This is a genomic window from Streptomyces sp. NPDC031670, from assembly GCF_055580545.1.
On sequence record NZ_JBVILC010000002.1, the window covers coordinates 56639 to 111626 of the forward strand.

A 54988-nucleotide genomic window follows, 5' to 3' on the forward strand; every position below is an offset into this window, starting at 1 on the left:
CGCCGCCGGCGGCGACGCCCTGCGGGGCTGAGCCGGACGCCCGCCCCCCGGCCGGGTCCCGCAGGACCCCGGCCACCGTCAGCAGGAGGGTGAGGCCCACCCCGGCCAGGATCGCCGTGGACGGGGCCACCCAGCGCAGCAGGACACCGGAGAGGGTGCCGGTGGCCGCGTACCCGGCGCCGACGGCCGCGTACATCACCGAGTACCCGGCGGCCAGCGCGCTCGGCGGGAGCACCTCGCGCAGCAGCAGGTTGCGGGTGAGCATCGCCCCGGCCTGGAGGACACCCGCGAGCAGCAGGAGCACACCGAGCCAGGCCGCGCCCGGCACCAGCGCGGCGAGCGCCACGCACCCCGAGACGGCGAGCAGCAGCACCAGGCTCTGCACCCGCAGGGCGCCGGGCCAGGTGCGCAGCCCGTACACGAAGGCGCCCGCCGCCGAACCGGCGGAGAACCCGGCCAGCAGCGGGCCCGCCCAGCCGAGCGGGATGCCGCGCTGCTCCAGCAGGGCGGGCAGGACGAGTTCGGCGAGCGCCAGCAGGGAGAGGCCGGCCGCGCCCGTCACATACACCGGCCAGGCCCGCCACAGCACCCGGCGCATCGGCTCGCCGCCCCGGTCGGCGGTGTCGGCCCGCCACCCCTCGGGCAGCGCCCACAGTCCGGCGACGGCGGCGGCCATCAGCGCCGCAGCGAGCAGCGGCGGCAGATAGGGGCGTACGCCCAGCGCCAGCCAGGTAGTGACGGCGGGGGTCACCGACCAGATGCCGAAGATCAGCATCGATTCGGCGCTGACCGCCTGGGCGACAGCGCGTTCCGGCACCATCCCGGCGAGCATGGCGCGCAGTCCCCCGGAGGTGGCGGCGGGCGCCGCCCCGGCGAGGAACGCGGCGGCGCAGAGCACCACCGGATGCGCCTCGTGCGCGAGGCCGAGCGCGGCGAACCCCAGCGCGCCGCCCGCGAGTCCGAGCGCCAGGTGCGGGCGGGCCCGCTCGGGGCGCAGCCGTGTGCCGAGGAGGGGGGCGCCGACGATCTCACCGAGGACGTAGACGGCGGCGAGCACGGCGCCGAGGGTGTAGCCGCCGGGCCGGTCGCGGACCATGAAGACGACCGCCAGCGGCGCCATGGCGACCGGAGCGCGCGCCCCGACCGCGACAAGTGCCCAGGTCAGGACGGGGCGCGTGGCCAGGTCGCGATAGCTCATGGGGGTGAAGATAGCCCGGGGGCACCCGGCGGCCTCAACCGGTTTACCGGGCCGCCGGCCGCCTCCCGCGAGGCCCGCACGGCCCCTCGGCTCCCGCTCGCCCGGCGCCCGTCAGAACGTCAGCACCCCGCGCGCCACCCTCCCATGACGCGTGTCCTCCACCGCCTTGGCGAAGTCCTCCACCGGATACGTCGCGGTCACCAGCTCGTCGAGGAGGAGGGCGCCGGTGCGGTACAGCTCCGCGTAGCGGGGGATGTCGTGCTGAGGCCGCGAACTGCCGTACCGGCAGCCGAGGATGGACTTGTCCAGGAACATCGCGGCGGGCGCGAACGTCGCCTCCGCGGTCGGCGCGGGCATCCCCAGCAGGACCGCCTGGCCGTGCCGGTCGAGGAGGTCGACGGCCTGCCGGACGAGCCCGACGTGGCCGACGCACTCGAAGACATGGTCGGCGCCGGTCGCCAGGATCTCCCGTACGCCGTCCACCGAGGTCAGGAAGTGGGTGGCGCCGAACTGCCGGGCGGCAGCCTCCTTGGCCGGGTTGCTGTCGACGGCGACGACCGTGCGCGCGCCCGCGATGCGGGCGCCCTGGAGGACGTTGAGGCCGATGCCGCCGGCCCCGATGACGACGACGCTCTCGCCCTGGCCGACGCGGGCGCGGTTCAGTACGGCGCCGACCCCGGTCAGGACCGCGCACCCGATGAGGGCGGCGGAGGTGAGCGGCAGCCCGGCGGGGATCCGCACCGCCTGGACGGCCTTGACCACCGTACGTTCGGCGAAGGCGGAGTTGGCGGCGAACTGGTGGACGGGCGCGCCGCCGCGCGAGAACGGCCGTCCGGGCCGTCCGATCGCCTCGCGGCACATGGTGGGCCGCCCCCGGTCGCAGTCGGCGCACGCCCCGCAGTTGGCGAGGGTGGAGAGCGCCACGTGATCACCGGGGGCGACATGGGTGACCCCGGCCCCGACGGCCTCGACCACACCCGCGCCCTCGTGGCCGAGCACCACGGGCACGGGGAAGGGGATGGTCCCGTCGATGACGGAGAGGTCGGAGTGGCACAGGCCCGCGGCGGCGATCGCCACCCGCACCTCGCCGGGCCCCGGGTCGCGTACCTCCAGGTCGTCGACCACCCGCGCGTGCGTACCGTCGAACAGAACACCTCTCACTGGCCCCGGGCCTCCCTCGGCAGGCCGAGCACGCGCTCGGCGATGATGGTGCGCTGGATCTCGTCCGAGCCGCCGTAGACGGTGTCGGCGCGGGAGAAGAGGAACATGCGCTGGAGCGCGTCGAGTCGGTACGGCCGCTGCTCGCTCCACTCCTCGGGCCCGGCGGTGCCGGCCGCGCCCCGTACGGCCATGGCGAGTTCGCCGAGGCGCTGGTGCCAGCCGCCCCACAGGAGCTTGGCGACGCTGGGGGCGGCGGGGTCCGAGCCGCCGAGGGTGCGCAGGGCGTTCCAGCGCATGGTGCGCAGCTCGGCCCACTGACGGACGAGCCGGTCCCGCAGGAGCGGATCACGGGCCGCCGAGGGCGTCCGGGCCCACTGCCGTACGACCTCCGCCAACTCCTCCTCGAAGCCGATCTGCTGGGCGAGGGTGGACACTCCGCGCTCGGCGGCGAGCAGGTCCATGGCGACGCGCCAGCCGTTGCCCTCGCCGCCGACGAGGTGGCCGGGGTGGGCGCGGGCGCCGTCGAAGAACACCTCGTTGAACTCACTGGTCCCCGTCAGCTGCCGGATCGGCCGGACCTCGACGCGGCCGTCCGGCTGGTCCATGGGGAGGAGGAGGAAGGAGAGGCCGTGGTGGCGGTGCGAGCCGGGTTCGGTACGGGCCAGCACGAAGCACCAGTCGGCCTCGTGGGCGTGCGAGGTCCAGATCTTCTGCCCGGTGACGCGGTACGCGCCGGTCGGGTCGCCGGGGTCGCGGACGGCGGTGGTGCGCACGGCCGCGAGGTCGGATCCGGCGCCGGGTTCGCTGTAGCCCTGGCACCAGATCTCCTCGCCCCGGGCGACCGTGGGCAGGAAGCGGTCCCGCTGGGCCGGGGTGCCGTGGGCGAGGAGGGTGGGGGCGAGGAGGTTCTCCCCGATGTGCCCGAGCCGGGGCGGGGCGCCGGGGTGCCGGGCGTACTCCTCGGCCCAGACGACCTGCTGGCCGAGGGTCGCCCGGCGGTTCCCGTACGGCGTGTCCCCCCAGCCGAGCCCGATCCACCCCCCGGCCCCGAGCTCGCGCTCCCACTGACGGGGGGTGCCACGGGCCGGGTGAGCGTCGAGCCAGGCGCGGGCGCGGTGCCGGAAGGATTCGTCGGCGGGGGAGGGGGTGAAGTCCATGGGGGGCCTTTCTGGGGGGGTGTGCGGGCCGGGGGTTCGTGTGCGGGTTGGTGGGTGGCTGGTCGCGCAGTTCCCCGCGCCCCTTAACGGCCGGGAGTTCGTGTGCGGGCCGGTGGGGGGTTGCTCGCGCAGTTCCCCGCGCCCCCTAACGGGCCGGTACTTCGTGTGGCGGTCCGTGGGGGTTGCTCGCGCAGTTCCCCGCGCCCCTTGAAGGGCCGGTGGTTCGTGTGCGGTCGGTGGGGTGCCTCAGGGGCGCGGGGAACTGCGCGACCAGCCACAGGCGGCCCGCACACGAACCCCCGGCCCGCACACCCCCCCGGAGGGCCCCTCACGCGTTGGGCCGCGCCCCCGCCCCCGCCGCCCGCCCCATCTCCCCCACCCGCTCCAGCAAGGGCATGGGATCCACCCCCACACCCCCCGGCAGGAACTCCGCGATCCGCTCCGGCGTCCACGCGCCCCCCGTGACATACCCCGCCCGCAGCTCCCTCGGCTGCGCCCAGACCGCGATCTTGGGTCCGGCGACCGTGTAGACCTGCCCGGTGACCCCCGCCTCGCGGGCCCGCTCGCTGAGGAGGTAGACCACGAACGCCGCCACGTCCTCCGGCTCGCCGATCTCCGTCAGCTCCATGGGCACGTTGGCCGACATCCGCGTACGCGCCACGGGCGCGACCGCGTTGGCAGTGACGCCGTACTTGTGCAGACCGAGCGCCGCGCTGCGGACCAGGGAGATCACACCGCCCTTGGCCGCGCTGTAGTTGGCCTGCGCCACACTGCCCTGGTGGTTGCCGCTGGTGAAGCCGATCAGTGTGCCCGTGCCCTGCCGGCGCATCACCGCCGAGGCCGCCCGGAACACCGTGAAGGTGCCCTTGAGGTGGGTGGCCACCACCGGGTCCCACTCCTCCTCCGTCATGTTGAAGAGCATCCGCTCGCGCAGGATGCCCGCCACGCACACCACCCCGTCCACCCGGCCCCAGCGGGTGAGCGCGGTGTCGACGATCCGCCGGCCGCCCTCCATGGTCGAGACGTCGTCGGCGACGGCCACCGCCTCACCGCCGGCCGCCTCGATCTCCTTGACCACCGCGTCCGCGATCCCGCTGCTGGGCGAGGCGCCGTCGATGGAGACGCCGTAGTCGTTGACGACGACTTTGGCGCCCTGGGCCGCCGCCGCGAGCGCCACGGCCCGGCCGATCCCGCGCCCCGCACCGGTCACGGCGACCACCTTGCCTGCCAAGAAGTTCCCCACGCCCGGCCCCTTCCCGCGGTTTCTGACGGACCGTTAGATTTTATGGCCCCGCGGCCACCGGAAGACAAGACCCAGGGAGGGCCCACATGTCCGCGACGTCAGCCACGCACGCCGGCTCCGCGCTGCCGCCCGAGTTCCACGAGATCGCCAAACGCGTGAACAACTGGGGCCGTTGGGGCCCGGACGACGAGATCGGGACGCTCAACCTCGTGACGGACGAGGTCGTACGGGAGGCCGCCGCCACCGTCCGCACCGGCCACCGCGTCCCCCTCGCCCTGCCCCTGGAGCAGAACGGCGTCCAGACCGGCCTGATCCCCGGCCGGGTCAACCCGCTGCACACCATGGTGCAGATCAACCAGGAGATCTTCGGTCCGGGCACCGTCGCCACCAGCGACGACACCGTGACCTTCGGGCTCCAGGCCGCCACCCACTGGGACGCGCTGACCCATGTCTCGCACTCCGGCCGCATCTACAACGGCCGCCCCTCCACCACCATCACCGCCCACGGCGGCGCCGAGTTCAGCGGCATCGACAAGTCACGCCACCTCGTCTCGCGCGGGGTGCTGCTGGACGTGGCCCGCGTCCACGGCGTGGACCGGCTGCCCGGCGGGCACGCGGTCACCCCCGAGGACCTGTCGGCCGCCGAGGAGCTGGGCCGGGTCACGGTCCGCGCGGGCGACATCGTGCTCGTACGGACGGGGCAGATGCGGCTCTGCCTGGGCGGCGACCGGCACGCGTACGGCTTCCCCTCGCCGGGCCTGTCGCTGCGCACGCCCGAGTGGTTCCACGCGCGCGATGTCGCGGCCGTCGCCAATGACACGCTGACCTTCGAGATCTTCCCGCCGGAGATCGAGAACCTGTGGCTGGCGGTGCACGCGCTGGATCTGGTCGAGATGGGGATGCTCCAGGGGCAGAACTGGAATCTGGAGGAGTTGTCCACAGCCTGTGCGCAAGAGCGGCGGTACGCGTTCTGGCTGTCGGCGATGCCCGAGCCGTTCGTGGGCGCCACGGGGACCCCGGTCGCGCCGGTCGCCGTGCTGTAGGGGCGTGTCACACGCCGCTCCACGCCGGGACGCACGAGGAGTCCGCGCCCCGGATCCGCCCACTCCGTCCACTCCGTCCGCTCCGTCCGAGGGTGGCGGCGCGTCATGCGCACCCCGAGCACGGCACGGCGGGCCGCCACCCGGCTACGGCGTGCTCGCCCCACTCCCCACGCCCTGGAGGAGCCTTGCCCTGGGCCCACGCCGAGCCACGACCCGCACTCGCCGAGGAGAACCAGGACCGGCTCCGGAACGGACCGGGGGCCGGCCCGCGCCCTCGGCGTCCCCTCGCGACGAATCGCTCATCCAAGGGTGATCAGGCGGCCACGGCGCGTCAACACCTAGTGAAAGCTTTGCCTTTTATGCCCGATTTGTGACAGCGCACGACGGCTCATACGCGCCCGGCTCGAACGCTCCGCCCGTACGCTCCGGCGCGCCCCCGTCGCAGCAGCGGTCCACCTCGCACCAGATCGACTTGCCCGCGCCCTCGGCCTGCCAGCCCCAGCGGTCGGCGAGGCCGTCGACCAGCTCCAGGCCCCGACCGTTGGTGTCGTCCCCGTCCGCGTGGCGCGGCCTGGGGGCGCACGCACTGGTGTCGGCCACCTCGACCCGGACCGTACCGCCGTCGGCCGGCCCGTCGACGGGGCCGAAGAGCATCCGGAGCACGGCGGGGCAGCCGGTGTGCACCACCGCGTTGGTGACGAGCTCGGAGATCAGCAGGATCAGGGTCTCGGCGAGCGGCTCGTCCAGCCGTATCCCGCACCCGGCCAGCCGTGAGCGGGCCCATCTGCGAGCGCGTCCCACCTCGGCGGGGTCGGCTCCGACCTCCAACTGAACCTGAAGCACCTGCACCGCTCACACCATCCGAACCGGCGGACACATCGCCTCGCGCCTCGACAAGCTCACGGAACGTGATTTCCTTACGAGACAGCATGGTTGACGTACAGTCACCGCAACAAGCGCTTCAGGCATATTCCAGCGCGAAGGAGTACGCGTGGTGCATACTGTGCGACGCACATTGCGGGGGGTCGAACAGGGGCGCGCGGGATACCTGAGGGATCGCACCCCACGGAGGGTACCCGAGGGTGGCCCCGACTCCGGGGTGTGACGAGTCTCGGGAAGGACACAACCCGGTATCGACGCACAGTGACGCTTCATCACGCTCCGGCCAACGCCTCGCCGCCGCGCCCGGCCGGCCCCGCCGGGGCCCGCCTCACATCGCCTCCGCCAGCGCCGCCGCCTGGAGCTCCCGCGCCTGCCGCGCGGTCGGCCACCGCGCGCACCGCAGCCACGCGCGCTTCAGATGGAGGTGGACCTCCGCCTCCCAGGTGAAGCCCATCCCGCCGTGGACCTGGAGGCAGTCCCGGGCGCACCGCACCGCCGCCTCGTCGGCCAGCAGCTTGGCGCCCGTGATCTCCACCGGGTCGCCGGTGACGGCCGCCGCGTAGACGGCGGCGCGGGCCACCTCCGTGTGGACCAGCATCTCCGCGCACAGGTGCTTCACCGCCTGGAAGGCCCCGATGGGCTGCCCGAACTGCTCGCGCGTCCGGGCATGTTGGACCGCCAGCGCCGTGCTGCGGCCCGCGCTGCCCACCTGCTCGGCGGCGCTCAGCAGCGCCCGCTCCGGCGTCCCGGTGCCCCCGGCGTCCCCGGCGCCCGGGACGCGGTGCAGCGGGGTGAGCGGGTCGGCCGAGTGGACGGGCTCGGCGCCGGTGACGTCTCCGCGGACCACGTCGGCCTCCGCCAGCCACTCCACCAGGCCGCCGTCGGGCCCGGTCACCACGGCCGTGCCCTCGGCCGCCCCCGCCACCAGGCCCGCCGCCAGCTGCGTGGCGATCAGCGGACCGGGCAGCAGCGCCCGCCCCGCCTCCTCGAAGAGCAGCACCGCCTCGGGCAGTCCGAGCCCGGCCCCGCCCGCCTCCGGCGGCAGCCGCAACGCGAAGAACCCGGCCTCCCCGAGCGCCCGCCACAGCTTCCGGTCCAGTCCTCCCCCGTCGGCGGCGCCGCGCAGCGCGGCGGCGTCGAAGCGCCGGGCGAGGACCTCCCGTACGCCCGTCCGCAGCGCCCGCTGGTCCTCGCTGAGCCGGAAGTCCATCAGCGGCCCCCCTTCGGCAGGCCGAGGATCCGCTCGGCGACGATGTTCCGCTGGATCTGGGAGGTGCCGGCCGCGATGGTGTACGAGAGCGAGGAGAGCCGGTCCCGGCTCCATTCGCGGCCGAGGTCCAGGGCGTCGGGGCCGAGGACCGCGGCGGCGGCGTCGTACAGCTCCTGGCGGGCGTGCGAGTAGCGCAGCTTGAAGACCGAGCCGCCGGTCCCGGGAACGCCGCCGCTGTGTTCCGACTCGCTCACGTTCCACTGGATGAGCCGCCACAGGGCCGTGAACTCCGCGTGCAGGGCGCCCAGCCGCCGCCGGATCCCGTCGTCGTCCCAGCTCCCGTTGGCGTGGGCGGCGCGGGCGATCTCCACCAGGACGCGGCGGCACGCGACCACCTCGCCGACGAAGGCCGTGCCCCGCTCGTACGACAGGGTCACCATGGTCACGCGCCAGCCGTCGTTCTCGGCGCCCACCCGATGGGTCACCGGGACGCGCACCTCGTCCAGGAAGAGCTGGGCGAACTCCTCGGTCCCGGCGAGCGTGCGCAGCGGCCGTACCGTGATGCCGGGCGCGTCCATGGGCATCGCCAGCCAGGTGATGCCCCGGTGCCTGGGGGCGTCCGGGTCGGTGCGCACCAGCAGCTCGCACCAGTCGGCGACCTGCGCGTGCGAGGTCCAGATCTTGGCGCCGCTCACCACGTACGCGTCCCCGTCCCGTACCGCCCGGGTCCGCAGCGCCGCCAGGTCCGAGCCCGCCCCGGGCTCGGAGAACCCCTGGCACCACACCTCGTCGCCGCGCAGCACCGGCTCCAGCCACCGTGCGCGCTGCTCCTCGGTGCCCTCGGCCGCGATGGTGGGGCCCGCGTGCAGCAGTCCCACGAAGTTCGCGCCGACATAGGGCGCCCCGGCCCGCTCGGTCTCCTCCAGGAGGATCAGGCGGCGGGTGGCGGAGGTGTCCCAGTGCACGCGCGCGTACCCGGCGTCGTACAGCATCCGCTGCCAGCCGGTGTCGTAGGCGCGCCGCCCCGGCCAGTCCAGCGGGTCGGGCCTCGGCGGCAGCCCCGGCAGCACGGCCGCCAGCCACTGCCGCAGCCGGGCCCGGAACCCTTCCTCCTCCTCGGTGTACGTGAGGTCCACTACCAGCGGCCCTTGTCCAGCTCCAGACCGAGCATGCGGATCGCGTTGCCGCGCATCAGCTTGTACACCGTCTCGTCGTCGAGGCCCTTGACGTGGTCCAGGGCGACCTCCTTGGTGTGCGGGAAGGTGGAGTCGACGTGCGGGTAGTCGGTCTCGAAGGTCGCGTTGTCCCGTCCCACCACGTCGAGCGACGCCACCCCGTGCTTGTCGCGGAAGAAGCAGCAGAAGATCTGCCGGTAGTAGTACGTGGACGGCGGATCGGGGATCAGGTCGCGGACCCCGCCCCAGGCGCGGTGCTCCTCCCACACGTCGTCGGCGCGTTCCAGGGCGTACGGGATCCAGCCCATCTGCCCCTCGGAGTACGCGAGCTTCAGGCGCGGGAACTTCACCAGGACCCCGCTGAACAGGAAGTCCATCATCGACGCCATGGCGTTGTTGAAGCTCAGCGAGGCCTGCACGGCGGGCGGGGCGTCGGGGCTCGCGGCGGGCATCTGGCTGCTGCTGCCGATGTGCATGTTCACGACCGTTCCGGTCTCCTGGCAGACCGCGAAGAACGGGTCCCAGTAGCCGGAGTGGATCGACGGAAGGCCGAGGTGGGTGGGGATCTCGGAGAAGGTCACCGCCCGTACCCCGCGGGCGGCGTTGCGGCGGATCTCGGCGACGGCGAGCTCGATGTCCCACAGGGGGATGAGGCAGAGCGGGATCAGCCGGCCGCCGCTGTCGCCGCACCACTCCTCCACCATCCAGTCGTTGTAGGCCCGTACGCAGGCCAGCGCCACCTCCTTGTCGTGCGCCTCCGCGAAGGTCTGCCCGCAGAACCGGGGGAAGGTCGGGAAGCAGAGCGAGGCCTCGACGTGGTTGAGGTCCATGTCGGCCAGCCGCGCCTTCGGGTCCCAGCAGCCGCGCCGCATCTCCTCGCGGGTGATGCCCTCGAGGGTCATCTCGTCGCGGTCGAAGCCGACGGCGGCGATGTTGCGCTTGTACGGGAACTTCAGGTCCTCGTAGATCCACCAGTCCGTCGGCGGCCCGTCCGGGTCCATGGTGATCTGGTACCTGCCGCCCACGTAGGCCAGTTCCCCGATGCCGGCGGTCAGCGGGCGCGGCCCCCGCTCGCGGTACTTCGCCGGGAGCCAGGTCTCGAAGAGGTGGGCCGGTTCGATCACATGGTCGTCGACGCTGACGACGCGCGGCAGTTCGGTCATGCGTGGCCTCCACCCGGCGGGCAAATCTGATGGACCGTCAGAACGCAGGCTAGCCCCGCACCCCTGGACCGACAAGGCGGTCGCCCCTACGCTCCTGCCCACGATCTGACTAGCCGTCAGCTACCGCTGTTCCCTGGGGGTCGACGTGAACGACACCGCACACGCGCTGGGCGCCTCGCACACCCTGTGGGAACTGGTCGCCCGGCGCGCCGCCCTCACCCCCGGCCGGCCCGTCCTGCTCCAGCACGACCGGGCCCTGACCTTCGGCGAGCTCCACGACCGCGCCGAACGGGTGGCGGCGGGCCTGTACGGCATGGGCGTGCGCCCCGGCACCGTGGTCGCCTGGCAGCTGCCCACCCGGATCGAGACCGCGCTCCTCTCCTTCGCCCTCGCCCGCCTCGGAGCCGTCCAGTCGCCCGTCATCCCCTTCTACCGCGACCGCGAAGTGGGCTTCGCACTACGGGAGTCGGGCGCGGAGTTCTTCGCCGTGCCCGGGCTCCGGCGCGGCTTCGACCACGGCGCGATGGCGGCCCGGCTCGGCGCGCGGGGCGTCTTCGAGGCGTACGGGACGCTCCCGGACGGCGATCCGGCCGTCCTGCCGCCCCCGCCCTCCGACGGCACCGCCGTCCGCTGGATCTACTGGACCTCGGGCACCACCTCCGACCCCAAGGGCGTCCTGCACACCGACCGCTCACTGATCGCGGGCGGCTCCTGCCTGGCGCACGCGCTGCGCCTGACGGCCGACGACGTGGGCTCGATGGCGTTCCCGTACGCCCATATCGCCGGGCCCGACTACACGGTGATGCTGCTCCTGTACGGCTTCCCCGCGGTGATGTTCGAGCACTTCGCACTGCCGCGCGCGCTGGAGGCGTACCGCCGGCACGGTGTGACCGTGGCGGGCGGGTCGACCGCCTTCTACTCGATGTTCCTGGCCGAGCAGCGCAAACGGCCGGGCGAGAAGGTCATCCCCTCGCTGCGGCTGCTCGCGGGCGGCGGGGCGCCCAAGCCGCCGGAGCTCTACCACTCGGTCGTCCGCGAGATGGGGGTGCGGCTCACCCACGGCTACGGCATGACCGAGGTCCCGATGATCACCATGGGCTCGCCGGACGACACCGACGAGAACCTGGCCACCACCGAGGGACGGCCGCCCGAGGGGATGGAGATACGGATCGTGGACGGGGAGGTGCGGCTGCGCGGGGAGGCCGTGTGCCGGGGGTATCTGGACCCCGCTCAGAACGCCGAGGCGTTCGACGAGGACGGGTTCCTGCGCACCGGCGACCTCGGCCGCCTCACCGAGGACGGCTATCTGGTCCTCACCGGCCGGCTCAAGGACATCATCATCCGCAAGGGCGAGAACATCTCCCCGAAGGAGATCGAGGACCTGCTGCACCGCCATCCCGGGGTGGGTGACGCGGCGGTGATCGGGCTGCCGGACGCGGAGCGCGGGGAGCTGGTGTGCGCGGTGGTCGAACAGCCGCCGGGGGCGGGCGTGTTGACCCTGCCCGAGGTCACCGCGCATCTGCGCGCGCAGGGCCTGTCCGTGCACAAGCTGCCGGAGCGGCTGGAGGTGGTGGAGGCGCTGCCGCGCAACGAGACGCTGCGGAAGGTACTGAAGTACCGGCTGCGGGAGAGGTTCGGGGGCGGCGCCTGACGTCGCTCGGGTGCGGACCGTGCCGGGCCCTCGCGCAATCCCCCGCGCCCCTGGGGGGTGGGGGCCAGCCGCGCCGTCGCACCGGGGTGGGCGGCCGGGGCGTGTTGAGAAGGTCCCGCCCGCCCCGCGACGCCCGGTACGCGCTAGGCGGAGAGTGGCTGCTCGTTCTCCCGTGCGGCCGTCGCCACGTCCGCGTACACGTCGAACAGGCGGCGCACGCCCAGAGCCGCCAGCACCCGGTTGACATGGGAGCCGTCCTCCGCGCCCCGGGCCGGGAGGATCAGACGGAGCCTGCCCTGACAGGAACGGATCAGACGGCGGCTGGCGATCAGCACGCCCACGCCGCTGGAGTCGCAGAAGAGCACACCGGACAGATCGAGCACCAGATCGTGCCGGCCGGCCGCCACCGCCTCGTGGACCACATGCCTGACCTGCGGCGACGTCACCAGGTCCAGTTCCCCGCGGACGCGGACCACGGCCCATCCGCCCTGCTCGGCCTCGTTCACGATCAGCGTCACGCGTCCGGTACCTCTCTGTGCCGTCGGCCCCTGCCCGTGCCCGGCGCCTGCCCGGCCCACACCGCGCGAAACCACCTCCCTCTACCACGACCTGCCCCTTCGGGGGCGCACTTGCCGTAAACGAGCGCTCCTCCTGGGCCGGGCGCACTACATTCGAGGAGACACGAGTACACAGGGGTCTGGACAAAAGCCACAAACAACCCACGACGGTACACGCGCAGACGGTTGGGGAGCCGCATGGCGAAGGACGCACCACCTCGCTGGGACCGCAGGATGCAGCAGCGCCTGGCGCGCGGGGAGGCAGCCGCCCTCGGTGAGTTGTACGACCGGTTCGCCTCGCTCGTGCACAGCCTCGCCCACCGCGTGCTCGGCGAGGACTCCGCCGCCGACCAGATCACCCGCGAGGTGTTCGGCTACGTCTGGGAGAACCCGGACGCGTACGACCCCAAGCAGGGCTCCATGCGCTCCTGGGTCGCCAAGCTCGCCCAGCGCCAGGCGGTGCTGCGGCTGCGCCAGTCCGAGGCGGCGCAGTACGCGCGGGACGGCGGCTCCACCGAGGAGCTGGAGGCCAAGGTGCTGCGCGCCACGGCCGCCGCCCGCGCCGACTACATCGTGACGTCGATGCCCGCGCCGCTGCGGCAGGCACTGGAACTGGCGTACCACCAGCGCCGCGACTACCGGCAGGCCGCCGCCGACCTCTCCATCAGCGAGGACGAGGCGCGGCGCCGGCTGCGGCTCGGTCTCCAGCTGCTGTCCACGGCGAACACCCGCCCGGCGGAGGGCTCCTCGCCGCCCGGTTACGGACGTGCCCTGTGAACGGGCCCGCGGAGCAGGGGCCCGCGCTGCCCGACGACGAGAACGGCACGCCGCGCATACCGCCACCGCGGCGGGCGGCGGACGACATCGCACACCTGCCGGCGCCGGTCCCGGCCGCCGAACCCGCGCCCGAGCCCGTGGTCCGCTCGCACGCCGTACTGAAGTCGCTGCTCGGGGCGTGGGCGCTGACCGCGTGTTCGGCGGAGGAGACCGAGGCCGTGGAGGCGCATCTCACCGAGTGCGCGCCCTGCGCCGACGAGGCGCTGCGGCTGCGGGACGCGGTGGGGCTGCTGCACACCGACCGCAGCCTGGACCTGGACCCGCTGCTGCGGTCCCGGGTCCTGGAGAACTGCCTGGGCCGTCGCCCCGCCCGCATCCCCGTGCCGGACTGGGCGTCCGCGTACGACGCGGAGGCCGCCCGGCTGGACGCGCTGCTCAATGACTTCGGCGACGCGGAGTGGCACGCTCCGGTGCGGCTGAAGTGGTTCGAGCGGGAGCGGCAGATGAACCGCAGGACCACGGTGGCGGGCGTGATCGGCCATCTGCTGGCGGTGGACGGGCTGGTGGCCGCCGCCCTGGGTCTGGAGGACCCGGCGGGCGCGGGCCTCCCGGCGGGGCCGACGGCCCGTACGGAGGCGTTCTGGACCTCGACGCGGTATCCGCTGACGCGGGCGGTACGGGAGCCGTGGCGCGAGCAGACGCACACGCTGATCCGTACGGTGTCGTTCGCGGGGCGGGGCGCGGCCGAACTCGCCGTCCCTTACGGCGACTTCGCGCTTCCGCTCCGGGACGCGCTGCTCGACCGGGCCTTCGAGTGCTGGATCCACGCCGGGGACATCGCGGACGCGGTCGACTATCCGTATGAGCCGCCGTCGGGCGCCCATCTCCACCGGATGATAGACCTCGCGGCACGGATCCTCCCCGACGCGCTGGCGGCCCGGCGGCGCGCGGGTCTCGCGCCGCCACCGGCCCGCCTCGTCACGGCGGGCTCGCCCGGCCGGTCGCTCCGGCTGGAGATCGAGGGGGCGGGCGGCGGTGACTGGTACATCGCGCTGGACTCCCCGGCGGCGCTCGGCTCCCCCGACCACGAGGTGGCCCATATCGCCCTGGACGGCGTGGAGTTCTGCCGGCTGGCGGCGGGGCATGTGCCGCCGGAGGACGCGGCGGCGGGGCGGATGGGGGACCGCGACGCGATCAGAGACGTCCTCCTGGCGACGGCGTCCCTGAGCCGCCTCTAGCCCCCCCGGGGGCGGGCGCGGCGGCTGCCGGGGGTTCGTCTGCGGCGGGCGGGTGGCCGGTCGCGCAGTTCCCCGCGCCCCTGAGGTGCTGCGCCGCAGCCGGAGGACCCAGCTCGGCCCGCTGCATCCTTCTTTCGCCTGCGGACCGTGGCGGGTCGCTCGCGCAGTTCCCCGCGCCCCCTAGGCACTCCGCCCGCAGCCGGAGAACCCAGCTCGGCCCGAGACATTGAGGGGCGCGGGGAACTGCGCGCTCAGCCGCCCGCCGGGCCGCAGACGAACACCGGGCCCTGAAGCCCCCACGGGGCACAGGGGGGCCGGGGGTGCGCCCCCGGATGGCGTTACGCGAAGACCACCGTGCGGCGGCCGTTCAGCAGAATCCTCCGCTCCGCATGCCACTTCACCGCCCGCGCCAACGCCTGGCACTCCACGTCCCGCCCGACCGCCACCAGCTGGTCCGGCGTGACCTCGTGCCCCACGCGTTCGACCTCCTGCTCGATGATCGGCCCCTCGTCGAGGTCCGCCGTCACATAGTGCGCGGTCGCCCCGATCAGCTTCACGCCCCGGGCGTGCGCCTGGTGGTACGGCTTCGCGCCCTTGAAGCTCGGCAGGAACGAGTGGTGGATGTTGATGATCCGGCCGCTCAGCTGCTTGCACAGGTCGTCGGAGAGCACCTGCATATAGCGGGCGAGCACGACGAGCTCGACGCCCTCCTCCCGCACCAGCGTCAGCAGCTCCGCCTCCGCCGCCGCCTTCGTCTCCTTCGTCACGGGGATGTGCCGGAAGGGGATGCCGTACGAGGCGACCAGCTCCGCGAAGTCCGTGTGGTTGGAGACCACCGCCGCGATCTCCACCGGCAGCGCGCCGATCTTCGAGCGGAAGAGCAGGTCGTTGAGGCAGTGGCCGAACTTCGACACCATGAGCACGATCCGCATGCGCTCGTCCGCGCGGTGGATCTGCCAGTCCATCTGGAAGGAGTCGCCCACGGCGGCGAAGCCGGCCCGCAGCTTCTCCACCGTCACCGGCGCCTCGGCCGAGAAGTGGACCCGCATGAAGAAGAGACCGGTGTCACGGTCCCCGAACTGCTGACTGTCCTCGATATTGCAGCCGGTGATGAAGAGATAGCTCGACACGGCGTGCACGATGCCCTGTTTGTCCGGGCAGGAGAGCGTGAGGACGTACTGGTCAGTCATCCAGGCAGGATGCCACAAACCGACCCGGCCCCCGGGCCCGGCCCAGGATGCGGACCCCCGCGCCCCCACGCTCCTCCGACGGCTACGCCGAGCGCGTCAGGATCCGCAGGACCTCCAGGGAGCGCGGCTGCGCGTCCGGATCGTCCCCGTCGTTCGTCGCCAGCCGTACGTGCGCCTCGCGCGCCGCCCGTACCGCCTCCGGCCACCCGTGGTGCGCGAGGAACGCCGAGACCGGGGCGTCCGCGCCGACCTGGTGCATGATCCGCAGCACCCGCAGCACGGCGACGTCCACCAGCGCGGCCTCACCGGAGTCCCGGAAGACCGTGCCGACGTACTTCTCGGCCGACCAGTTGTCCAGCCAGGTGTCCTCCACCAGCCGGTAGACGGCGTCGGTGATGTCCCCGTACCCCTCCCGCCCGGCCAGCCACACCTCCTGCTGGAAGGCGTCGTCGGAGAGCATGTGCAGCGCGGACCGCACGTTCGCGCGCCAGCGCCACCAGGGCATGTCATTCAACGGCATGCCGCCCATGGTGGAGGAGCGACGGCCGCGACGGGAAGAGCTGGCTGAACCTTGCTGCACGCGGTCGATCGTACGTTCATCTCTTCCCGGCCTTCTCCGGGCCCCCGCCCGGACCCGTGCGGACCCGTACGGACCCCGTACGGACCCCGGGCGGACCCCGGGCGGACCTCGGGCGCCCGGGTAATTCACCAGCACGTCACCCTGCGTTGAGAAACGCTCACTCCGCCGTTACCCATGAGGCGGAATTGTGCAGGGACATGACCGGATGGCGCAGCTCCTCCTCCCCCCGCCCCTTCCACTCCGCGATGACCGCCCTGGTCGCCGCGTGTACGGCGGTCGGAGCCTCGCTGGTGACCGGCTGTGGCGCGCTCCCTGGGACCACGGGGGGATCCAGGGAGCCCGTCACGGTCATGACCTGGGCGCCGGACCACACCCGTGCGACCAATATGCCCGGAATGCCGTCCATGGCGCAGGCGTACGCCCGCTGGGTCAACGCGCACGGCGGCATCGACGGCCACAAGCTCCAGGTCCTCACCTGCGACGAGCACAACACCGCCGTCGGCGCCGCCGAGTGCGCCCGTCGGGCGGTCAAGGAGAACGCGGTGGCCGTCGTCGGCTCCTACAGCCAGCACGGCCGCGCCTTCATGGCCCCCCTGGAGGCCGCCGGCATCCCGTACATAGGCGGGTACGGCGTCTCCGACGAGGAGTTCACCAGCGCGCTCTCCTATCCCGTCAACGGCGGCCAGGCCACCCTGCTCGCCGGCACCGGCAAGCAGCTCGCGGTGTGGTGCGAGAAGGTCGCGCTGGTACGGCCGGACACCGTCTCCGGTGACATCCTGCCCGTCCTGCTCAACTCCGGGCTGACCGCCGGCCGCCGCAGGCCGTCCGCCGACATCCGCACCGCCGAGGACGCGGGCGACTACACCCCGCAGGCCCAGGAGGCGCTCGTACGGGCCGGGGCGGACCCGGGGCTGCCGGGGAGGATCGGCGCGAAGGCGGCGGCCGAGCGGGCCCGCAAGGGGTGCGTCACCGCCGTCCTGGGCGCCCGGACCGAGACGTTCTTCGACTCCTTCCGGCGCGTCGAGAACGACGGCCAGAAGGTGCAGATCGCCTCGGTGCTCGGCTCGGTCGGGCAGCCGCTGGTCGACCGCACCGGCGGCGCGGACGGCCCGTTCGAGGGCGCGTACATCACCGGCTGGTACCCGGAGGCGGCCGATCCGCGCTGGGACCCGATGAAGCGGGTCATCCGGGAACAGGCGTTCCGGGACGAGTCCGTCGACGCGGCGGACGCGGGGGTGCAGACGACCTGGATCGCGTACACCGTCCTGAAGAGGGCCGTCGAGTCGCTCGACGAGAACGACGTGGCCGCGCACGACCTCGTCCGCGCCCTCAACCGGGGCGTCAGCGTGGAGACCGGCGGGCTGACGCCGACGCTGCGGTGGAAGTTCGAGGACATGCTCGCGGCGCCGGACTTCCCCCGGATCGTCAACCGGGACGTGACGTTCCAGGTGGTGAAGGCGGGGCGGCTCACGGCGGCGCAGCGCGGGTTCACGGACGTGAGCCGGACGCTGGAGGACGCGTCGGCCCTGGGCTGACGCACCCCGGGCCCCGGGCCCCGCCGGTACCGGTTCCGGTGCCGGTACCGGCCGGGGGCGGGGCCGGGGCCGGTCAGAGCTGGGTCGAGGACCGCTTGGTCAGGCCGTACTTGCCCGCGATGGCGTTCCACAGCCCCGCCGCCTGCTTCTTGGCGAGGGTGGCCTCGCCGCTGGCGCGGTCGCCCTGGGCGGCCTCGGGCGTACGGCGGGCGTGGCCGTGCTTGCAGCCTTTGTCCTTGCCGGTCTGGTCGGCCCAGGCCGCGTAGTGGTTGTCGGCGGACGCCGACGCCTGCCACGCCTTGGTGAGTTCGGCGGTCAGCCTGGCGTTGTCGGGCAGCTTGTCCACGGCGATCTTCTGGAGCCGGGTGACCAGCTCGCCGCGCTGGCGGGCCGCGTCGCGCAGGGTCGAGGCGGCGGTGTCCAGCTTGTCGCAGCCGCGGATCCCGGCGACGGCGCCGATGACGGCGTCCCGGCTGTTGTTGCTGTCCGCGAGCAGCTTGTCGAGCTCGACGGCCTGCGCCTTGGCGGGGTCGGGGTCGGCGTCGGCCTTGCCGTCATCGCCGCCGGTGGTCGGGGTGGTCGCGGCGATGGGCGCGTTGTCGTCCTTCTTCGCGCCGTCACCGCCGCCGATGCCGCTGATCAGATACCCGGCGCCGAGACCCACGACCGCGAGGCCGACGCCGACGGCGGCGATCACGCCGAGGCGGGAGCGGCGGCGGGGCTCTTCGTCGTACGAGTCGTAGGCGTCGTACGCGGCGGCCCGGCCGGGCGGGGGCGGTGCCTGCGGGGTCTGCAACTGGACCTGTACGGGCGGGGCCGGGGCGAACCGGGGCAACTGCTGGCCGCCGGCCGTGTGCTGGCCCTGCGGCGCCGCGTCGTTCCTGAAGAGACTGTCGAACTCGGCGGGCGGCTGCCGCTCCTCGGCCCCGGCCGGGCGTATGCCGTACGGCGCGTCCTGCGGCACGTCCTGCGGCGCGGCCGGGACCGGCGGCAGGTACTGGGTGGCCTCGGCGCCGCCGCCCGGGGTCTCCGGGGGGAGCGCGCCCGGCGGGCCCGGGGGCACGGGGGCGATGTACTGGGTGGCGTCGGAGGCGCCGGGGGGTGCCGGGGGGACGGGAGCGATGTACTGCGTGGCGTCCGAGGCGTTCGCCGGGGGCGGCGTGAGGTACTGCGTCTCCTCGGCGCCCGCGGGTACGGGGGCGATGTACTGGGTGGCGTCACCGCTCTCCGGGGGCAGCGGCTGCGCCCACCCGTCCTGCCGGGCCTCCCACGGCCGGCCGCCGGGCGGCCAGGGGGCGGACCCGTCGGCGGGCAGCACGACGCCCTCGTGTGCGGGCCGTGCAGCGGGCTGCTGCGGCTCGTCACCCTGTCGGCTCTGCGTCACCGGGACTCCTACGCGTGGGACTACGGAATCGTCGAGTCACGCTACCGGGTCTGTGGGGCGGGGTGCCACGCCGCCTGGTGGGCGGTCCGCACGGCTGGGACGCCCGTTGCCGGCCGGGGGTTCGTGCGCGGCCCGGTGGGTGGTTGCTCGCGCAGTTCCCCGCGCCCCTGTACTGCCGGGGATTCGTCTGCCGGTCGGTGGTGGGCTGGTCGCGCAGTTCCCCGCGCCCCTTCAGGGCCCGGTGGTCGTCTGCGGGTTGTCTGTGGCTGAGCGCGCAGTTCCCCGCGCCCCTAGGTAGTTAGGGGCGCGGGGAACTGCGCGAGCGGCCCACCACTGTCCGCAGACGAAAGCGGAGTTGGGGGCGAGCCCCGTACGGGGGGGGCTCAGGCTGCCTGGAGTTCCAGGCGTGCCCCGAACTCCCGTACCGACGGCTCGTCCGCATACGGCTCCAACCGCTGCTGGAGATCGTCCAGATAGTCCGCCCCCCGGTTCGTCCGCAACGTGGACAACAGCTCCACCGCCCGCGTCCCCGTCGCGCACGCCAGCTCCACCTCCCGCTGCTGCACCTGCGCCGTGGCCAGCAGGACCAGTCCGATCGCCCGGCGCCGCGCCCGTGTCTCGGGGTGGCCCGCGAGGGACTCCTCCGCGCGCCGCGCCGCCGCCTCGGGCTGCCCCAGGTCCCGGTGGCAGTGCGCGAGTTCGTCGGAGAGGTAGGCGTGGTCGAAGTGCGCGATCCACGACGGGTCGTCCCCGGAGTCCGGCGACGAGGACGCCGCCTCCATCGCGGCCAGCGCCCGCCCCGCCACCGTCTGGCAGGTACGCGCGTCCCCGAGCAGCGCGTGCCCGCGCGCCTCCGCCGCGAAGAACATCGCCTCCGCGCGCGGGGTGACCCGGCCCCGGGCCCCCTCCTGCGCCGCCCGCGCCAGTTGCGCGATCTCGCGCGGATTGCCGAGCTGGGCGGCGAGGTGGCTCATGGAGGCGGCCAGGACGTATCCGCCGTACCCCCGGTCCCCGGCCGCCTGGGCGAGCCGCAGCGCCTGGATGTAGTAGCGCTGGGCCAGACCGGGCTGGCCGGTGTCGACCGCCATGTACCCCGCCAGCTCCGTCAGCCGCGCCACCGCCGCGAACAGCTGGCGCCCGACCGTCTCCCGGTACGAACCCGCCAGCAGCCCGGACACCACGCTGTTGAGGTAGTGGACGACCACCGGCCGTACGTGCCCGGAGCCGAACCGGTGGTCGAGATCGACCAGCGCGTCCGTCATCGCCCGCACCGCGTCGACGTCCGCGATCCCGACCCGCTGCCCGGCGTGCCGCGCGACCTGCGCGTCCGCCCCGGTGATCAGCCAGTCGCGGCTGGGCTCGACCAGCGCGGAGGCGGCGACCGTGGAGCCGGTGAGGAAGTCGCGGCGGCCCACGTCGCTGCGCCACAGCTCGCAGACCTGCTCGATCGCGCCGAGGACGGTGGGCGAGAACTGCAGGCCCACCCCCGACGCCAGGTTCTTGCCGTTCGCCATGCCGATCTCGTCGATCGTCACCGTGCGCCCGAGCTTGCGTCCCAGCGCCTCCGCGATGATGCCCGGCGCCCGTCCCCGGGGCTGCTGGCCGCGGAGCCAGCGCGCCACCGATGTCTTGTCGTACCGGAGGTCGAGCCCGCGCTCGGCGCCGACCATGTTGACGCGCCGGGCGAGACCCGCGTTGGAGCACCCGGCTTCCTGGATGAGCGCCTGCAGCCGTTCATTGGGCTGGCGGGCGACTAGCGGCCTGGCTGCCATGTGAACCCCCTGATGCGGCAGTTGATCACTGCTGTGATCACTGCCCTGCGAAAAGGCAGAGAATGCGAAGGAAGCGGAGGGAACGTGGAAAAGTGCAGGAAACGCAGGAAGCGCAAGAAACACAGCATGTGCCGTCAATCGGATGAATGACGGTCACGGGTGATGTCGAACGAACGCGCGCATTGTCCGGTTCCGCTGAGCCCCCCGCTTCTGGTTACCCGCCACGAGAGGCGCAGCCGCACGCGCGCCCCCGTCCATGCACCCATGCGCCCCGGATGCAGGATCGATGCTCCTGCGCCGCCTGTCGCGCGCCCGTAACCCGCGGTGACGGGGGGAGTTGAGTCCTGCGTGGAAGAGACCATCACAGGCACGGAAGCCGCACAGATCCCCAAGCAGCGCGGTGACCAGCTCCTCGACAGCGCGGTGCGGTACGCGGAAGAGCGGCACTGGGACGTGTTCCCCGGCACCTGGCTGGAGGCGGCCGAGGGCGTGGAGCACTGCTCCTGCGGCGACGCCGCCTGCCCCGCGCCGGGGGCGCACCCGTCCCGGCCGGACTGGGCGAGCCAGGCCACGGGCAGCGCGGTGGCCGCCCGCCGTCTGTGGTCGAAGCAGCCGAAGGCGTCGATCCTGCTCCCCACCGGCCGCACCTTCGACGCGATCGACGTCCCCGAGTCGGCCGGCTTCCTGGCGCTCGCCCGCATGGAGCGCATGGAGCTCACGCTCGGCCCGGTGACCTGCACCCCGGACCGCCGGATGCTGTTCTTCGTGCTGCCCGGAGCCTGCGCGAAGGTCCCCGACCTGGTGCGCCGGCTGGGCTGGACGGCGTCCTCGATCGACCTGGTCACCCGCGGCGAGGGGGAGTACGTGGCGGCGCCCCCGACCCGGGTCGGGGGCCGTGGCGCGGTGCAGTGGGCCCGCCGCCCCACCCCCGCCAACCGCTGGCTGCCCGACGCGGAGGAGCTGATCAGCCCCGTCGCGTACGCCTGCGGACGCGAGGCCGCCGCCGCCCGGGGCCGCCGCTCGTAGGCTGTTCCCGAGGCCGTACGGACGTACGGACGGGGACGAAAGGCGCACCACCATGCCGGACCAGGCATTCGACGGCGGCTCCGCTGCGGCGGAACCGGCACCCGCGGGGCAGTTGCCGCCCGCCGTCCGGGTCAGCGATCTGTGGAAGCGCTTCGGCGACCAGATCGCCGTCGCCGGGATCGATCTGGAGCTGCCGGCGGGCAAGTTCATCGGTCTGGTCGGGCCGAACGGGGCGGGCAAGACCACCACCCTGTCGATGGTGACCGGCCTGCTCCGCCCCGACCGGGGCACCGTCGAGATCGGCGGGCACGAGGTGTGGCGCGACCCGGTCGCGGTGAAGTCCCGGATCGGCGTGCTGCCCGAGGGGCTGCGGCTCTTCGAGCGCCTCACCGGCCGCGAACTGCTGGGCTACACCGGCCGGCTGCGCGGACTGCCGGGCGCCGAGGTCGACAAGCGGGCCACCCAGCTCCTGGACGTGCTGGACCTGGCGGGCTCCCAGCACAAGCTCGTCGTGGACTACTCCACGGGGATGCGCAAGAAGATCGGGCTCGCGGCGGCGCTGCTGCACAACCCCGAAGTGCTCTTCCTCGACGAGCCGTTCGAGGGCGTCGACCCGGTGTCGGCGGCCACCATCCGCCGCGTCCTGGAGCGCTACACCGCCTCCGGCGCGACCGTCGTCTTCTCCAGCCATGTCATGGAGCTCGTGGAGTCGCTGTGCGACTGGGTCGCGGTGATGGCGGCGGGGCGCATCCGCGCGCAGGGCACGCTCGCGGAGGTGCGGGGCAGCGCCAGCTCGCTCCAGAGCGCCTTCCTCGAACTCGTGGGCGCCCACGGCCGCGACACCGGTGACACCCTCGACTGGCTCGGCGGCGGTGCGGCCCGATGAGCACCGCGCACACGGCACCGACGGCGCCCGCGTCCCCGGGCGCGCCCTTGCTCGTCCCGCTCTTCGTGCGGCTGAAGCTGTCACTGCTCAGGAACGGCCTGCGGCAGTCCGGCGGGCGCCGCGCCGCCTACATCACCTCCGTCGTCCTCGCCCTGCTCTTCGCCGCCCTCCAGCTCCTCGGTCTGGTGGCGCTGCGCGGCGACGCGCACGCGGGCACGGTGGCCGTCATGGTCGCCGCCGTCCTCGCGCTCGCCTGGGCGGTGATGCCGCTCTTCTTCCCCAGCGGTGACGAGACGCTGGACGCGACCCGGCTGGTGATGCTGCCGCTGCGCCCGCGCCCCCTGATCGTGGCGCTGCTGGCGGCCTCCCTGGTCGGTATCGGGCCGCTGTTCACGCTCTGCCTCACGCTGGGCGCGGCGCTCGCGGTGGCCCGGAGCGGGGCGGCGGCCGGGGTCGCGGTCGTCGCCGTACCGCTGACGATCCTGGTGTGCGTGGCGCTCGCGCGGACGGTGGCGACGGCCAACACCCGTCTGCTGACCTCCCGCAAGGGCCGCGACCTCGCCGTCCTGAGCGGTCTGGTGATCGCCATCGGCTTCCAGTTCGTCAACTTCGGCGTGCAGAAGCTCGGCGACTCCGGCGGCCTCTCCGCCCTCGACCCGGTCGCGGACGTGCTGCGCTGGCTGCCGCCCGCCGCCGCGATCGGCGCGGTCGAGGCGACGGGCGACGGCGCGTACGGACGGGCCGCCGCGCAACTCCTGCTGACGGCGGTGGCCCTGGCGGCCCTGCTGTACGCCTGGCAGCGCTCGCTGGTGCGGCTGATGACGAGCCCGGACAGCTCGACCCTGCGCCCCGCCGACTCCGCCCGCGAGCGGGCCGGACGGCCCGGCCCGGCCGCCCTGCTGCCCGAGGGCCGCACCGGCACCGTGATGCTGCGCACCCTGCGCTACGCCTGGCGCGACCCCAAGACCAAGGCGGCGTGGATCACCTCGCTCGCCCTGGGTCTGATCGTCCCGGTCGTCAACGCCCTCCAGGGCAACGGCACGGTGTACTTCGCCTCGTTCGGCGCGTTCATGCTGGGCGCCCAGATGTCCAACCAGTTCGGGCAGGACACCTCGGCGTTCTGGATGGTCGTCCAGACGGTCTCCTCCTCCCGGGACGCCTTCCTGGAGCTGCGCGCCCGCGCCCTGGCCATCGCGCTGGTGACGGTGCCGGACACCGTCCTGGTCGCGGTGGTCACGGCCTCGCTGGTCGGCAACTGGGGCGCCTTCCCGCAGGCGTTGGGGCTCTCGCTGGGGCTGCTCGGGGCGATGCTCGGTACGGGCGCGGTCGCCTCGGCGCTGTTCCCGTACTCGATCCCGCAGGACAGCCGCAAGAACGTGGCGCCGGGCCAGGGCGGGATCGCGTCCCTGGCGATCCTCGGCGGGATGCTCACCAGCGCGCTGCTCTGCGCGCCGCTGATCGCCCTGACGGTCTGGCTGCACGTCTCGGACCGGCACGGCGCGCTGTGGCTGCTGCTGCCGCTGGGGGCGGTGTACGCGGTGCTCGTCGCGTACACCGGGCTGCGGGCGGCGGCCCCGCGCACCGCGAGGCGGCTGCCGGAGATCCTCGCGGCGGTCAGCCGGGGCTGATTCAGGGCTCCGACGGGACCGGATGCTCGGCCGTCTCCCGGAGGAACGGCTCGACCGCCGCGCGCCAGGCCTCCGGCTGGTCGTAGTGGACGAGGTGGCCGGCGCCGTCCACCTCCGCGTACCTCCCCCGGGGCAGGACGCGGACCATCTCCTGGGCCTCGGCGCGGCCGAGCTCGCCGTCGAGGCCCCGGACCACCAGCGCCGGGCAGCGGACCTGCGCCAGCTCCTCCCAGTGGGCGTCGAACACCCAGGTCTCGCGGGACTTCAGCATCTGGCGGCGGGAGAAGACGGGACGCCAGCCGTCGGCGCGCTCGGCCATCACCTCGGCGAAGAAGTCACCGCGCGAGGGGCTGGGGCGCTCGACCCACGGGTCGTCCTCGCCGAACCACTTCCGTACGTCCGCGAGCGTCGCGAAGGGCACCGGCCAGGACTTGAACCAGTCCTCCCACTCGCGCTGCGAGGCCGTGCCGAGCGCCGAGGCGCGCATGTCGCAGATGACCAGCGCCCGGACCAGGTCGGGGCGGCGGGCGGCGAGCTGCCAGGCGGTGAGGGCGCCCATGGAGTGGCCGACGAGGGCGACCGGGGCGAGGCCGAGCTGCTCGATCGCCGCCTCGGCGTCCGCCACATAGGCCTCGCGGGTGAAGGGGCCGTCGGCGGGCTTGTCGCTGCGGCCGTGGCCGCGCTGGTCGAGGGCGACCGGGCGGTGCTTCTCGCCGAGCCAGCGGGCGGTGGGCGCCCAGTGGGCGGCGCGGCCCATCAGTCCGTGGAGCAGTAACACCCCGGGTGCGGCCCGGTCGCTGTCCCCGCGGTCCTTGGGCGGGTCCGCGAACTCCCAGGCAGCGAGGCGTACGCCATCGGATCCCGTCACGTCGCTGCGTCGCGCCATCTGTCAGGCACCCCCTTCAGCCCCCGAAGCCCTGGGCCGGTCTGGAGTCAGTTCACCGCAGGGTATCGAACCTCTATTCGAAAACTCGCGTCTCTCCCGCAACACCCCTCGTTCGAGTGACCGGTCTCAAGGATTGACGGGCCGCCCCGAGGGGAGATCTTCTGCGGGAGGCGGGCGGCCACGCTGGGACAGAACGGCCGGCCCGAGGGAGCTGACCCCGAGAGCTCGGGGCTCCGGGTCAGCAGCGGGGAGGGCAGGCCCCGGCGCCGCAGGGCGCCGGGGCCCTCTGCTGCTCCACGGGACGGGGCCGTACGGAAGGAAGCCGTACGGGTCGCGGGCTCACCGCGAACGGCGCGGAGGGGCGTGACGTTACGGCGCGTGGCGCCGCGGGGCGTGGCTTCCGGCATGGTCTCCACTCTCCCCTCCCTCGCGGGCCGTACGCCCTCCGGCTCCCCCGGGCCCGGCTCCAGGCCCGGCTTCGGGCCCTTCAGGTCATATGCCTCACCCGACAGCGTGGCACGCGAACCGCCCGTCCGCTGCCGATCCGACGGGAAAAGAACGGGCGGGGACGGCGCCCGGCCCGCTCTCCCAACTCCCTTGTGCCCCAACGGAACGGGGGCGATGCCGCACACCCTCGCGACTTCGCCCCCGGCTCCGTGAAGTCCGCCCTACCGCTTGGCCACGAAGACATGCGAGGCCACGTCCGCGCCCAGCTCGGCCGCCTCGCCGCTGCTGCCGACCAGGACGCCGCCCGGGGAGGACGTCACGCTGACGACCGCGCCGGGCTGCACACCCGCGCGCCGCAGCGTGTACATCAGCTGGGCGTCGGTCTGGATGGGCTCGCCGATGCGGCGCACCACGACCGTCATGCCGTCGTCCGTCGGCTGCAGCTCGTTGAGGCTGATGATGCCGTCCTCCAGGAAGGCGTCGGCCTCGGCCTTCTCGCCCAGCTCCTCAAGGCCCGGGATCGGGTTCCCGTACGGCGACTCGGTCGGGTGGCGCAGCAGCTCCAGCACACGGCGCTCCACCGCCTCGCTCATCACGTGCTCCCAGCGGCAGGCCTCGGCGTGCACCTGCTCCCACTCCAGGCCGATCACGTCGACGAGCAGGCACTCCGCGAGCCGGTGCTTGCGCATGACGCGGGTGGCCAGGCGGCGGCCCTCCTCGGTGAGCTCCAGGTGCCGGTCGCCCGCGACCTGGACCAGGCCGTCGCGCTCCATGCGGGCGACCGTCTGGCTCACGGTCGGCCCACTCTGGTCGAGTCGCTCCGCGATCCGGGCGCGCATGGGGACCACACCCTCTTCCTCAAGTTCGAGGATGGTGCGGAGATACATCTCCGTCGTGTCGATCAGTCCGGACATACGTGCCCCTCGATGCTGTGAATGTCGAAAACACTCGTGCGCTGGCCCTGGCTCAATTCTGACGCATGGCACTGACAACCGTGCCCCGGCCGCGAACGGCCCGTGCGGCGGGCCGCGACCGGGCGGATGCCGGGCGTATTGACACGGCAATGGTCCAGACCGCAACGTGTGCGGCGGCACGGACTATTCCCATTCCCCCAGCATTCCCCCGGAAAGGGCCCAGGCGATGAGCGAGAGCAAACTGGCCGGTCAGTTCTTCGACGCCGCCATCGGGCTGCTCCAGCGGGTACGGGACGAGGAGGGCGGGAACGTCGCCGCCGCCGGTACCGCCATCGCGGACACCGTGGCGGCGGGCGGCCGTCTGTTCGCCTTCGGCGCCGGGCACTCCTCGCTGGCCGCGCAGGACGTGGTCTACCGGGCCGGGGGGCTCGCCCTGATGAACCTCCTCGCGGTGCCGGGCACGGTCGGGGTGGACGTGACGCCCGCGACGCTGGGCTCCGCGCTGGAGCGGGTGGACGGGCTGGCGGGCGCGGTCCTGGACTCCAGCCCCGCGAAGCCCGGCGACGTCCTGGTGGTCGTCTCGCTCTCCGGGCGCAACTCGCTGCCGGTCGAGATGGCGATGAACGCACGGGCGCTGGGTCTGAAGGTCATCGGCGTGACGTCGCTGGCGTACACCGAGAGCACCAAGTCGCGGCACGTGTCGGGGACGTTCCTGCGCGACCACTGCGACATCGTCCTCGACAGCAAGATCGCGATCGGTGACGCGGAACTCACCCACGAGGCGGTCCCGGCGCCGTTCGCGCCCGCCTCGACGGTGGTCACGAGTGCGCTGATGCAGGCGATGATGGCCGCCGCCGCGGAGTCCCTCGCGGAGCGCGGCCTCGAACCGCCGCTGCTGCGGTCGGGGAACGTGGACGGGGGCCACGAGTGGAACGGGCGGGTGCTGGCGGAGTACGGGGACCGGATCTTCTTCCGGCACTGAGCCGGGCGGGGCGCGGCGCGGCCGGGGCGGCACGAGGCCCGGGGCCCGCCCCGGAAGGCTCGGGCAACCGGCGGGGTTAGGGCAACGGGCGGGTTCAGGGCATGGGCGGGTTCAGGGCACGGGCGGGGTGGGGGACAGCGCCCGGGACAGGTCCAGGGACGCGCCCACCCGCACCGCCACACTCTCCGCGAACACCGCGTCCGGCCGCTCGAACGCGGGCCTGCCGGGCCCCCGGAGGAACGTGAGGACCCCCAGCGTGCGGCCCCGGCTGCGCAGCACCGTGCACAGGGCGTGCCGTGCGTCCGGCGGCCACTGGCGCTCCCCCGCCCACCCGTCGGCCCCGCTGGCCCGCACCGACCCGATCCGGTCGACCGCCTGGAGCGCGGGGTGACCGGGCGCGTACCGCACCGGGAAGCCGCCGCCCGCCACCGCCGCGACGGGGCCGGGCGCGCTCGCCGGGGAGGCCGCCGTCCGTACCAGCCGCTCCCCCGCCACCACGTCCACCAGCGCGTGTTCGGCGAATCCGGCGAGCGCGAAGTCGAGGTACGCCATCGCCGCCTCCTCCGGGTCCTCGCACTCCGCGGCCGTACGCGCCGCCCGGTACAGCTGGTTCCAGCGGAAGCGCAGCCGGTCCGCCTCCTGCTCTGCCAGCTTGGCGTCGGTCACGTCCTGGAAGAGCCAGGCGACGCCCAGCGGGACCGGCTCCTCCGCCAGCGGTGAGGCCAGCCGCAGGAAGCCGCTGCGCCAGCAGCGCCGGCGCTCGCCCTCGGTGGCGCGCAGCGTCACCCACAGCTCGGCGGGCGAGGCGGGGGCGCCCTCCGCGAGGACGTGGTGGAGGGCGCCCTCCAGCTCCTCCACGCCCTGGGTGATCAGTTCGCCGAGGGGGCGGCCGAGCAGCGTGCCGCGTCCGGTCCCCAGCGCCCGCGCCGCGTACGCGTTGACGACGGTGGGGCGCAGATCCACGTCCACCAGGACGACGCCCCACGACCCGTCCTCGAACAGTGCCTCGCTGAGCGCGATGGAGCGCTCCAGGTCGATCTGCGCGTGCACCTCGCTGAAGGCGCAGTACACGCCCGCCGGTCTGCCGTCCGCGCCCCGGACCCCGGCCGACTGCGTCCGTACGAGGACCCGTCCGCCGTCCTTCGTCAGCAGCGCGAACTCGTGGACCTGGCGGCCGGGTGCCTCCATCGCGGCCATCAGACGGCCCTCGATCTCGCCCGCGTCGGCGGCCCGGACCGCCCAGCCGGCGAAGCCCTGGCGGCCGACGGCCTCCCGCGCGCTCCAGCCGAGGATGCGCTCGGCCTCGCGGTTCCAGTGCGTGACCACGCCTGCCGCGTCGAACGCGCACAGCGCGGCGTCCATGCCGTCGAGCAGCGCGGCGAGCAGGTCGCCGCCGTGCTCGGGCCCGGGGGCGGCACCGGGGCCGTGGTCGTCGCCCCGGTCCGGCTCGTCGGGACCGAGGGCGTTGGTGGTCTCACTCCGGGAAGCACTCATCCTGGCACCCCCTGCAGGACGTGTCGCCGCGTCACACCGACGCGCCGACGCACCGACGCGCGTCAGATCATTGAACTGGAACGTGACGCATCCCACAGCGACTTCTCCGAAATCGCCGTACCGGAGGGATCGTTTTTCGACGCCGACGCGGCGCAGGCGGGCGGCCCCGCTCCCCCGCCCCGGCGGGTGGGCGCCGTGCTCCGGCGCACCTCGCCGTCCCCGCGTCCGCCGGCCGGGGGGTCCCCGCGGTCCGGGCGGTCCCGGCCGTACCGCTGCGCACAGTGGCTTGGACCGTACCCACCGTAAAGTCCTTTCCGGCCCGGGGCTCTTCGAACATAGTGGCGCCCATGAGCTCTCTTGTACGTCATACGACGTTCGACTGCACCGACGCCTACACCCTGGCCACCTTCTGGGCCGCGGCCCTCGACGGCCGGATCAGCGACGAGGACTTCCCCGGCGATCCGGAGGCCACGGTGACCGCCGAGGGCGCCACGCTCCTGTTCGTGACGGTCACCGACGCCAAGACCGTGAAGAACCGCGTCCACCTCGACCTCCAGCCGCAGGACCGCACCCGCGACGAGGAGGTGGACCGGCTGCTCGCGCTGGGCGCCACCCTGGTCGGTGACCACCGCCGCCCCGACGGCTCGGGGTGGGTGACGCTGGCGGACGTGGAGGGCAACGAGTTCTGCGTCGAGCGGTCGGCCGGGGAACGGGCCGAATAATTCGGTTGTCGCGCCGGGTGCGGCTTCCTAATGTGTGGTGCACACGAGAAGGGGGTGGTTCGGCAGATGTATGGATACCGGACGCGTGAGGTGACTGCGGGCTAGCGCCTGCCAGTCGCACACTTTGTGTGGTGCCGGCACGTCGCCGGCCGAAATTCCCAGCAGTCACCGACCCGCGGGCTCGCCGGTACGTCCGGCCGGCTCCTCTCCGGAGGAACCCGAGCCCGCGGGTTTCTGCGTGTCCGGCCCCGGACGGACGGTCTACGGGGCGAGCCGCTCCACCCGCCAGGTGTCCGGGCCGGGCGCCGCGGGCACATAGCGCAGCCGGTCGTGCAGCCGGTTCTCGTGGCCCTGCCAGAACTCCACCGCCTCCGGGACCACCCGGAAGCCGCCCCACTGCGGCGGGAGGGGGACCTCGGTGCCCTCGGGGTAGCGGGCCGCCAGCTCCTCGTAACGGTCGGTCAGCTCCGCGCGGGAGGCGAGCGGGGCCGACTGCGGGCTCGCCCAGGCGCCGAGCCGCGAGCCGTGCGGGCGGACCCGGAAGTACGCCTCGGTCTCCTCCCGCGTGATGTGCGCCGCCGTGCCCTCCACGATGACCTGGCGGGAGATCTGGTGCCAGGGGAAGAGCAGTGAGACATGGGGGTTGGCCGCCAGCTCGCGGCCCTTGCGGGAGGCGTAGTTCGTGTAGAAGACGAAGCCCTCCTCGTCGTAGGCCTTCAGCAGGACCGTGCGGGTGGACGGCCGGCCGTCGGGGGTGGCGGTGGCGACGACCATGGCGTTCGGCTCGTGCAGCCCCGCGGTGACGGCCTCCTTGAACCAGCGCGCGAACTGGGCCATGGGGGTGGCGGCGAGGTCCGCCTCGTCCAGGAGCGTGGTGCGGTACTGGCGGCGCATGGCGGCGGGGTCGTGATCGGTCACGGCGTCATCCTGCCGCAGGACGGCGCGGGCGCGCCCGGCCGCCCCGGCATGGCACGGCGTGTCAGTTTTCCCGGCACGGAGGGTCGCCAACCCTCCGCGTGGCAAATGGGGCAGTGTGCCGGATGTCACGCTTCCCCGCACCCGTCGGACCCGCCAAACTCTCCGCTGGGCCACTGTGGCCCCCCTACGACCCGGTGGGTGATGTTCCACCGCGCACGGGGCATCACGGGGGGAGGGGCGCCCCCCTGCCCGACCATTCCCGCAGCTGTCGCACGCATCACGAGGAGCCGCCTGATGTCCGACTTCGTACCCGGACTTGAAGGAGTCGTCGCGTTCGAGACGGAGATCGCCGAACCCGACAAGGAAGGCGGTGCTCTGCGGTACCGGGGCGTCGACATCGAGGATCTCGTCGGCCATGTGTCGTTCGGGAACGTCTGGGGACTGCTCGTCGACGGCGCCTTCAACCCCGGTCTGCCGCCCGCCGAGCCGTTCCCGATCCCGGTCCACTCCGGCGACATCCGCGTCGACGTGCAGTCCGCGCTGGCGATGCTCGCGCCCGTCTGGGGGCTGAAGCCGCTGCTCGACATCGACGAGCGCACCGCCCGCGACGACCTGGCGCGCGCCGCCGTCATGGCGCTCTCCTACGTCGCCCAGTCGGCGCGCGGCCAGGGGCTGCCGATGGTGCCGCAGAGCGAGATCGACAAGGCGGAGTCGGTGGTCGAGCGGTTCATGATCCGCTGGCGCGGCGAGCCGGACCCCAAGCACGTCAAGGCCGTTGACGCGTACTGGACCTCCGCCGCCGAGCACGGCATGAACGCCTCGACGTTCACCGCCCGTGTCATCGCCTCCACCGGCGCCGACGTCGCCGCCGCGCTCTCCGGCGCGGTGGGCGCGATGTCCGGCCCGCTGCACGGCGGCGCCCCCTCCCGCGTGCTGGGCATGATCGAGGAGATCGAGCGGACCGGCGACGCCACGGCGTACGTGAAGAAGGCCCTGGACAAGGGCGAGCGCCTGATGGGCTTCGGCCACCGCGTCTACCGCGCCGAGGACCCCCGCGCGCGGGTGCTGCGCCGCACCGCCAAGGAGCTGGACGCGCCCCGCTTCGAGGTCGCCGAGGCGCTGGAGAAGGCCGCGCTGGAAGAGCTGCACGCCCGCCGCCCCGACCGGGTGCTGGCCACGAACGTGGAGTTCTGGGCGGCGATCATGCTGGACTTCGCGGAGGTCCCGGCGCACATGTTCACGTCGATGTTCACCTGCGCCCGTACGGCGGGCTGGTCGGCCCACATCCTGGAGCAGAAGCGGACGGGCCGCCTGGTGCGCCCCTCGGCCCGCTACGTCGGCCCGGGCCCGCGCGACCCGCGCGAGGTGGAGGGGTACGGGGACATCCGGGCCTGAGCCCGCTCCCGCGATCCGGTACGTGTGGCGCCGCCCCGGGGACGGGGGCGGCGCCACACGTGTGTGCGGGCCCACCGGACCCCCATGATCATTTGTCGGTGCGGTTCGGTAGGGTTTTCGCTGTATCAACCCCCCGCAACGGGCCCTCACGGCCCGGGATTTGGAGTGCCCGCATGCGTCGCACCCTCACCACCGTCCTGTCCGCCGCGCTGCTCGTCGGCGGTCTGACCGTGACCGTCGCGCCCGCCGCGCAGGCCGGCATCATCACCTGCGAGCCGGCCCAGCTGCGCCAGCAGGCCGCCCAGCTCGACCGGAAGGCCGACGAGCTGCAGCACCTGGGCGAGCGCACCGCCGCCGCCAGGGCGCACCAGAACGCCGAGGCGCTCCGCCGCCAGGCCAAGGCCTGCGAGGACGCGGAGAACAACGCCCACTGATCACACGTCAGGGGTGCGGGGGCCGGGCACTCGCCCGGCCCCCGTTCTCATATCCGTCCGGCCGCCGGCCCCAGCGCCCCGTCCACCAGCTCCGCCCACTGCGCCACGACCCGCTCGCGCCGCGCCCCGTCGTCGGTGAGGAGGTTGGCCAGGCCCAGGCCCCGGGCCATGTCGAGCAGGCCCTGGACCGTCTCGCGCACCCCCGGCACCGACTCGTCCGCGCCGAGCAGCGCCACCGCGATACGGTGCGACTCCCGGCCCACCCGGGCCTCCAGCTCCCGCACCCGCGCGTGCAGCTGGGGCTCGTTGGCGGCGGCCACCCACAGATGCAGCGCGGCCCGGAACAGCGGGCCCGTGTACAGGTCGACGAGGCCGGCGACCACGGTGCGGCGGTCGGTGGGACCCAGGGCCCGCAGCGCCGAGGAGCGCTCCTCGGCGACGTACTCGACGGCCGCCGTGAACAGGTCCTCGCGCGTGGGGAAGTGGTGCTGCGCCGCACCGCGCGACACACCCGCCCGCTCCGCCACGACCGACACCGTCGAGCCCGTCCAGCCGTGTTCGGCCAGGCAGGCCACCGCCGCCTCCAGCAGACGCTGCCGGGTCGCCCGGCTGCGGTCCTGCTTGGGGCTCTTGGCGGCGGACATCACCACACCCATACGGGATCCCGTCGTTCCAGGAACGCGGTCACGCCCTCCCGCGCCTCGTCCGAGGCGAACAGGGCCGCCGATCGCGCGCTCAGCTCTTGCGTCCAGCGGTCGAATGTCTCCACCACGGTAGCCGTGACCAGTGCCTTCGACGCGGCCAGACCCTGCGGGGAGGCCCGGCGCAGCCCGTCGAGGACGTGTGCGAGGGCCGCGTCCACGTCCTCGGCCGCCTCCGTGAGCAGCCCGGCCCGTACCGCCTCGGCCGCCCCGAACCGCTCCCCCGTCAGGTAGTAGCGCCCGGCGGCGCGCGGGTCCATCCGGGGCAGCAGCGGCATGGAGATCACGGCGGGGGCGAGCCCGAGCCGCGACTCGGTGAAGGCGTACGAGGAGTCCGGGCCCGCCACCGCGATGTCGCAGGCCCCCAGCAGCCCGAGCCCGCCGGCCCGGACATGGCCGGTCACCCGCGCCACGACCGGCTTGGGCAGCTCGACCACGGCCCGCAGCAGTGCCGTGAACGCGGCCGGGTCGGGCGGCGCCTTGAGGTCGGCGCCCGCGCAGAAGGCGGTGCCGGTGTGGGTGAGCAGGACGGCCCGGACGCCCGGGTCCCGGCCGCAGTCGGCCAGCGCGGCGCCGAGCTCGCCGACGAGCCCCGCCGACAGGGCGTTGCGGTTGGCGGGCGAATCGAGGGCGAGGGTCTCGATCCCCCGCTCCCGCGACCGCTGTACGTAGGTCATGTGCTGCTCCTGGTACGGCTAGTACGACTTGGGAAGCCCCAGCGTCCGGTGCGAGACATAGTTGAGGATCATCTCCCGGCTGACCGGCGCTATCCGGGCCACCCGGGCCGCCGTGACCAGCGCCGCGAGCCCGTACTCCCGGGTGAGGCCGTTGCCGCCGAGGGTGTGCACGGCCTGGTCGACGGCCCTGACGCAGGCCTCGGCCGCCGCGTACTTGGCCATGTTGGCGGCCTCGCCCGCGCCCGCGTCGTCGCCCGCGTCGTAGAGCGCGGCGGCCCGCTGCGTCATCAGCCGGGCCAGCTCCAGTTCGATGTGGGCCCGGGCGAGCGGATGGGCGATGGCCTGGTGGGCGCCGATGGGCGCCTTCCACACCTGCCGCTCGCGCGCGTACGCGACCGCGCGGGCCAGCGCGTAACGGCCCATGCCGATCGCGAACGCGGCCGTCATGATCCGTTCGGGGTTGAGCCCGGCGAAGAGCTGGAGCAGACCGGCGTCCTGGTGGCCGACGAGCGCCTCGGCGGGCAGCCGCACCTCGTCGAGGACGAGCTCGAACTGCTTCTCCTGGGCGTGGAGTTCCATGTCGATCAGGGAGCGCCCGAAGCCCGGGGCATCGCGCGGGACGATGAACAGGCACGGCTTCAGACTTCCCGTCCGCGCGTCCTCGGTGCGGCCGACGATCAGGGTGGCGTCCGCGATGTCCACACCGGAGACGAAGACCTTGCGGCCGGTGAGGATCCAGCCGCCGCTCTCCTCGTCGCGGCGGGCGGTGGTGGTGATGCGGTGCGAGTTGGAGCCCGCGTCCGGCTCGGTGATGCCGAAAGCCATGGTCCGCGAGCCGTCCGCGAGCCCCGGCAGCCATGCGCGCCTCTGCTCCTCGGTGCCGAAGCGGGCGATGACCGTGCCGCAGATCGCGGGCGAGACGACCATCATCAGCAGCGGGCACCCGGCGGCCCCCAGCTCCTCCAGGACGATGGACAGCTCGGCCATGCCGCCGCCCCCGCCGCCGTACTCCTCGGGCAGGTTCACGCCCAGGTAGCCGAGCTCGGCGGCCTCGGCCCACAGCGCCTCCCGCTGGTGGTTCTGGCCGTGCCGCCGCCCCAGGGCCGCGACGGCGGCCCGCAGGTCCTTGAGTTCCGGGCTCTCCACGGCACTGCTGCGTACGGAAGTCATGACGGCTGGTCCTCCTGTGCGACGGGGGCGTCCTGGACGACGGCGAGCAGGGCGCCGACCTCGACCTGGCGGCCGGGAACGGCGTGGAGCACGGTGAGCGTGCCGGTGGCGGGGGCGGTGATCGGGTGGGTCATCTTCATCGCCTCCAGCCAGATCAGCGGCTGTCCGGCGGTGACACGGGCCCCTTCGGCGAGCCCGTCCGCGACCCGGACGACCACGCCCGGCATCGGCGCGAGCAGCGATCCGGGGGCGAGCAGGTCGCCGGGGCCGGTGAAGCGGGGGTGCGCGGTGAGCGTGTACGAGCCGGTGGCGGTGTCGACGTACACCCGGTCGCCGTAGCGGGCGACACGGAAGTCCCGTGAGACGCCATCCACTTCGAGCCGTACGCGGCCGGGTTCGCACGTCTGGAGGCGTACGTCCGGGAAGTCCTCGGCGACCGGGCCCCGGCGGGTGAGGCGGTAGCGGATCTCATGGTCGCCGTACCGCTTGCTCTGCGGCTGCGACGACAGGTTGCGCCAGCCCCCGCCGAAGCGGGAGGCGCGGCCCGCCGCGTCCGCCAGGGCGGCGGCGAGGGCCGCGTGCGCCTCCCCGGGGCGCGGTTCGGTGAGGGCGGGCAGATGACGGTCGTAGAAGCCGGTGTCGACGCGGCCGGTGGTGAAGTCCGGGTGGCGCAGTGAGCGGACGAGCAGGTCGCGGTTGGTGCCGGGCCCGTGCACCTCGGCCCGTTCGAGGGCGCGGGCGAGTTCGCGTACGGCGGCGGCGCGGCTGGGGGCGTGGACGACGGCCTTGGCGAGCATGGCGTCGTAGTGGACGCCGACGGTGTCGCCGTCGCCGTAGCCCCGGTCCAGCCGGACCCCGGGTACGTCGAGGCGGTGCAGCACCCCGCTCTGCGGGGTCCAGCCGTTCGCCGGGTCCTCCGCGTACAGCCGCGCCTCGACGGCGTGCCCCACGGGCTCGGGCGGCTCGGCGGGCAGGGCCGCGCCCTCGGCGACGTGGAGCTGGAGCGCGACCAGGTCGATCCCGAACACGGCCTCGGTGACGGGGTGTTCGACCTGGAGGCGGGTGTTCATCTCCAGGAAGTACGCGCGGCCGTGCGGGTCCACCAGGAACTCGACCGTGCCCGCGCCCCGGTAGGAGACGGCCCGTGCGGCGGCCACGGCGGCGGTGCGCAGCCGGGTGCGCAGGGCCTCGGGCAGTCCGGGCGCGGGGGACTCCTCGATGACCTTCTGATGGCGGCGCTGGAGCGAGCAGTCGCGGGTGCCGAGCGCCCAGACCGTGCCGTGCGCGTCGGCCATGATCTGCACCTCGACATGGCGTCCGCGCTCCACGTACGGCTCCGCGAACACCTCGCCGTCCCCGAACGCGGACCGCGCCTCGGCGGACGCGGCGGCCAACTCCGCCTCCAGCGCGCCGAGTTCCCGGACGACCCGCATCCCGCGTCCGCCGCCGCCCGCCGCCGCCTTCAGGAGCAGCGGCAGATCGGCGCCGGTGGCCTTCGCCGGGTCGACGGGCGCGAGCAGCGGCACCCCGGCCGCCCGCAACAGCTCCTTGGCGCGGGTCTTGGAGGCCATCGCCTCCACCGCCGCCGGGGGCGGGCCGATCCAGGTGAGCCCCGCGTCGAGGACGGCCTGGGCGAACCCGGCGCTCTCGGAGAGGAACCCGTACCCCGGGTGCACGGCGTCCGCGCCCGCCGCGAGGGCGGCCTTCACGATCAGGTCGCCGCGCAGATACGTCTCGGCGGGCGCGGCTCCCGGCAGCCGCACGGCGGCGTCGGCCTCCCGGACGTAACGCAGCGACGCGTCCGGGTCGGAGTGCACGGCGACCGTGGATATGCCCAGGTCACGGCAGGTGCGGAAGACCCGGGAGGCTATCTCGGCCCGGTTGGCGACAAGAACGGACTGGATCATCAGCGCCTCACATCCTGAAGATGCCGAAGCCGCCGCGCGCGCCTTCGACCGGGGCCGTGTGGACGGCGGACAGACAGATGCCGAGGACCGTGCGGGTGTCGCGGGGGTCGATGACGCCGTCGTCGTAGAGCCGCCCGGACAGGAACACCGGCAGCGACTCGGCCTCGATCTGCCGCTCGACCATGGCGCGCAGCCCCGCGTCCGCCTCCTCGTCGTACGGCTGTCCCTTGGCCAGCGCGGAGGCGCGGGCGACGATCGAGAGGACCCCGGCGAGCTGCTGCGGCCCCATGACGGCGGACTTGGCGCCGGGCCAGGCGAAGAGGAACCGGGGATCGTAGGCGCGCCCGCACATGCCGTAGTGCCCGGCGCCGTAGGAGGCGCCCATGAGCACCGACAGATGCGGCACCTTCGAGTTGCTGACCGCGTTGATCATCATGGCGCCGTGCTTGATGATCCCGCCCTGCTCGTACTCCCTGCCCACCATGTAGCCGGTGGTGTTGTGCAGGAACAGCAGCGGGATGTCGCGCTGGTTGGCGAGCTGGATGAACTGGGCGGCCTTCTGCGACTCGGCGGAGAACAGCACGCCCTGGGCGTTGGCGAGGATGCCGACGGGATAGCCGTGCAGCCGCGCCCAGCCGGTGACCAGGCTGGGCCCGTAGAGCGGCTTGAACTCGTCGAAGTCGGAGCCGTCGACGATCCGGGCGATCACCTCGCGCGGGTCGAACGGCGTCCTGAGGTCCCCGGGCACGATCCCCAGCAGCTCGTCCTCGTCGTACTTGGGCGGCTCGTACACCGGGTCCGGGTCGGGGTGCGCCTTGCGGTGGTTGAGGCGGGCGACGATCCGCCGGGCCCGGCGCAGGGCGTCGTGCTCGTCCACCGCGTAGTGGTCGGCGAGGCCGGAGGTACGGGCGTGCATCTCGGCGCCGCCCAGCGACTCGTCGTCGCTCTCCTCGCCGGTGGCCATCTTCACCAGCGGGGGCCCGCCGAGGAAGACCTTCGACCGCTCCTTGATCATGACGGTGTGGTCGGACATCCCCGGTACGTACGCGCCACCGGCGGTCGAGTTGCCGAAGACCACCGCGATGGTGGGGATACCGGCGGCGGAGAGCCGGGTGAGGTCGCGGAAGAGCGCCCCGCCCGGGATGAAGATCTCCTTCTGGGAGGGCAGATCGGCGCCGCCGGACTCCACCAGGCTGATACAGGGCAGCCGGTTGGCGTACGCGATCTCGTTGGCCCGCAGCGCCTTCTTCAGCGTCCACGGGTTGGAGGCGCCGCCGCGTACGGTCGGGTCGTTGGCGGTGATCAGGCACTCGACGCCCTCGACGACCCCGATACCGGTGACCATCGAGGCGCCGACGGGGTACTCGCTCCCCCAGGCGGCGAGCGGCGACAGCTCCAGGAACGGGGTGTCCGGGTCGAGCAGCAGCTCGATCCGCTCACGGGCGAGCAGCTTGCCGCGCCGGCGGTGGCGTTCGGTGTACTTGGCGCCGCCGCCCGCGAGCGCCTTGGCGTGCTCGGTGTCGAGCTCGGCCAGCTTGGCGAGCATGGCCTCGCGGTGGGCGGCGTACTCGGCCCCGGCGGTGTCGAGCGCGGTGGGCAGAACCGTCACAGCAGTACCTCCGGGATGTCCAGGTGGCGCGAGCGCAGCCATTCGCCGAGCGCCTTGGCCTGGGGGTCGAAACGGGCCTGTGCGGCGACGCCCTCGCCGAGGAGGCCGTGGACGGTGAAGTTCAGGGCGCGCAGCCGGGGAAATACGTGCCGGTCGACGTCCAACCCGGCGCACTCCGGAAGGAGTTCGCGCAGCCGGTCCGTGGTGAGAGTGTGCGCGAGCCAGGCCCAGGCGTCGTCGGTGCGCACCCACACGCCGACGTTGGCGTCCCCGCCCTTGTCGCCGCTGCGGGCCCCGGCGACCAGGCCGAGGGGGGCGCGCCGGGTGGGGCCGGAGGGCGGGGGCGGGGGCGGCGGGGGCGCCTCGACGTCCTCCAGGGGCCGTGTCCGTAAGGGGTGGGGCAGCGCCCGCCGCGATCCGTCGGGCAGTACGGCGATGTGCTCGACCTCGGCCGCCGGTATGGAGTCCGCCTCGAACACCCCGTACGGCGTGCCCTTTTGGGGCGGGGCCGTGACGTGGAAGCCCGGGTAGCTGCCGAGGGCCAGCTCGACGGCGGCGCCGCTCACGGTCCGGCCCACGGCGTCCGGGTCGGGGTCGCGCACCACGAGCCGCAGGAACGCGCTGGCGGTCTCCTCGGTGGCCGCGTCGGGCCGGTCGGTGCGCGCGAGCTCCCACTGCACGTGCCCGGGGCGGGACTCGGCGCGGGCGAGGGCGTCCTCCACCTGGGCGCGGACGAGGGCGGCCTTGGCGTCGATGTCGAGGCCGGTGAGGACGAAGACGACCTCGTTGCGCCAGCCGCCGACGCGGGTGCGGCCGACCTTGAGCGTGGGCGGGGGCTCCTCGCCGCGCACCCCGCTGATCCGCACCCGGTCGGGCCCGTCCCGGGTGAGCGTTACGGTGTCGAGCCGGGCGGTGACGTCGGGCCCGGCGTACCGGGCGCCCCCGGTCTCGTACAGGAGCTGCGCCGTGACGGTCCCGAGGTCGACGACGCCGCCGGTGCCGGGGTGTTTGCCGATGACGCTGCTGCCGTCGGCGTGGATCTCGGCGAGCGGGAAGCCGGGGCGGCGCAGGTCGTGGTCGCGGAAGAAGGAGTAGTTACCGCCGGTCGCCTGGGTGCCGCACTCCAGGACGTGCCCGGCGACGACCGCTCCGGCGAGCGCGTCGTACTCCTCGGGCCCCCACCCGTGCCACCAGGCGGCGGGCCCGGTGACCAGGGCCGCGTCGGTGACCCGCCCGGTGACGACGATGTCGGCCCCGGCGGCGAGACAGGCGGTGATGCCGGCGCCGCCGAGGTAGGCGTTGGCGGTGAGCGCGCCGGGGGGCAGCGGCAGCGCGTCCCCCTCGACGTGGGCGATACGCGCGGGTACCCCGAGGCGGGCGGCCAGCTCCCGCAGGGCCGTGGCCAGCCCGGCCGGGTTGAGCCCGCCCGCGTTGGTGACGATCCGCACCCCGCGCTCGTGGGCGAGGGCGAGGCAATCCTCCAGCTGGCGCGGGAACGTCCTGGCGTAGCCGAGGCGGGCGTCCCTGAGCCGGTCGCGGCCGAGGATGAGCAGGGTGAGCTCGGCGAGGTAGTCCCCGGTGAGCACGTCGAGCGGGCCGCCGGTGAGCATCTCGCGCAGGGCGTCGAAGCGGTCGCCGTAGAAGCCGGAGGCGTTGCCGATCCGCAGGGGGCGGCGCATCAGGCCCCCTTGGGCGTACGTCCGGGTCCGGCCGGCCCGGCGAAGGCCTGGGCGACGTCGAGCCAGCGGTCGGCGTCGGGGCCTTCGGCGCGTACGGCCGTGTCGGCGCGGTGGACGCGCTGGGTGACGAGGAGGCAGAAGTCGAGGGCGGGGCCGGTGACGCGCTGGGGGGCGGTGTCGGGGCCGTACGTCCAGACGTCCTTCCCGTCCGGCGCGACGAGCTCGACCCGGAACTCCTGTGCCGGCGCGGCGAGCCCGCGCACCGCGAAGGCGAAGTCGCGGGCGCGGACGCCGATCCGGGCGACGTGGCGCAGCCGGGCGGTGGGCTCGCGGGTGCTGCCGAGGGCGTCCCAGACGTCCTGCCCGTGCGCCCAGGTCTCCATCAGGCGGCCGGTGGCCATGGAGGCGGCGGACATGGGCGGGCCGTACCAGGGGAAGCGGGCGCCCGGGGGCGCGCCGAGCAGCGCCTCGCGCAACCGGGCGCGCCCGTCCCGCCAGCGCCGCAGGAGCGCGTCGGGGGCCAGCCGGGCGCCCTCCTCGGCGCCCTCGTCCACGAAGGAGTCCGGGGCGGCGGCGGCCTTCTCGACCTCGGCGGCGAACGCGTCCGCGTCGGTGACGGCGAGCAGGGCGGCGCGGTCGGTCCAGGCGAGGTGGGCGATCTGGTGGGCCACGGTCCATCCCTCGGCGGCGGTAGCGCGCCGCCACGCGCCGGGCTCCAACGCCGCGACGAGCCGGTCGAGTTCGTCCCCTTCGTCGCGCAGATCGTCGAGGACGGCGGTCGTCTGATCGGACACGGGGATCCCTTCGGGGTGGGATGCGGGGGTGTTCGTGTCCGGGAGCATGGCAGCGGTGCAGGAAACAAGCAAGCGTGCTTGCATTGTTTTTGGCCCGGCTTTTGTCTGCGGCTGAGCGGGGGTTGCTCGCGCAGTTCCCCGCGCCCCTGGGTGGTCCGTTCGGCTGCGGGCCGTCGGTGGCTGGGCGCGCAGTTCCCCGCGCCCCTGGGTAGTCGGTCGGCTGCGGGCCGTCGGTGGCTGGGCGCGCAGTTCCCCGCGCCCCTGGGTGGTCCGTCGGCTGCGGGCCGTGCTGGGTTGCTCGCGCAGTTCCCCGCGCCCCTTGGGTAGTCGCCCGCAGCCGGGGAAATCCGATCAGCCACCAGTTTTTAGGGGCGCGGGGAACTGCGCGACCAGCCCCCACCCAGCCGCAGACGAACGAAGGTTTTTAGGGGCGCGGGGAACTGCGCGAGCAACCCCCACTCCGCCGCAGACAAACAAAGGCCCCCAGCGGCGCGGGCGCGAGCAACCCCCACTCCGCCGCAGACAAAGGCCCGGCCACACCGCCGCGCGCGGGCTACCTTCCGCGTCCCACCTGCGACCGCACCGCCCCCACACTCGCCCCGATCACCAGCGCGATAGCCACCGCGTCGGTGGCCGACAGGGCCTGGTGGAGGACCAGGAAGCCCGCCGTCGCCGCGATGGCCGGTTCCAGGCTCATCAGGACCGCGAACGTGGACGCGGGCAGACGGCGCAGGGCCAGCAGTTCCAGGGTGTACGGCAGGACCGAGGACAGGATCGCCACCGCCGCGCCGAGCCCGATCGTCGACGGCACCAGCAGCTTCGAGCCCGACTGCACCGCTCCCAGCGGCAGCGACAGCACCGCCGCGACCGCCATCGCGAGCGCGAGGCCGTCCGCCTGCGGGAAGCGGCGGCCCGTCCGCGCGCTGAACAGGATGTACACCGCCCAGCACGCCCCCGCCCCCAGTGCGAAGGCCGCCCCCGCGAGGTCCATCGCCCCGAAGCCGTCGCCCCCGCCGCTGCCCAGCAGCGCGACCCCGGCGAGCGCGAGCCCGGCCCAGACGAAGTTGACCAGGCGGCGCGAGGCCAGGACGGACAGGGCGAGGGGGCCGAGGACCTCCAGGGTCACGGCCGTGCCGAGCGGGATACGGTCCACCGCCTGGTAGAAGAGGCCGTTCATTCCGGCCATCGCCGCGCCGAAGGCGACCACCGTGCCCCAGTCGGCCCGCCGGTAGCCCCGCAGCTTCGGGCGGCACAGGACCAGCAGGACCAGCGCCGCCGCCGCCAGGCGGAGCGTCACCACACCCGCCGCGCCCGCCCTCGGCATCAGCATCACCGCGACCGCCGAGCCGAACTGCACCGATATACCGGCCGAGACCACCAGCGCGACGGGAGCGAGCGCCGCCCCGCGACCGCGCGCGGCCCGCAGTCCGCCCGCCGCCTCCGGGGTGGAGACGGTCGCCGCCGCGGTGGCGGTCGGCTCTGCGGCGGTCTGCGGACTGGTCACCGGGGCTCCCGTACGTCGATTGAGTCCATTATAATGAACTTCTTGGATATTATATTGCACTCCCCCGAGCGTGCGTGCCGTCGCGCTCCACCCGCCCCCGAAGCGCAAGCGGAGTACTGCCTTCCGATACCAATGTACGGGGCGGTGTAAGTGGCGCCAGGGCCCTCTGTCCCTAACCCGTTCCGTCAGGCAGATGTTCCGGCAGATGTTCCGCCAGCACCTCCGCGAGATGCCGGGCCCGCCGCCCGGTCAACTGCTCCAGCTGCGTACGGCACGAGAAGCCGTCCGCCAGGACCTCCGCCTCGGGCCCGGCCGCCCGTACCGCCGGCAGCAGTTCGTCCTCCGCGCAGGCCACCGACACCTCCCAGTGGCCCCGCTCGAAGCCGAAGTTCCCGGCCAGACCGCAGCAGCCGCCGCGCAGCGCGCCCGTCAGCCCGGCCCGCTCCCGCAGCCGGCGCTCGGCCGCGTCCCCGAGCACCGCGTGCTGGTGGCAGTGCGTCTGCCCGACCACCGGGCGCCCGACGTACGGCGGGGACCAGTGCGGCGCGCACTCCTGGAGCGTCTGCGCGAACGTCCGCACCGACGCCGCCAGCCGCGCCGCCCTGGGATCGTCCGGCAGCAGCTCCGGCAGATCGGTCCGCAGCGCCGCCGCGCAGCTCGGCTCCAGGACGACGACCGGGAGGCCGCGCTCCAGCAGCGGTTCCATCGCGTCGAGCGTGCGGCGCAGGACCGTACGGGCGCGGGTGAGCTGGCCGGTCGAGACGTACGTCAGACCGCAGCACACCCGCCCCTCGGGCACCACGACCCCGACCCCCGCCGCCTCCAGGACCCGTACCGCCGCCCGCCCCACTCCCGGCGACAGGTGGTCGGTGAAGGTGTCCGGCCACAGGACGGCGGCAACCGGGGCGAGGCCGTCCCCGCGCCGCCCCAGCCACGTCCGCAGCGTCCGCGTCGCCAGCACCGGAAGGCCCCGCTGCGGGGCGATCCCCGCCAGCCGCTTCACCGTCGCGGCCAGCGGGCGCACCCGGGCCAGCGCGTTCAGCCCCCGCGCCCATGGCGCCGCCGCCCGCAGCCAGCGCGGCAGCCACCCCATCGCGTAGTGGGAGGCGGGGCGCCGCCGTCCCCGGTAGTGGTGGTGCAGGAACTCCGCCTTGTACGTGGCCATGTCCGCCCCGGCCGGGCAGTCAACGCGGCAGCCCTTGCAGGACAGACACAGGTCGAGGGCGTCCCGTACCTCCGTCGAGCGCCAGCCGTCCGTGACGACCTCGCCCGCCAGCATCTCGTGCAGCAGCCGCGCCCGGCCCCGCGTGGAGTGCGCCTCCTCGCCGGTGGCCCGGAAGGACGGGCACATCACGCCCGTACCCGCTTGCGCGGTCCGGCACTTGGCGACGCCCACACACCTCCGTACCGCCGCCGAGAAGTCCCCGCCGTCCTGCGGATAGCCGAACTCCACCTCCACCGGCCGCCTCGGCAGCACCGCGAAGCGCAGGTTCTCGTCCAGCCGGGCCGGGCGCGCCAGGATGCCGGGGTTGAGCACCCCCGCCGGGTCCCACACGTCCTTGAACTCCCCGAACAGGCCCACCAGTTCCGTCCCGTACATCTTCGGCAGCAGCTCCGCCCGCGCCTGCCCGTCGCCGTGCTCACCGGAGAGCGAACCGCCGTGCGCGGCCACCAGATCCGCCAGCTCCTCGGAGAACCGGCGAAAGCGCGCCACGCCCGCCGCGCTCAGCAGGTCGAAGTCGATCCGGACGTGGACGCATCCGTCGCCGAAGTGCCCGTACGGCGTGCCGCGCAGCCCGTGCTCCCGCAGCAGGGCCCGGAAGTCGCGCAGATACGGGCCGAGGCGCGCGGGCGGCACCGCGCAGTCCTCCCAGCCGGGCCACGCCTCCGTGCTTCCTCCGGACGTACCGTCCAGCGGGGGCCCCTGGATCCGCGTCGCCGTCCCGGCCGCGTCCTCGCGCACCCGCCACAGCGCCCGCTGCCCGGCCGGATCGGTGATCACGGCCGCGTCCAGCGGGTCCGCCGCCCGCACCAGCTCGCGGGCCCGCGCCAGCGCCTCGGCGGGACCCGCGCCGCCCGTCTCCACGAACAGCCAGGCCCCGCCGCGCGGCAGCCCGGGGGCGCCGCGCACCAGGTCGGCGGCCATGCCCTCGACGGTGAGCGGCCCGTACGGCAGCAGCGCGGGCGCCGCCTCGGCCGCCGCGCTCTCGTCCGGGTAGCCGAGCACGGCGAGCGCCCGCGCCCCCGGCGTCCGCACCAGCCGTACGGTCGCCTCCGTCAGGACCCCGAGCGTGCCCTCGCTGCCGCAGAAGGCGCGGGCCGCGTCCGTGCCGCGCTCGGGCAGCAGCGCGTCCATGGCGTACCCGGAGATCCGGCGCGGCAGGTCCTGCGGATAGCCCGTGCGCAGGGCGGCGAGGTTGCGCTCGACGAAGGCGCGCAGGCCCGCCGGGGTGCCCGTCCAGCCCCGGCTAAGGCGGAGCGGGTCGCCCGTGCCGCTCACCGCCGTCAGCTCGTGGACGTTGTCGGCGGTCGTCCCGTACGCCACCGAGTGCGCCCCGCAGGCGTTGTTGCCGATCATCCCGCCCAGCGTGCAGCGGCTGTGCGTCGACGGGTCGGGCCCGAACGTCAGCCCGTACGGCCGGACCGCCTCCCGCAGCACGTCGAGGACCAGGCCCGGCTGGACCACCGCCCTGCGCGCCTCCACGTCCACCGAGAGCAGGGACCGCATGTGCCGGGTGAAGTCCAGGACGAGCCCGGTCCCGGTGGCCTGGCCGGCGATCGAGGTCCCGCCGCCGCGCGGCACCACCGGCACCCCGTGCTCGCGGCAGACGGCGAGCGCCGCCGCCACGTCCTCGGCGTCCCGTGGCGCGAGGACCGCCTGCGGCACCCGCCGGTAGTTGGACGCGTCCATCGTCGTCAGCGCCCGCGCGGTGGCCGAGGAGTCGACCTCCCCGCGCACCGCGTCCCGCAGCTCCCGCTCCCACACCCGCCACGCCCCGTCCGTACGTGCCGTACCGCCGCCGTCACCCGTGTCGCCCATGGGGACCAGCCTGCCCGGCCGGCGGCGCGGCGGGCGTGACGGCGGCCGGGCGCGTCTCGCGGGATGGACCGCAGCCGCGCGCCGCCCCCGCGTGCCGATACCCTGCGCTCGTGGCTGAGATCCAGATTCCCGCTGACATGAAGCCCGCCGACGGCCGTTTCGGCGCGGGCCCCTCCAAGGTGCGTACTCAGGCGCTGGACGCCCTGGCCGCCACCGGTACCTCGCTGCTGGGCACCTCCCACCGCCAGGCCCCGGTCAAGAACCTGGTGGGCGAGGTCCGCCAGGGCGTCCGGGACCTGTTCTCGCTGCCCGAGGGGTACGAGGTGATCCTCGGCAACGGCGGCTCGACCGCGTTCTGGGACGTCGCGACCCACGGGCTGATCGAGAACAAGTCGCAGCACCTGAACTTCGGCGAGTTCTCCTCGAAGTTCGCCAAGGCCGCCAAGCTCGCGCCGTGGCTCGCCGAGCCCAGCGTGATCGCCTCCGAGCCGGGCACCCACCCGGAGCCGTCCGCCGAGGCGGGCGTCGACGTCTACGCCCTCACCCACAACGAGACCTCCACCGGTGTCGCGGCCCCCGTCAAGCGGGTCGCGGGCGCCGACGAGGGCGCGCTCGTCCTGGTCGACGCGACCTCGGGCGCGGGCGGCCTGCCCGTCGACATCACCGAGAGCGACGTCTACTACTTCGCCCCGCAGAAGTCCTTCGCCTCCGACGGCGGACTGTGGATCGCGGCGTTCTCCCCGGCCGCCCTGGAGCGCGCGGCGCGCATCCACGCGTCCGGCCGCCACATCCCGGAGTTCTTCAGCCTGCCGACCGCGATCGACAACTCGCTGAAGAACCAGACGTACAACACCCCGGCGCTCGCCACGCTCTTCCTGCTCAACGAGCAGCTGAAGTGGATCAACGGCCAGGGTGGTCTGGCGTGGTCGACGGGCCGCACCAAGGACTCCTCGACCCGCCTCTACACCTGGGCGGAGGAGTCCAAGCACGCGAACCCGTTCGTCACCGACCCGGCGAAGCGCTCGCAGGTCATCGGCACGATCGACTTCGCCGAGGACATCGACGCGGCGGCGGTCGCCAAGGTGCTGCGCGCCAACGGGATCGTGGACACCGAGCCGTACCGCAAGCTCGGCCGCAACCAGCTGCGCGTCGCGATGTTCCCGGCGATCGACCCGGCGGACGTCGAGGCGCTGACGGCGTGTGTCGACTACGTGATCGAGCAGCTCTGAGTCTCGGCCGCGGCTTGTCCGTGGTTGCTCGCGCAGTTCCCCGCGCCCCTGGGAGGGCCCTACGGGCCCATCCGAGGGGCCGCGGGCGCCACCGCCGAGGTGATCGCCCCGCAGGGGCGCACTGAAGGGGCGCGGGGAACTGCGCGAGCAACCCACCACCGGGCCCGCAGACGACCCCCGGCCCACCTGTCAGTCCCGCCGGAACCGCCGCTTCAGCCCCACCCAGGCCGCGCCGGCTCCCACCACGGCCAACGCCCCGTACACCAGGTTCCGGTGCTCGCCGCCGCCCGGGTCGACGCTCTTGCCCGAGCCCGCGCCCGTCGGTGAACTTCCCTTGGCTGAGGGGGACTTGCCGCCCGCCGCGACCGGCACCCGCGCCACGTCGCTCTGCTCCCCCTCCGTCCCGAAGAGCAGCGCCTTCCCGTCCAAGGTGTACGTGACGGACTCCGCCTGACGCATCAGCGGCGCGGACACCCCGTGCCGCGAGCCGAGCCTCCCGTTCTTCCAGTCGTACTCGGCCGCCCAGAAATACCCGCGCAGCGCCAGCTTCGTCCCGTCCGGGGAGAAGGCGCCGTCGGTGACCCACGGCACGTCGCCGACCCGCCGGAAGACGTTCGTCCCGGCCGTGGAGAGGTGCTCGGGGCCCTCGTAGAGGCCGCCGCCGCCCTCCTTCTTGGACGCGATGTAGACGCGTCCGGTGCCGGGGTGGACCATCAGCGCCTCGGCGTTGCGCGGCCCGTCGGCGTACTTCACCACGTACTGCGTCGCCTTGACCGTGGCGTCCTTGAGCCGCTGCGGCTCGGGGAACTTGTAGATCCAGACGTTCTTCCAGGTGCCGCCGAGGTTGTCCCCGATGTCCCCCACGTACACGTTCCCGTCCGGGCCGACCGAGATCGCCTCGACGTCGCGCGGGCGGCCGACGCCGGCCAGGGTGATCCTGGCGACGGTCTCGCCGGTCCTGGAGTCGACCGCGTAGACGTACGGCCCGTCGTCGCTGTCGTTGTGCGTCCAGTACACGCCCGGGTGGGCCCGGCTGGCGGCCAGGCCGCTGGACTCCTTGATCCGGGGGTCCTTGATCGTGAAGCCGCCGTCTCCGTCGTCGGCCGCCGCCGGTCCGGCGGCCCCCAGGACGACGAGCCCGGCGGCCGTGGCGGCGGACAGAAGCGAACGCATCGGGAAACGCATGGGACCAAGTGTCCATCGTCACGTGGCAGCCCGTCGAAGCGGTCCAGGTGATCCGCCATCATGGCCCCATGCGTTTCATGTTCGTCGGCGACTCCATGACCATCGGACGCGCCGGCGACATCACCTGGCGCTACCGGATGTGGCAGCACCTCAGCACGTCCTTCGACGGCCCCTTCGCGATCGTCGGGCCGCGTACCGAGCTGTACGACACGGAGGCCGGGGCCCCGCTGTCGTCCGCGTACGGGGCGGCGGACTTCCCCGCGCCGGCGCGCCGCCATCTGTCGGGGTGGGGCGAGGGCTGGCTGCACATGGCCCCGCTGATAGCCGACGCCGCGGCCGGGGCGCGGGCGGACGTCCTGCTGGTCTCGCTCGGCCTGATCGACCTGGGCTTCTACACCGACAGCGACCAGACGGCGGCCAACGCCCGCGCCTTCGTGGCGGCGGCCCGCACCGCGAACCCGGCGATCCGGATGGTGCTGCTGCCAGTGATCCCGAACATCCGGGCCGAGTCGGACGCCCCCTTCGCGGCCGAGGTCGCCCGTTTCAACGAGCTGCTGGCCAAGGCGGTGGCGGACCTGGACCGGCCCTCCTCGCCGCTGCTGCTGGCCTCGCACCCGCCGACGTACGACATCCATGTGGACACCTACGACGGCACGCACCCCTCCGCCTCGGGCGAACACAAGCTGGCGGCGGCCTTCGCGGACGCGATGCACCAGGGGTGGGGGCTCGGCGGGGCGTACGCGGCGCCGGTGGCCGCCGCCCAGGACGGCCGGGTCCTCTAGCGCGGCTCAGTGCGACGCCCCGGTCAGCCGGTTGGCGAACGTCGAGACCGTGTACGTGCCGATGCCGAGGACGACCTCCAGGGCGTTCCGCGGGGTGTGGCCGTGGGCCAGGAACGCCTCCAGACCGGCGTCCGGGACCGCCCCGGCGGTGGCGTACACGGCGAGCGTGAACTCCCGTACGGCTTCGAGGCGTTCGTCCGGGAGCGGCTCTCCCTCCCGGAGCCGTCCGATCAGCTCCTCCGGCGCGCCGAGCCCGCGCAGCTTGGCCGTGTGCATGTCCACGCACAGGGCGCACCCGTTGCGGGTGGCGACCGTCATGATCACCACTTCGCGGGCGAGCGGGTCAAGCGTGGTGCTCTCGAAGAGAGCGCTCATCTTGAGGAAGCCCTCCAGGGTGTGGGGGGAGGCGGCCATCCGCGCCACGGCCGGGGAGAGGTGTCCGAGGTGCCGGACGGTCCCCTCCATCGCGCGGCGCGACTCGGCGGGGGCGGACTCCAGGGTGTGGTCGACGAACAAGGTGCGCCCCTTAGAATGGACAACGTGGTTGACGAAAAAAAGGTAAACCAGGTTGTCGGTTCACGCAAGGGCGATTCCGGCGGCGCCGACGCGCCCGGCTACGAGCTCCCCCTGCTCCTCCTGGCGGGCTTCCGCTCCCTGATCGACCGCCTCCACGCCGAACTGGCCCGGCAGGGCCATCCCGGCCTCCGCCCCGCCTACGGCTTCGCGCTCCAGGCCATCGGCCCCGGCGGGGCGACCGCGAGCGAGATCGGCCGCCGCCTCGGCGTCTCCAAGCAGGCCGCCGGCAAGACCGTCGACCGTCTGGAGGCGCTGGGCTACGCCGAACGCGCCGACGACCCCGCCGACGCCCGCCGCAAGATCGTCCGCATCACCCCGCACGGTCTGGACGCGCTCAACCGGTCCGCGGCCGTCTTCGACGAGCTGCGCGCCGACTGGGTCCGTACGCTCGGGCCCGGCCCGGTACGGGAGATGGAGGCGTCCCTGCGCACGGTGGTCCCGCCGGAGGCGTTCCGGCTGGACGCGTCGAGCTGGTTCGCGGGGTCCTGAGCGCCTCCCCGCGCCCGAACCGCCCCCGGGACGGAACGCCCCTTGCTTCGAGCGCACTTCAACAGCTTCGCTGGTACCTCATGGAGTACACGCAGCTCGGACGCGCCGGACTCAAGGTCAGCCGTCTCGTCCTCGGCACCATGAACTTCGGCCCCCAGACGGAGGAGGCCGAAAGCCACGCCATCATGGACGCCGCCCACGACGCGGGGATCAACTTCTTCGACACCGCCAACATCTACGGCATCGCCGAACACAAGGGCCTCACCGAGGAGATCGTCGGGGCCTGGTTCGCGAAGGGCGGCGGGCGCCGGGAGCGGACGGTCCTGGCGACCAAGGGCTACGGGAACATGACCCAGGACGGCAGCCCCTGGAACACCAGCGTCTGGCCCAACGACAACAAGCTCTCCGCGTTGAACATCCGCCGCTCGGTGGAGGCCAGCCTGAAGCGGCTGGGCACCGACCACATCGACCTCTACCAGTTCCACCATGTCGACCGGCAGACCCCCTTCGAGGAGATCTGGCAGGCCATGGACGTCCTCGTCCAGCAGGGCAAGGTCCTGTACGTCGGCACCTCCAATTTCCCCGGCTACAAGATCGCCCAGGCCAACGAGGTCGCCGCCCGGACCGGCCGGCTCGGGCTCGTCAGCGAGCAGTGCCTCTACAACCTCGCCGAGCGGCGCGCCGAGATGGAGGTGATCCCCGCCGCCCGCGAGTACGGCGTGGGGATCATCCCCTGGTCCCCGCTCCACCAGGGCCTCCTGGGCGGCGCCCTGCGCAAGGAGCGGGACGGGGACGGGGCGCGCACCAAGGGCGGCCGGTCCGCCGCCGGACTCGCGGACCCGGCGGTGCGGGCGCGGGTGCAGGCGTACGAGGAGCTGCTCGCCAAGCACGGACTGGAGCCGGGCGAGGTAGCGCTCGCGTGGCTGCTGACACGGCCCGGCGTGACCGGCCCCATCGTCGGCCCGCGCACCGCCGGACAACTCGCCTCGGCCGTGCGGGCGGTGGAGCTGGAACTGTCGACGGAGGTGCTGGCGTCCCTGGAGGAGATCTTCCCGGGGCCGGGACCGTCCCCGGAGGCCTTCGCCTGGTGACGCGGGCGACGGGGCGGGGCCGCGTGGGGTACTTGCTTCGAGCGCACTTCAAGGCGTTCGCTGGTGTCCCATGGAGTACACGCAGCTCGGACGCACCGGACTCAAGGTCAGCCGTCTCGTCCTCGGCACCATGAACTTCGGCCCCCAGACGGAGGAGGCCGAAAGCCACGCCATCATGGACGCCGCCCACGAAGCGGGGATCAACTTCTTCGACACCGCCAACGTCTACGGCCAGAGCGCGGGCAAGGGCCGTACCGAGGAGATCATCGGCAACTGGTTCGCGAAGGGGGGCGGGCGGCGGGAGCGGACGGTCCTGGCCACCAAGGTGTACGGGAACATGTCCGCCGACGGCGCCCCCGTCTGGCCCAACCACGACAGGCTGTCCGCGCTGAACATCCGCCGGGCGGTGGAGGGCAGCCTGAGGCGGCTGGGCACCGACCACATCGACCTCTACCAGTTCCACCACGTCGACCGGCAGACCCCCTTCGAGGAGATCTGGCAGGCCATGGACGTCCTCGTCCAGCAGGGCAAGGTCCTGTACGTCGGCACCTCCAACTTCCCCGGCTACAAGATCGCCCAGGCCAACGAGGTCGCCGCCCGGACCGGCCGGCTCGGGCTCGTCAGCGAGCAGTGCCTCTACAACCTCTTCGAGCGCCGCGCCGAGATGGAGGTGATCCCCGCCGCCCGCGAGTACGGCGTGGGGATCATCCCCTGGTCCCCGCTCCAGGGCGGTCTGCTCGGCGGGGTGCTCCGCAAGGAGCGCGAGGGCGGCGGCTCGCGGTCGACCGGCGGGCGGGCGGCCGAGGCGCTGGCGGACCCGGCGGTGCGGGGCCGCATCCAGGCGTACGAGGAGCTGCTCGCCAAGCACGGACTGGAGCCGGGCGAGGTGGCGCTCGCATGGCTGCTGACACGGCCGGGCGTGACCGGCCCCATCGTCGGCCCGCGCACCGCCGATCAACTCGCCTCGGCCGTGCGGGCGGTGGAGCTGGAACTGTCGACGGAGGTGCTGGCCTCCCTGGAGGAGATCTTCCCGGGGCCGGGACCGTCCCCGGAGGCCTTCGCCTGGTGACGCGCGACGCGACGGGCGCGGCGGCCCCCGGCGGGGTGTCAGCCGCGCGCCGCCGCGACGGCCACGACGACGAACATCAGCACGAGTACGCCGGCCATGATCCGGTTCCTGGTCTTCGGGTTCACGCAGACGAGCGTAACGAACGCCCCCGCTGCCCCGTTCGGCCGCCCCTGGCGCGCCACGAGTGACGGTACGATCACACACTGTTACGGTCCGGTGGATGGACCACGCCCGCCGTCGCCGCCATCGTCTCGTTCCGGCCGCCCTGCTGGTGGTGGGGCTTGTGCTCGGGGGGTGCTCGTCGGGGGGTGAGCCGTCCGGGCCGTCGGACGAGTCCAGCCAGGACGAGACCACCGGGCCTCCTGCCGAAGAGACGGGGGGCACGACCGGGGACACCAGCGGGGGTTCGGACAGTGGGGGCGACAGCGGTGGCTCGGACAGTGGGGGCAATAGCGGTGGTGGCGGCGGCTTCGACACGGCCGGGCGGGTTTCCGGCAGCTTCGCCGGGGCCTGGCCCCTCGTCAAGGTGACTCTGCGGAACCCCTCCTCGGAGGCGTACGCGGGTACCGCGAGCTTCTCCGACTGCACACCCGGCCCCAACCGCTGGAGCACCGCACCTCCCGACCAGTCCGTATCGCTGCCGCCCAACGGTGACGGTCCGGAGATCACGGTCACCTTCCCGGACGACGACGGCAAGGAGACCATCCCCGAGCACACCGTCTGCGTCCGCCTCACCGGGCGGCCCACGCCGCTGGTCGGCACCATCACGGACGAGAATTTCACTCCGTCCGACCAGCCGGAGGAGCCCGAGCCCCAGCCGGACGATCCGGCCGTCCCCAGCGCCGGCGCGAGCTGACCCGGAGGTGCCCGATGGAGGAGCAGGCCCCGGGGCAGCCCCAGCCGCCACCGCCGACTCCGGCCAGGGCCCCCTGGGGCACCTGGCTCAAGGCCCTCGCCGGATTCGTCGCGCCCACGACCTTGCTGACCGCGCTGCTCCTCTACTTCGGGTACGCCTTCACCGACGCCCAGTACGAGTATTTCGGCATCGATCCCGCGACCCTCGGCTTCTCCACCCAGGACTTCCTGCTGCGCAGTGCGGCGGCCCTGTGGATGCCGGTGGGCGTCACGCTCTTCGTCGGCCTCGTCGCGGCGCTCGGATACTTCTGGGCCGCCGCCGTCGCCGGGTCACGGCCCCACCTCCTGCGCCGTGTGACGCGGGCGGGCGTCTCCCTCCTCATGTGCGGAGTGGGGCTCTTTGCGCTCGGCGTCCTCGGCGGCTTCCAGGTCTGGCCCGCCGCGCAGCTGACCACGCCCCTGCTCCTCCTGTGCGGTCTGCTGCTCGTGGTGTACGGGCGTCTGATGCACCTGAAGGCCACCGGCCGTCCCTTCGTCGGTGAGGTGACGGCCTTCTGCATCGCGGCGGCGCTGATCACGCTCTGCTCCTTCTGGGCCGTACAGGCCTACGCCCAGGGCCACGGCGAGCACGAAGCCCGGTACCTGGCGCGCCATCTGCGGCTGAGGCCGGAGGTCGTCGTCGACACGACCGAGCGGCTGTACTTCACAGCTCCGGGGGTGCAGGAGACCTCGCTGCCGGAAGGAGGATCCGGACAGCACTTCAGGTACCGCTACCGGGGGTTGCGGCTGCTCGCACAATCGGGGGACCGGATGTTCATCGTGCCGAAGAGCTGGACGCGGCAGCGGGGTGCTGTGCTGGTTCTGCCCGTGGGGGCGGGTGTGCGGGTGGCCTTCCGGCCGGGGTAGGCGGTCCTGGCCGCGCCCCTGTTGTGCCGGTGTTCATCTGCGGACCGGTGGGAGCCCGGTCGCGCGGTTCCCCCGCGCCCTCTACCGGGGCGACCCCAGTGGCCAGGAAGCCAGCGCCTCGTGGCGGGGGCGCTCCCCCGGTACACCCGCCACCGGCAGGTGACTTTGCACCAGGGTCAGTTCGCGGACCTGCCAGGCCGTGCCCTCGAAGGGCGTCAGCGCGCTCGCGTACAGGTGCAGGTCCGTCGTCCGGCGAGCGCGGGCCAGGGTGAGGTGGGGATGGTGGCGGCGGTGTTCGTCCAGGGAGACGCCCGCTCGGCGGGCCGCCGCGTCCGCGCGTTCGGCCAGGAGGCGCAGCGTGTCGATCCCGCCCGCCACTCCCGCCCACAGCACCTTGTCCCCGAACCGGCCGCCCCCGTGCAGCCGCAGTTCGAAGGGCGGGGTGCGGTGGGCGGCGCGGGCCAGGCGGGTGTGCAGGTCCGGAAGGACGCGGTCGTCGACCTCGCCCAGGAACGCCAGCGTGAGGTGCCACTCGTCGCGGCCCGCCCAGCGCAGCCGGTCCGCGCCGGGCAGGGCGTGCACCTTCTCCACCGCGACGCCGAGTTCCGCCAGACGCGCGCTCGGGGGCAGCACGGCCACGAAGAGTCTCATGGGGCCAGTTTCCGCCCCAGGAGCCTCCCGCGGCTTCACGCCGCCGTAGCCAGCTGCTCCCTGGGGACCCTCGGGACGAACTCCAGGTGCCGGCGGCCACGCCGCATGTCGACCTTGAGCCGCAGGTTCGCCGCGCGTGCCAGCGCCAGGCCGACGCCGACCGCCGCGATCGCGCAGATCAGACCGCCCAGGGCGAGGCTGACCCGGACGCCGTACTCGTCCGTCAGCCAGCCGAAGAGCGGGCCGCCCAGCGGGGTGCCGCCGGTGAAGACCATCATGAACAGGCTCATCACCCGGCCCCGCATCTCCGGGTCGGTGGCCATCTGGACCGAGGCGTTGGCGGTCACGTTGACCGTGAGGCCGAGGACGCCGACCGGGATCAGCAGCGCGATGAAGAGCCCCATGCCGGGCGCCGCAGCCGCCGCG

General features: G+C 73.7%; 51 protein-coding genes (3 of these 51 running past the window's edge). 20 read left to right on the forward strand and 31 right to left on the reverse strand.

Features of this window, described 5'->3' with window-relative positions; all coding sequences use genetic code 11:
- Window positions 1-31: the final stretch of a GlxA family transcriptional regulator gene (locus ACZ5ID_RS04260; protein ID WP_468893262.1), read on the forward strand. It extends 974 nt beyond the left edge of the window; the window shows 31 of its 1005 coding nt (coding positions 975-1005); its start codon lies beyond the left edge, outside the window; it ends in the stop codon at window positions 29-31.
- On the opposite strand, the gene ACZ5ID_RS04265 is transcribed toward ACZ5ID_RS04260, so the two are convergent.
- The 4 genes from ACZ5ID_RS04265 to ACZ5ID_RS04280 form a co-directional block, all read right to left on the reverse strand.
- On the reverse strand, window positions 1-1198 hold the 5' portion of the coding sequence (locus ACZ5ID_RS04265; RefSeq protein ID WP_468893264.1) for an MFS transporter. 50 nt of this gene lie to the left of the window's left edge; 1198 of the gene's 1248 nt are visible here — the first part of the coding sequence; the start codon lies at window positions 1196-1198; the stop codon falls past the left edge of the window. The genes ACZ5ID_RS04260 and ACZ5ID_RS04265 overlap by 81 nt on opposite strands.
- 111 nt (window positions 1199-1309) lie before the next feature.
- Window positions 1310-2359 carry a Zn-dependent alcohol dehydrogenase gene (locus ACZ5ID_RS04270; RefSeq protein WP_468893266.1) on the reverse strand — a complete coding sequence of 350 codons (1050 nt, stop codon included), beginning with the start codon at window positions 2357-2359 and terminating at the stop codon, window positions 1310-1312.
- The gene (locus ACZ5ID_RS04275; RefSeq protein ID WP_468893268.1) at window positions 2356-3516 is read right to left on the reverse strand and encodes an acyl-CoA dehydrogenase family protein; all 1161 of its coding nucleotides are present in this window, start codon (window positions 3514-3516) and stop codon (window positions 2356-2358) included. Before ACZ5ID_RS04275 ends, ACZ5ID_RS04270 begins: the two co-directional genes overlap by 4 nt.
- Window positions 3517-3844: 328 nt before the next feature.
- Window positions 3845-4759 carry an SDR family oxidoreductase gene (locus ACZ5ID_RS04280; RefSeq protein WP_468893270.1) on the reverse strand — a complete coding sequence of 305 codons (915 nt, stop codon included), beginning with the start codon at window positions 4757-4759 and terminating at the stop codon, window positions 3845-3847.
- Window positions 4760-4845: 86 nt separating this feature from the next.
- On the opposite strand from ACZ5ID_RS04280, the gene ACZ5ID_RS04285 reads away from it, so the two are divergent.
- A complete protein-coding gene (locus tag ACZ5ID_RS04285; RefSeq protein WP_468893272.1) occupies window positions 4846-5802 on the forward strand; it encodes a cyclase family protein in 957 nt (318 codons plus the stop codon).
- 357 nt (window positions 5803-6159) lie between these two features.
- Here ACZ5ID_RS04285 and ACZ5ID_RS04290 read toward each other — a convergent pair whose 3' ends face one another.
- The 4 genes from ACZ5ID_RS04290 to ACZ5ID_RS04305 all read right to left on the reverse strand — a co-directional run bounded on the left by ACZ5ID_RS04290 (window position 6160) and on the right by ACZ5ID_RS04305 (window position 10232).
- Window positions 6160-6651, reverse strand: a complete 492-nt coding sequence (locus tag ACZ5ID_RS04290) for an ATP-binding protein (protein WP_468893274.1) — start codon at window positions 6649-6651, stop codon at window positions 6160-6162.
- A 361-nt stretch (window positions 6652-7012) separates the two neighbouring features.
- Window positions 7013-7894, reverse strand: a complete 882-nt coding sequence (locus tag ACZ5ID_RS04295) for an acyl-CoA dehydrogenase family protein (protein WP_468893276.1) — start codon at window positions 7892-7894, stop codon at window positions 7013-7015.
- Window positions 7894-9030 (reverse strand): acyl-CoA dehydrogenase family protein, encoded by a 1137-nt coding sequence (locus ACZ5ID_RS04300; RefSeq protein WP_468893278.1) that lies wholly within the window; start codon window positions 9028-9030, stop codon window positions 7894-7896. The genes ACZ5ID_RS04295 and ACZ5ID_RS04300 overlap by 1 nt, the downstream gene beginning before the upstream one ends.
- Window positions 9030-10232, reverse strand: coding sequence for an amidohydrolase family protein (locus tag ACZ5ID_RS04305; protein WP_468893280.1), 1203 nt, complete (start codon window positions 10230-10232; stop codon window positions 9030-9032). Before ACZ5ID_RS04305 ends, ACZ5ID_RS04300 begins: the two co-directional genes overlap by 1 nt.
- A 145-nt stretch (window positions 10233-10377) precedes the next feature.
- On the opposite strand from ACZ5ID_RS04305, the gene ACZ5ID_RS04310 reads away from it, so the two are divergent.
- Window positions 10378-11883 carry a class I adenylate-forming enzyme family protein gene (locus ACZ5ID_RS04310; RefSeq protein WP_468893282.1) on the forward strand — a complete coding sequence of 502 codons (1506 nt, stop codon included), beginning with the start codon at window positions 10378-10380 and terminating at the stop codon, window positions 11881-11883.
- Window positions 11884-12026: 143 nt separating this feature from the next.
- Here the strand turns inward: ACZ5ID_RS04310 and ACZ5ID_RS04315 are convergent, their stop codons facing one another.
- Window positions 12027-12401, reverse strand: a complete 375-nt coding sequence (locus ACZ5ID_RS04315) for an STAS domain-containing protein (protein ID WP_468893284.1) — start codon at window positions 12399-12401, stop codon at window positions 12027-12029.
- Between the two features lie 237 nt (window positions 12402-12638).
- On the opposite strand from ACZ5ID_RS04315, the gene ACZ5ID_RS04320 reads away from it, so the two are divergent.
- Together ACZ5ID_RS04320 and ACZ5ID_RS04325 are read left to right on the forward strand one after the other, a co-directional pair.
- The gene (locus ACZ5ID_RS04320; RefSeq protein ID WP_468893286.1) at window positions 12639-13217 is read left to right on the forward strand and encodes a sigma-70 family RNA polymerase sigma factor; all 579 of its coding nucleotides are present in this window, start codon (window positions 12639-12641) and stop codon (window positions 13215-13217) included.
- Window positions 13214-14455 carry a zf-HC2 domain-containing protein gene (locus ACZ5ID_RS04325; RefSeq protein ID WP_468893288.1) on the forward strand — a complete coding sequence of 414 codons (1242 nt, stop codon included), beginning with the start codon at window positions 13214-13216 and terminating at the stop codon, window positions 14453-14455. The genes ACZ5ID_RS04320 and ACZ5ID_RS04325 overlap by 4 nt, the downstream gene beginning before the upstream one ends.
- A 338-nt stretch (window positions 14456-14793) precedes the next feature.
- Here ACZ5ID_RS04325 and purU read toward each other — a convergent pair whose 3' ends face one another.
- The gene (purU, locus tag ACZ5ID_RS04330; protein ID WP_468893291.1) at window positions 14794-15645 is read right to left on the reverse strand and encodes a formyltetrahydrofolate deformylase; all 852 of its coding nucleotides are present in this window, start codon (window positions 15643-15645) and stop codon (window positions 14794-14796) included.
- An 82-nt stretch (window positions 15646-15727) separates the two neighbouring features.
- A complete protein-coding gene (locus ACZ5ID_RS04335) occupies window positions 15728-16174 on the reverse strand; it encodes an SCO4402 family protein (RefSeq protein ID WP_468894173.1) in 447 nt (148 codons plus the stop codon).
- 248 nt (window positions 16175-16422) lie between these two features.
- Between ACZ5ID_RS04335 and ACZ5ID_RS04340 the strand changes: the two genes are divergently transcribed.
- Window positions 16423-17760 carry an ABC transporter substrate-binding protein gene (locus tag ACZ5ID_RS04340; protein WP_468893293.1) on the forward strand — a complete coding sequence of 446 codons (1338 nt, stop codon included), beginning with the start codon at window positions 16423-16425 and terminating at the stop codon, window positions 17758-17760.
- A 73-nt stretch (window positions 17761-17833) separates the two neighbouring features.
- On the opposite strand, the gene ACZ5ID_RS04345 is transcribed toward ACZ5ID_RS04340, so the two are convergent.
- Window positions 17834-19144 (reverse strand): hypothetical protein, encoded by a 1311-nt coding sequence (locus tag ACZ5ID_RS04345; RefSeq protein ID WP_468893295.1) that lies wholly within the window; start codon window positions 19142-19144, stop codon window positions 17834-17836.
- Window positions 19145-19527: 383 nt separating this feature from the next.
- Window positions 19528-20916 carry a transcriptional regulator gene (locus tag ACZ5ID_RS04350; RefSeq protein ID WP_468893297.1) on the reverse strand — a complete coding sequence of 463 codons (1389 nt, stop codon included), beginning with the start codon at window positions 20914-20916 and terminating at the stop codon, window positions 19528-19530.
- Between the two features lie 348 nt (window positions 20917-21264).
- On the opposite strand from ACZ5ID_RS04350, the gene ACZ5ID_RS04355 reads away from it, so the two are divergent.
- From ACZ5ID_RS04355 to ACZ5ID_RS04365, 3 genes are read left to right on the forward strand one after another with little or no spacing between them, the layout of a single operon-like run.
- Window positions 21265-21942, forward strand: coding sequence for a bifunctional DNA primase/polymerase (locus tag ACZ5ID_RS04355; RefSeq protein WP_468893299.1), 678 nt, complete (start codon window positions 21265-21267; stop codon window positions 21940-21942).
- Between the two features lie 52 nt (window positions 21943-21994).
- Window positions 21995-22828 carry an ABC transporter ATP-binding protein gene (locus ACZ5ID_RS04360; RefSeq protein WP_468893301.1) on the forward strand — a complete coding sequence of 278 codons (834 nt, stop codon included), beginning with the start codon at window positions 21995-21997 and terminating at the stop codon, window positions 22826-22828.
- Window positions 22825-24456 carry a transporter gene (locus ACZ5ID_RS04365; protein ID WP_468893303.1) on the forward strand — a complete coding sequence of 544 codons (1632 nt, stop codon included), beginning with the start codon at window positions 22825-22827 and terminating at the stop codon, window positions 24454-24456. The genes ACZ5ID_RS04360 and ACZ5ID_RS04365 overlap by 4 nt, the downstream gene beginning before the upstream one ends.
- A gap of 1 nt (window position 24457) precedes the next feature.
- Here the strand turns inward: ACZ5ID_RS04365 and ACZ5ID_RS04370 are convergent, their stop codons facing one another.
- Window positions 24458-25342: an alpha/beta fold hydrolase gene (locus tag ACZ5ID_RS04370; RefSeq protein WP_468893305.1), complete on the reverse strand. Its 885-nt coding sequence runs from the start codon at window positions 25340-25342 to the stop codon at window positions 24458-24460.
- Between the two features lie 668 nt (window positions 25343-26010).
- A complete protein-coding gene (locus tag ACZ5ID_RS04375) occupies window positions 26011-26703 on the reverse strand; it encodes a metal-dependent transcriptional regulator (RefSeq protein WP_468893307.1) in 693 nt (230 codons plus the stop codon).
- Between the two features lie 226 nt (window positions 26704-26929).
- Here ACZ5ID_RS04375 and ACZ5ID_RS04380 point away from each other — a divergent pair, with 226 nt between their 5' ends.
- Window positions 26930-27685 (forward strand): SIS domain-containing protein, encoded by a 756-nt coding sequence (locus ACZ5ID_RS04380; protein ID WP_468893309.1) that lies wholly within the window; start codon window positions 26930-26932, stop codon window positions 27683-27685.
- 111 nt (window positions 27686-27796) lie between these two features.
- Here ACZ5ID_RS04380 and ACZ5ID_RS04385 read toward each other — a convergent pair whose 3' ends face one another.
- Window positions 27797-29179: a PAS domain-containing protein gene (locus ACZ5ID_RS04385; RefSeq protein ID WP_468893311.1), complete on the reverse strand. Its 1383-nt coding sequence runs from the start codon at window positions 29177-29179 to the stop codon at window positions 27797-27799.
- 347 nt (window positions 29180-29526) lie between these two features.
- Between ACZ5ID_RS04385 and ACZ5ID_RS04390 the strand changes: the two genes are divergently transcribed.
- Window positions 29527-29901: a VOC family protein gene (locus tag ACZ5ID_RS04390; protein WP_468893313.1), complete on the forward strand. Its 375-nt coding sequence runs from the start codon at window positions 29527-29529 to the stop codon at window positions 29899-29901.
- 261 nt (window positions 29902-30162) lie between these two features.
- Here ACZ5ID_RS04390 and pdxH read toward each other — a convergent pair whose 3' ends face one another.
- Window positions 30163-30819, reverse strand: a complete 657-nt coding sequence (gene pdxH / locus ACZ5ID_RS04395) for a pyridoxamine 5'-phosphate oxidase (RefSeq protein ID WP_468893315.1) — start codon at window positions 30817-30819, stop codon at window positions 30163-30165.
- Between the two features lie 294 nt (window positions 30820-31113).
- Between pdxH and ACZ5ID_RS04400 the strand changes: the two genes are divergently transcribed.
- Together ACZ5ID_RS04400 and ACZ5ID_RS04405 are read left to right on the forward strand one after the other, a co-directional pair.
- Window positions 31114-32214 carry a citrate synthase 2 gene (locus ACZ5ID_RS04400; RefSeq protein WP_468893317.1) on the forward strand — a complete coding sequence of 367 codons (1101 nt, stop codon included), beginning with the start codon at window positions 31114-31116 and terminating at the stop codon, window positions 32212-32214.
- Window positions 32215-32387: 173 nt separating this feature from the next.
- A complete protein-coding gene (locus ACZ5ID_RS04405; protein WP_468893319.1) occupies window positions 32388-32648 on the forward strand; it encodes a hypothetical protein in 261 nt (86 codons plus the stop codon).
- A 47-nt stretch (window positions 32649-32695) separates the two neighbouring features.
- Here the strand turns inward: ACZ5ID_RS04405 and ACZ5ID_RS04410 are convergent, their stop codons facing one another.
- The 9 genes from ACZ5ID_RS04410 to ACZ5ID_RS04450 all read right to left on the reverse strand — a co-directional run bounded on the left by ACZ5ID_RS04410 (window position 32696) and on the right by ACZ5ID_RS04450 (window position 45729).
- Entirely contained in the window at window positions 32696-33304 is a 609-nt protein-coding gene (locus tag ACZ5ID_RS04410) for a TetR/AcrR family transcriptional regulator (RefSeq protein WP_468893321.1), read from the reverse strand.
- Window positions 33292-34026 carry an enoyl-CoA hydratase family protein gene (locus ACZ5ID_RS04415; protein ID WP_468893323.1) on the reverse strand — a complete coding sequence of 245 codons (735 nt, stop codon included), beginning with the start codon at window positions 34024-34026 and terminating at the stop codon, window positions 33292-33294. The genes ACZ5ID_RS04410 and ACZ5ID_RS04415 overlap by 13 nt, the downstream gene beginning before the upstream one ends.
- Before the next feature lie 18 nt (window positions 34027-34044).
- Window positions 34045-35196 carry an acyl-CoA dehydrogenase family protein gene (locus ACZ5ID_RS04420; RefSeq protein WP_468893325.1) on the reverse strand — a complete coding sequence of 384 codons (1152 nt, stop codon included), beginning with the start codon at window positions 35194-35196 and terminating at the stop codon, window positions 34045-34047.
- Window positions 35193-37103: an acetyl/propionyl/methylcrotonyl-CoA carboxylase subunit alpha gene (locus tag ACZ5ID_RS04425; RefSeq protein ID WP_468893327.1), complete on the reverse strand. Its 1911-nt coding sequence runs from the start codon at window positions 37101-37103 to the stop codon at window positions 35193-35195. The genes ACZ5ID_RS04420 and ACZ5ID_RS04425 overlap by 4 nt, the downstream gene beginning before the upstream one ends.
- A gap of 7 nt (window positions 37104-37110) precedes the next feature.
- Entirely contained in the window at window positions 37111-38712 is a 1602-nt protein-coding gene (locus ACZ5ID_RS04430) for an acyl-CoA carboxylase subunit beta (protein ID WP_468893329.1), read from the reverse strand.
- A complete protein-coding gene (locus tag ACZ5ID_RS04435) occupies window positions 38709-40391 on the reverse strand; it encodes an acyclic terpene utilization AtuA family protein (RefSeq protein WP_468893331.1) in 1683 nt (560 codons plus the stop codon). Before ACZ5ID_RS04435 ends, ACZ5ID_RS04430 begins: the two co-directional genes overlap by 4 nt.
- Window positions 40391-41185, reverse strand: a complete 795-nt coding sequence (locus ACZ5ID_RS04440) for a TIGR03084 family metal-binding protein (RefSeq protein ID WP_468893333.1) — start codon at window positions 41183-41185, stop codon at window positions 40391-40393. The genes ACZ5ID_RS04435 and ACZ5ID_RS04440 overlap by 1 nt, the downstream gene beginning before the upstream one ends.
- 553 nt (window positions 41186-41738) lie before the next feature.
- Window positions 41739-42689: an EamA family transporter gene (locus ACZ5ID_RS04445; RefSeq protein WP_468893335.1), complete on the reverse strand. Its 951-nt coding sequence runs from the start codon at window positions 42687-42689 to the stop codon at window positions 41739-41741.
- A 172-nt stretch (window positions 42690-42861) separates the two neighbouring features.
- The gene (locus ACZ5ID_RS04450; RefSeq protein ID WP_468893337.1) at window positions 42862-45729 is read right to left on the reverse strand and encodes an FAD-binding and (Fe-S)-binding domain-containing protein; all 2868 of its coding nucleotides are present in this window, start codon (window positions 45727-45729) and stop codon (window positions 42862-42864) included.
- A 110-nt stretch (window positions 45730-45839) separates the two neighbouring features.
- Here ACZ5ID_RS04450 and serC point away from each other — a divergent pair, with 110 nt between their 5' ends.
- Window positions 45840-46958, forward strand: coding sequence for a phosphoserine transaminase (serC, locus tag ACZ5ID_RS04455; RefSeq protein ID WP_468893339.1), 1119 nt, complete (start codon window positions 45840-45842; stop codon window positions 46956-46958).
- A gap of 189 nt (window positions 46959-47147) precedes the next feature.
- Here serC and ACZ5ID_RS04460 read toward each other — a convergent pair whose 3' ends face one another.
- Window positions 47148-48143, reverse strand: coding sequence for an SdiA-regulated/phytase-like domain-containing protein (locus tag ACZ5ID_RS04460; RefSeq protein WP_468893341.1), 996 nt, complete (start codon window positions 48141-48143; stop codon window positions 47148-47150).
- A 68-nt stretch (window positions 48144-48211) separates the two neighbouring features.
- Here ACZ5ID_RS04460 and ACZ5ID_RS04465 point away from each other — a divergent pair, with 68 nt between their 5' ends.
- Entirely contained in the window at window positions 48212-48925 is a 714-nt protein-coding gene (locus ACZ5ID_RS04465; RefSeq protein ID WP_468893343.1) for a GDSL-type esterase/lipase family protein, read from the forward strand.
- A 6-nt stretch (window positions 48926-48931) separates the two neighbouring features.
- Here ACZ5ID_RS04465 and ACZ5ID_RS04470 read toward each other — a convergent pair whose 3' ends face one another.
- Window positions 48932-49390, reverse strand: a complete 459-nt coding sequence (locus ACZ5ID_RS04470; protein WP_468894175.1) for a carboxymuconolactone decarboxylase family protein — start codon at window positions 49388-49390, stop codon at window positions 48932-48934.
- Window positions 49391-49456: 66 nt separating this feature from the next.
- Here ACZ5ID_RS04470 and ACZ5ID_RS04475 point away from each other — a divergent pair, with 66 nt between their 5' ends.
- The 3 genes from ACZ5ID_RS04475 (at window position 49457) to ACZ5ID_RS04485 (ending at window position 52150) form a co-directional block, all read left to right on the forward strand.
- Window positions 49457-49990 carry a MarR family winged helix-turn-helix transcriptional regulator gene (locus ACZ5ID_RS04475; RefSeq protein WP_468893345.1) on the forward strand — a complete coding sequence of 178 codons (534 nt, stop codon included), beginning with the start codon at window positions 49457-49459 and terminating at the stop codon, window positions 49988-49990.
- 80 nt (window positions 49991-50070) lie between these two features.
- Window positions 50071-51081 (forward strand): aldo/keto reductase, encoded by a 1011-nt coding sequence (locus tag ACZ5ID_RS04480; protein WP_468893347.1) that lies wholly within the window; start codon window positions 50071-50073, stop codon window positions 51079-51081.
- A gap of 70 nt (window positions 51082-51151) precedes the next feature.
- Window positions 51152-52150 (forward strand): aldo/keto reductase, encoded by a 999-nt coding sequence (locus tag ACZ5ID_RS04485; protein WP_468893349.1) that lies wholly within the window; start codon window positions 51152-51154, stop codon window positions 52148-52150.
- A 38-nt stretch (window positions 52151-52188) separates the two neighbouring features.
- Here ACZ5ID_RS04485 and ACZ5ID_RS04490 read toward each other — a convergent pair whose 3' ends face one another.
- Entirely contained in the window at window positions 52189-52350 is a 162-nt protein-coding gene (locus ACZ5ID_RS04490; protein WP_468893352.1) for a hypothetical protein, read from the reverse strand.
- A gap of 20 nt (window positions 52351-52370) precedes the next feature.
- Here ACZ5ID_RS04490 and ACZ5ID_RS04495 point away from each other — a divergent pair, with 20 nt between their 5' ends.
- On the forward strand, window positions 52371-53006 hold the full coding sequence (locus ACZ5ID_RS04495; protein ID WP_468893355.1) for a hypothetical protein: 636 nt from the start codon (window positions 52371-52373) through the stop codon (window positions 53004-53006).
- 14 nt (window positions 53007-53020) lie between these two features.
- On the forward strand, window positions 53021-53911 hold the full coding sequence (locus ACZ5ID_RS04500; RefSeq protein WP_468893357.1) for a hypothetical protein: 891 nt from the start codon (window positions 53021-53023) through the stop codon (window positions 53909-53911).
- Between the two features lie 81 nt (window positions 53912-53992).
- On the opposite strand, the gene thpR is transcribed toward ACZ5ID_RS04500, so the two are convergent.
- Together thpR and ACZ5ID_RS04510 are read right to left on the reverse strand one after the other, a co-directional pair.
- Window positions 53993-54562, reverse strand: a complete 570-nt coding sequence (gene thpR / locus ACZ5ID_RS04505; protein ID WP_468893359.1) for an RNA 2',3'-cyclic phosphodiesterase — start codon at window positions 54560-54562, stop codon at window positions 53993-53995.
- A gap of 35 nt (window positions 54563-54597) precedes the next feature.
- Window positions 54598-54988, reverse strand: partial view of an MFS transporter gene (locus ACZ5ID_RS04510; protein ID WP_468893362.1) — the 3' portion only. The gene runs 968 nt beyond the window's last position; only the last 391 of its 1359 coding nucleotides appear in the window; its start codon lies beyond the right edge, outside the window — the gene reads right to left on this strand; it ends in the stop codon at window positions 54598-54600.

What these genes read in the sequence shown, in the direction of transcription:
- ACZ5ID_RS04380 (WP_468893309.1), top strand. Translation starts at nt 26,930, where the DNA reads ATGAGCGAGAGCAAACTGGCCGGTCAGTTCTTCGACGCCGCCATCGGG.
- ACZ5ID_RS04450 (WP_468893337.1), bottom strand. Translation starts at nt 45,729, where the DNA reads ATGGGCGACACGGGTGACGGCGGCGGTACGGCACGTACGGACGGGGCG.
- ACZ5ID_RS04390 (WP_468893313.1), top strand. Translation starts at nt 29,527, where the DNA reads ATGAGCTCTCTTGTACGTCATACGACGTTCGACTGCACCGACGCCTAC.
- ACZ5ID_RS04385 (WP_468893311.1), bottom strand. Translation starts at nt 29,179, where the DNA reads ATGAGTGCTTCCCGGAGTGAGACCACCAACGCCCTCGGTCCCGACGAG.
- ACZ5ID_RS04475 (WP_468893345.1), top strand. Translation starts at nt 49,457, where the DNA reads ATGGACAACGTGGTTGACGAAAAAAAGGTAAACCAGGTTGTCGGTTCA.
- ACZ5ID_RS04480 (WP_468893347.1), top strand. Translation starts at nt 50,071, where the DNA reads ATGGAGTACACGCAGCTCGGACGCGCCGGACTCAAGGTCAGCCGTCTC.
- ACZ5ID_RS04400 (WP_468893317.1), top strand. Translation starts at nt 31,114, where the DNA reads ATGTCCGACTTCGTACCCGGACTTGAAGGAGTCGTCGCGTTCGAGACG.
- ACZ5ID_RS04485 (WP_468893349.1), top strand. Translation starts at nt 51,152, where the DNA reads ATGGAGTACACGCAGCTCGGACGCACCGGACTCAAGGTCAGCCGTCTC.
- ACZ5ID_RS04415 (WP_468893323.1), bottom strand. Translation starts at nt 34,026, where the DNA reads ATGACCTACGTACAGCGGTCGCGGGAGCGGGGGATCGAGACCCTCGCC.
- ACZ5ID_RS04460 (WP_468893341.1), bottom strand. Translation starts at nt 48,143, where the DNA reads ATGCGTTTCCCGATGCGTTCGCTTCTGTCCGCCGCCACGGCCGCCGGG.
- ACZ5ID_RS04320 (WP_468893286.1), top strand. Translation starts at nt 12,639, where the DNA reads ATGGCGAAGGACGCACCACCTCGCTGGGACCGCAGGATGCAGCAGCGC.
- ACZ5ID_RS04350 (WP_468893297.1), bottom strand. Translation starts at nt 20,916, where the DNA reads ATGGCAGCCAGGCCGCTAGTCGCCCGCCAGCCCAATGAACGGCTGCAG.
- ACZ5ID_RS04275 (WP_468893268.1), bottom strand. Translation starts at nt 3,516, where the DNA reads ATGGACTTCACCCCCTCCCCCGCCGACGAATCCTTCCGGCACCGCGCC.
- thpR (WP_468893359.1), bottom strand. Translation starts at nt 54,562, where the DNA reads ATGAGACTCTTCGTGGCCGTGCTGCCCCCGAGCGCGCGTCTGGCGGAA.
- ACZ5ID_RS04370 (WP_468893305.1), bottom strand. Translation starts at nt 25,342, where the DNA reads ATGGCGCGACGCAGCGACGTGACGGGATCCGATGGCGTACGCCTCGCT.
- ACZ5ID_RS04420 (WP_468893325.1), bottom strand. Translation starts at nt 35,196, where the DNA reads ATGACTTCCGTACGCAGCAGTGCCGTGGAGAGCCCGGAACTCAAGGAC.
- purU (WP_468893291.1), bottom strand. Translation starts at nt 15,645, where the DNA reads ATGACTGACCAGTACGTCCTCACGCTCTCCTGCCCGGACAAACAGGGC.
- ACZ5ID_RS04500 (WP_468893357.1), top strand. Translation starts at nt 53,021, where the DNA reads ATGGAGGAGCAGGCCCCGGGGCAGCCCCAGCCGCCACCGCCGACTCCG.
- ACZ5ID_RS04285 (WP_468893272.1), top strand. Translation starts at nt 4,846, where the DNA reads ATGTCCGCGACGTCAGCCACGCACGCCGGCTCCGCGCTGCCGCCCGAG.
- ACZ5ID_RS04295 (WP_468893276.1), bottom strand. Translation starts at nt 7,894, where the DNA reads ATGGACTTCCGGCTCAGCGAGGACCAGCGGGCGCTGCGGACGGGCGTA.
- ACZ5ID_RS04465 (WP_468893343.1), top strand. Translation starts at nt 48,212, where the DNA reads ATGCGTTTCATGTTCGTCGGCGACTCCATGACCATCGGACGCGCCGGC.
- ACZ5ID_RS04495 (WP_468893355.1), top strand. Translation starts at nt 52,371, where the DNA reads ATGGACCACGCCCGCCGTCGCCGCCATCGTCTCGTTCCGGCCGCCCTG.
- ACZ5ID_RS04425 (WP_468893327.1), bottom strand. Translation starts at nt 37,103, where the DNA reads ATGATCCAGTCCGTTCTTGTCGCCAACCGGGCCGAGATAGCCTCCCGG.
- ACZ5ID_RS04435 (WP_468893331.1), bottom strand. Translation starts at nt 40,391, where the DNA reads ATGCGCCGCCCCCTGCGGATCGGCAACGCCTCCGGCTTCTACGGCGAC.
- ACZ5ID_RS04375 (WP_468893307.1), bottom strand. Translation starts at nt 26,703, where the DNA reads ATGTCCGGACTGATCGACACGACGGAGATGTATCTCCGCACCATCCTC.
- ACZ5ID_RS04360 (WP_468893301.1), top strand. Translation starts at nt 21,995, where the DNA reads ATGCCGGACCAGGCATTCGACGGCGGCTCCGCTGCGGCGGAACCGGCA.
- ACZ5ID_RS04405 (WP_468893319.1), top strand. Translation starts at nt 32,388, where the DNA reads ATGCGTCGCACCCTCACCACCGTCCTGTCCGCCGCGCTGCTCGTCGGC.
- ACZ5ID_RS04470 (WP_468894175.1), bottom strand. Translation starts at nt 49,390, where the DNA reads ATGGAGGGGACCGTCCGGCACCTCGGACACCTCTCCCCGGCCGTGGCG.
- ACZ5ID_RS04410 (WP_468893321.1), bottom strand. Translation starts at nt 33,304, where the DNA reads ATGGGTGTGGTGATGTCCGCCGCCAAGAGCCCCAAGCAGGACCGCAGC.
- ACZ5ID_RS04335 (WP_468894173.1), bottom strand. Translation starts at nt 16,174, where the DNA reads ATGGGCGGCATGCCGTTGAATGACATGCCCTGGTGGCGCTGGCGCGCG.
- ACZ5ID_RS04305 (WP_468893280.1), bottom strand. Translation starts at nt 10,232, where the DNA reads ATGACCGAACTGCCGCGCGTCGTCAGCGTCGACGACCATGTGATCGAA.
- ACZ5ID_RS04365 (WP_468893303.1), top strand. Translation starts at nt 22,825, where the DNA reads ATGAGCACCGCGCACACGGCACCGACGGCGCCCGCGTCCCCGGGCGCG.
- ACZ5ID_RS04340 (WP_468893293.1), top strand. Translation starts at nt 16,423, where the DNA reads ATGACCGGATGGCGCAGCTCCTCCTCCCCCCGCCCCTTCCACTCCGCG.